General features: G+C 73.3%; 43 protein-coding genes (2 of these 43 only partly in view). 8 read left to right on the top strand and 35 right to left on the bottom strand.

What is annotated here, in order from left to right:
• Positions 1-386: the 3' portion of an FG-GAP repeat domain-containing protein gene (locus SGA01_RS09115; RefSeq protein ID WP_141295074.1), read on the top strand. Its footprint begins 535 nt before the window's first position; the window shows 386 of its 921 coding nt (coding positions 536-921); its start codon lies beyond the left edge, outside the window; it ends in the stop codon at positions 384-386.
• A gap of 100 nt (positions 387-486) precedes the next feature.
• On the opposite strand, the gene acnA is transcribed toward SGA01_RS09115, so the two are convergent.
• Entirely contained in the window at positions 487-3,204 is a 2,718-nt protein-coding gene (gene acnA, locus SGA01_RS09110) for an aconitate hydratase AcnA (protein WP_141295072.1), read from the bottom strand.
• 209 nt (positions 3,205-3,413) lie between these two features.
• On the bottom strand, positions 3,414-4,274 hold the full coding sequence (locus SGA01_RS09105) for a maleylpyruvate isomerase N-terminal domain-containing protein (RefSeq protein ID WP_229917996.1): 861 nt from the start codon (positions 4,272-4,274) through the stop codon (positions 3,414-3,416).
• A 138-nt stretch (positions 4,275-4,412) separates the two neighbouring features.
• Between SGA01_RS09105 and SGA01_RS09100 the strand changes: the two genes are divergently transcribed.
• Positions 4,413-4,769, top strand: a complete 357-nt coding sequence (locus tag SGA01_RS09100; RefSeq protein ID WP_141295068.1) for a VOC family protein — start codon at positions 4,413-4,415, stop codon at positions 4,767-4,769.
• A 51-nt stretch (positions 4,770-4,820) separates the two neighbouring features.
• The gene (locus SGA01_RS09095; protein ID WP_141295066.1) at positions 4,821-6,350 is read left to right on the top strand and encodes a helix-turn-helix domain-containing protein; all 1,530 of its coding nucleotides are present in this window, start codon (positions 4,821-4,823) and stop codon (positions 6,348-6,350) included.
• A 66-nt stretch (positions 6,351-6,416) separates the two neighbouring features.
• Here the strand turns inward: SGA01_RS09095 and SGA01_RS09090 are convergent, their stop codons facing one another.
• Positions 6,417-7,637, bottom strand: coding sequence for a M20 family metallopeptidase (locus SGA01_RS09090; protein WP_141295064.1), 1,221 nt, complete (start codon positions 7,635-7,637; stop codon positions 6,417-6,419).
• Complete coding sequence (locus tag SGA01_RS09085) at positions 7,634-9,049, bottom strand: MFS transporter (RefSeq protein ID WP_141295062.1); 1,416 nt, start codon at positions 9,047-9,049, stop codon at positions 7,634-7,636. Before SGA01_RS09085 ends, SGA01_RS09090 begins: the two co-directional genes overlap by 4 nt.
• On the opposite strand from SGA01_RS09085, the gene SGA01_RS09080 reads away from it, so the two are divergent.
• Positions 9,044-9,772, top strand: coding sequence for an Lrp/AsnC ligand binding domain-containing protein (locus SGA01_RS09080; protein ID WP_229917995.1), 729 nt, complete (start codon positions 9,044-9,046; stop codon positions 9,770-9,772). The two genes, SGA01_RS09085 and SGA01_RS09080, sit on opposite strands and share 6 nt — an antisense overlap.
• Before the next feature lie 94 nt (positions 9,773-9,866).
• On the opposite strand, the gene SGA01_RS09075 is transcribed toward SGA01_RS09080, so the two are convergent.
• The 3 genes from SGA01_RS09075 to SGA01_RS09065 all read right to left on the bottom strand — a co-directional run bounded on the left by SGA01_RS09075 (position 9,867) and on the right by SGA01_RS09065 (position 13,136).
• Positions 9,867-11,423 (bottom strand): MFS transporter, encoded by a 1,557-nt coding sequence (locus tag SGA01_RS09075; protein ID WP_141295060.1) that lies wholly within the window; start codon positions 11,421-11,423, stop codon positions 9,867-9,869.
• A gap of 97 nt (positions 11,424-11,520) precedes the next feature.
• Positions 11,521-11,934: a RidA family protein gene (locus SGA01_RS09070; RefSeq protein WP_141295058.1), complete on the bottom strand. Its 414-nt coding sequence runs from the start codon at positions 11,932-11,934 to the stop codon at positions 11,521-11,523.
• Entirely contained in the window at positions 11,931-13,136 is a 1,206-nt protein-coding gene (locus tag SGA01_RS09065) for an acyl-CoA dehydrogenase family protein (protein ID WP_229917993.1), read from the bottom strand. The genes SGA01_RS09070 and SGA01_RS09065 overlap by 4 nt, the downstream gene beginning before the upstream one ends.
• 234 nt (positions 13,137-13,370) lie before the next feature.
• On the opposite strand from SGA01_RS09065, the gene SGA01_RS09060 reads away from it, so the two are divergent.
• Both SGA01_RS09060 and SGA01_RS09055 read left to right on the top strand, forming a co-directional pair.
• Positions 13,371-14,993: an AMP-binding protein gene (locus SGA01_RS09060; protein WP_141295056.1), complete on the top strand. Its 1,623-nt coding sequence runs from the start codon at positions 13,371-13,373 to the stop codon at positions 14,991-14,993.
• A 42-nt stretch (positions 14,994-15,035) separates the two neighbouring features.
• Complete coding sequence (locus SGA01_RS09055; protein ID WP_141295054.1) at positions 15,036-15,872, top strand: PaaX family transcriptional regulator; 837 nt, start codon at positions 15,036-15,038, stop codon at positions 15,870-15,872.
• Between the two features lie 15 nt (positions 15,873-15,887).
• Here the strand turns inward: SGA01_RS09055 and SGA01_RS09050 are convergent, their stop codons facing one another.
• The 4 genes from SGA01_RS09050 to SGA01_RS09035 all read right to left on the bottom strand — a co-directional run bounded on the left by SGA01_RS09050 (position 15,888) and on the right by SGA01_RS09035 (position 20,106).
• Complete coding sequence (locus SGA01_RS09050; protein ID WP_141295052.1) at positions 15,888-16,268, bottom strand: nuclear transport factor 2 family protein; 381 nt, start codon at positions 16,266-16,268, stop codon at positions 15,888-15,890.
• 68 nt (positions 16,269-16,336) lie between these two features.
• Complete coding sequence (locus tag SGA01_RS09045) at positions 16,337-16,834, bottom strand: anthrone oxygenase family protein (protein ID WP_141295050.1); 498 nt, start codon at positions 16,832-16,834, stop codon at positions 16,337-16,339.
• Between the two features lie 87 nt (positions 16,835-16,921).
• Entirely contained in the window at positions 16,922-19,276 is a 2,355-nt protein-coding gene (locus tag SGA01_RS09040) for a bifunctional salicylyl-CoA 5-hydroxylase/oxidoreductase (RefSeq protein ID WP_141295048.1), read from the bottom strand.
• Between the two features lie 2 nt (positions 19,277-19,278).
• Positions 19,279-20,106, bottom strand: a complete 828-nt coding sequence (locus SGA01_RS09035; RefSeq protein WP_141295046.1) for an enoyl-CoA hydratase family protein — start codon at positions 20,104-20,106, stop codon at positions 19,279-19,281.
• A 253-nt stretch (positions 20,107-20,359) separates the two neighbouring features.
• Here SGA01_RS09035 and SGA01_RS09030 point away from each other — a divergent pair, with 253 nt between their 5' ends.
• The gene (locus tag SGA01_RS09030; RefSeq protein ID WP_141295044.1) at positions 20,360-20,824 is read left to right on the top strand and encodes an ATP-binding protein; all 465 of its coding nucleotides are present in this window, start codon (positions 20,360-20,362) and stop codon (positions 20,822-20,824) included.
• Positions 20,825-20,851: 27 nt separating this feature from the next.
• Here SGA01_RS09030 and argF read toward each other — a convergent pair whose 3' ends face one another.
• The 16 genes from argF to SGA01_RS08945 all read right to left on the bottom strand — a co-directional run bounded on the left by argF (position 20,852) and on the right by SGA01_RS08945 (position 50,343).
• Positions 20,852-21,859: an ornithine carbamoyltransferase gene (gene argF / locus SGA01_RS09025; RefSeq protein ID WP_141295042.1), complete on the bottom strand. Its 1,008-nt coding sequence runs from the start codon at positions 21,857-21,859 to the stop codon at positions 20,852-20,854.
• 154 nt (positions 21,860-22,013) lie between these two features.
• The gene (locus SGA01_RS09020) at positions 22,014-23,246 is read right to left on the bottom strand and encodes an arginine deiminase (protein ID WP_055640892.1); all 1,233 of its coding nucleotides are present in this window, start codon (positions 23,244-23,246) and stop codon (positions 22,014-22,016) included.
• Between the two features lie 122 nt (positions 23,247-23,368).
• The gene (locus SGA01_RS40960; RefSeq protein ID WP_167534046.1) at positions 23,369-26,152 is read right to left on the bottom strand and encodes a hypothetical protein; all 2,784 of its coding nucleotides are present in this window, start codon (positions 26,150-26,152) and stop codon (positions 23,369-23,371) included.
• Entirely contained in the window at positions 26,149-28,455 is a 2,307-nt protein-coding gene (locus SGA01_RS09010; protein WP_229917991.1) for a protein kinase family protein, read from the bottom strand. The genes SGA01_RS40960 and SGA01_RS09010 overlap by 4 nt, the downstream gene beginning before the upstream one ends.
• On the bottom strand, positions 28,452-31,100 hold the full coding sequence (locus SGA01_RS09005) for a hypothetical protein (RefSeq protein ID WP_141295040.1): 2,649 nt from the start codon (positions 31,098-31,100) through the stop codon (positions 28,452-28,454). The genes SGA01_RS09010 and SGA01_RS09005 overlap by 4 nt, the downstream gene beginning before the upstream one ends.
• Positions 31,097-34,729 carry a tubulin-like doman-containing protein gene (locus SGA01_RS42565; protein ID WP_141295038.1) on the bottom strand — a complete coding sequence of 1,211 codons (3,633 nt, stop codon included), beginning with the start codon at positions 34,727-34,729 and terminating at the stop codon, positions 31,097-31,099. The genes SGA01_RS09005 and SGA01_RS42565 overlap by 4 nt, the downstream gene beginning before the upstream one ends.
• Positions 34,730-34,751: 22 nt before the next feature.
• Positions 34,752-37,442, bottom strand: coding sequence for a vWA domain-containing protein (locus SGA01_RS08995; protein WP_229917989.1), 2,691 nt, complete (start codon positions 37,440-37,442; stop codon positions 34,752-34,754).
• A gap of 8 nt (positions 37,443-37,450) precedes the next feature.
• Positions 37,451-38,065 carry a Pycsar system effector family protein gene (locus SGA01_RS08990; RefSeq protein WP_229917987.1) on the bottom strand — a complete coding sequence of 205 codons (615 nt, stop codon included), beginning with the start codon at positions 38,063-38,065 and terminating at the stop codon, positions 37,451-37,453.
• Complete coding sequence (locus tag SGA01_RS08980; RefSeq protein WP_141295034.1) at positions 38,062-39,939, bottom strand: hypothetical protein; 1,878 nt, start codon at positions 39,937-39,939, stop codon at positions 38,062-38,064. The genes SGA01_RS08990 and SGA01_RS08980 overlap by 4 nt, the downstream gene beginning before the upstream one ends.
• The gene (locus SGA01_RS08975) at positions 39,936-42,311 is read right to left on the bottom strand and encodes a hypothetical protein (protein WP_229917985.1); all 2,376 of its coding nucleotides are present in this window, start codon (positions 42,309-42,311) and stop codon (positions 39,936-39,938) included. The genes SGA01_RS08980 and SGA01_RS08975 overlap by 4 nt, the downstream gene beginning before the upstream one ends.
• Positions 42,308-43,177, bottom strand: coding sequence for a nucleotidyl cyclase domain-containing protein (locus tag SGA01_RS08970; RefSeq protein ID WP_229917983.1), 870 nt, complete (start codon positions 43,175-43,177; stop codon positions 42,308-42,310). The genes SGA01_RS08975 and SGA01_RS08970 overlap by 4 nt, the downstream gene beginning before the upstream one ends.
• 91 nt (positions 43,178-43,268) lie before the next feature.
• On the bottom strand, positions 43,269-43,994 hold the full coding sequence (locus tag SGA01_RS08965; RefSeq protein WP_141295032.1) for a Crp/Fnr family transcriptional regulator: 726 nt from the start codon (positions 43,992-43,994) through the stop codon (positions 43,269-43,271).
• Positions 43,995-44,395: 401 nt separating this feature from the next.
• Positions 44,396-46,951, bottom strand: a complete 2,556-nt coding sequence (locus SGA01_RS08960; RefSeq protein ID WP_141295030.1) for a polynucleotide kinase-phosphatase — start codon at positions 46,949-46,951, stop codon at positions 44,396-44,398.
• Positions 46,948-48,414, bottom strand: a complete 1,467-nt coding sequence (locus SGA01_RS08955; protein ID WP_141295028.1) for a 3' terminal RNA ribose 2'-O-methyltransferase Hen1 — start codon at positions 48,412-48,414, stop codon at positions 46,948-46,950. Before SGA01_RS08955 ends, SGA01_RS08960 begins: the two co-directional genes overlap by 4 nt.
• Positions 48,415-48,482: 68 nt before the next feature.
• Positions 48,483-49,406: a homocysteine S-methyltransferase gene (gene mmuM / locus SGA01_RS08950; RefSeq protein ID WP_141295026.1), complete on the bottom strand. Its 924-nt coding sequence runs from the start codon at positions 49,404-49,406 to the stop codon at positions 48,483-48,485.
• Between the two features lie 13 nt (positions 49,407-49,419).
• Positions 49,420-50,343 (bottom strand): LLM class F420-dependent oxidoreductase, encoded by a 924-nt coding sequence (locus tag SGA01_RS08945; protein ID WP_141295024.1) that lies wholly within the window; start codon positions 50,341-50,343, stop codon positions 49,420-49,422.
• A gap of 249 nt (positions 50,344-50,592) precedes the next feature.
• Here SGA01_RS08945 and SGA01_RS08940 point away from each other — a divergent pair, with 249 nt between their 5' ends.
• Positions 50,593-51,009, top strand: coding sequence for a hypothetical protein (locus SGA01_RS08940; protein ID WP_141295022.1), 417 nt, complete (start codon positions 50,593-50,595; stop codon positions 51,007-51,009).
• A 47-nt stretch (positions 51,010-51,056) separates the two neighbouring features.
• Here the strand turns inward: SGA01_RS08940 and SGA01_RS08935 are convergent, their stop codons facing one another.
• The 8 genes from SGA01_RS08935 to SGA01_RS08900 all read right to left on the bottom strand — a co-directional run.
• Entirely contained in the window at positions 51,057-51,545 is a 489-nt protein-coding gene (locus SGA01_RS08935; protein WP_141295020.1) for a DUF6099 family protein, read from the bottom strand.
• A 126-nt stretch (positions 51,546-51,671) separates the two neighbouring features.
• Entirely contained in the window at positions 51,672-52,076 is a 405-nt protein-coding gene (locus tag SGA01_RS08930; RefSeq protein ID WP_141295362.1) for a nucleotide pyrophosphohydrolase, read from the bottom strand.
• Between the two features lie 53 nt (positions 52,077-52,129).
• Positions 52,130-53,488 (bottom strand): AAA family ATPase, encoded by a 1,359-nt coding sequence (locus tag SGA01_RS08925; RefSeq protein WP_141295018.1) that lies wholly within the window; start codon positions 53,486-53,488, stop codon positions 52,130-52,132.
• Positions 53,489-53,543: 55 nt separating this feature from the next.
• Positions 53,544-53,975, bottom strand: coding sequence for a cell division protein SepF (locus tag SGA01_RS08920; RefSeq protein ID WP_141295016.1), 432 nt, complete (start codon positions 53,973-53,975; stop codon positions 53,544-53,546).
• 77 nt (positions 53,976-54,052) lie between these two features.
• On the bottom strand, positions 54,053-55,291 hold the full coding sequence (locus SGA01_RS08915; protein WP_174867235.1) for an aminotransferase-like domain-containing protein: 1,239 nt from the start codon (positions 55,289-55,291) through the stop codon (positions 54,053-54,055).
• A gap of 120 nt (positions 55,292-55,411) precedes the next feature.
• Positions 55,412-56,107, bottom strand: a complete 696-nt coding sequence (locus tag SGA01_RS08910; protein WP_141295014.1) for a GntR family transcriptional regulator — start codon at positions 56,105-56,107, stop codon at positions 55,412-55,414.
• Positions 56,108-56,202: 95 nt separating this feature from the next.
• On the bottom strand, positions 56,203-57,207 hold the full coding sequence (locus tag SGA01_RS08905) for a proline racemase family protein (protein WP_141295012.1): 1,005 nt from the start codon (positions 57,205-57,207) through the stop codon (positions 56,203-56,205).
• A gap of 106 nt (positions 57,208-57,313) precedes the next feature.
• Positions 57,314-57,671 carry the final stretch of a dihydrodipicolinate synthase family protein gene (locus SGA01_RS08900; protein ID WP_141295010.1) on the bottom strand. It continues 557 nt past the right edge of the window, so only the last 358 of its 915 coding nucleotides appear in the window; its start codon lies beyond the right edge, outside the window; the stop codon is at positions 57,314-57,316.

The following is a 57,671-nucleotide window of genomic DNA, read 5'->3' as shown; positions in this document are numbered from 1 at the left end:
ACGGCAACGGCTCGGTGACCCAGCGCTACCGCATCGGTTCCGGCTGGAACGCGTACACCCAGATCGCCGGCAAGGGCGATGTCTCGGGCGACGGGCGTCCCGACGTCGTCGCGCGTGACCGCAGCGGCGTCCTGTGGCTCTACAAGGGCACCGGCAACTACCGGACGCCCTTCGCCCAGCGCACCCGTATCGGCAGTGGCTGGAACTCGTACAACGCCATCGTCTCCTCGGGCGACCTGAACTTCGACGGCAAGGCCGACCTCGTCGCCCGCGACGGTGCCGGCGCGCTGTGGCTGTACAAGGGCCGGGGCAGCGCCTCGACCCCGTACACCGGCCGCGTGAAGATCGGCACGTCCGGCTGGAACGGCTTCCGCGAGCTGTTCTAGTCGTCCCCGGGCGCCTCTGAGCGCCTCGGCATCAGGACAAGCGAAAGGGCCCCGCTCCTCTTCCGAGGAGCGGGGCCCTTTCCCGTTACCGAACCGGACGTCAGCCGCGGATCAGGTTACGGAGCACGTACTGCATGATGCCGCCGTTGCGGTAGTAGTCCGCCTCGCCGGGGGTGTCGATGCGGACGACCGCGTCGAACTCGACACCGGTGTCGGTGGTGACCTTGACCGTGCTCGGCGTGGTGCCCTCGTTCAGCTCCGTGACGCCCGCGATGGAGAAGGTCTCCTCGCCGGTCAGGCCGAGCGAGTCGGCCGACTGGCCGGCCGGGAACTGGAGCGGCAGGACGCCCATGCCGATGAGGTTCGAGCGGTGGATGCGCTCGTACGACTCGGTGATGACGGCCTTGACGCCGAGGAGCGCGGTGCCCTTGGCGGCCCAGTCGCGGGACGAGCCGGAGCCGTACTCCTTGCCGCCCAGGATGACCAGCGGGGTGCCGGCGGCCTGGTAGTTCTGCGAGGCGTCGTAGATGAACGACACCGGCGCGTCGGCCTGCGTGAAGTCGCGGGTGAAGCCGCCCTCGGTGCCCGGCGCGATCTGGTTGCGCAGGCGGATGTTGGCGAAGGTACCGCGGATCATGACCTCGTGGTTGCCTCGGCGCGAGCCGTAGGAGTTGAAGTCACGACGCTCCACACCGTGCTCGGTGAGGTACTTGCCGGCCGGGGTGTCGGCCTTGATGGCGCCGGCCGGGGAGATGTGGTCGGTGGTGACCGAGTCGCCCAGCTTCGCCAGGACGCGCGCGCCGACGATGTCGGTGACCGGGGTGGTCTCCATCGTCATGCCCTCGAAGTACGGGGGCTTGCGGACGTAGGTGGACTCGGTGTCCCACTCGAAGGTGTTGCCGGTCGGGATCGACAGCGCCTGCCACTGGGCGTCGCCCGCGAAGACGTCCTGGTAGGACTTGTTGAACATGTCCTCGCCGATGGCGTTGGCGACGACGTCGTTGACCTCGGCCTCCGACGGCCAGATGTCGGCCAGGTAGACGGGCTTGCCGTCCTGGTCGACGCCGAGGGCGTCCTTGGTGATGTCCACCTTCATGGAGCCCGCGATGGCGTACGCGACGACCAGCGGCGGGGAGGCCAGGTAGTTCATCTTGACGTCGGGGTTGATACGACCCTCGAAGTTACGGTTGCCCGAGAGCACCGAGGTCACGGCGAGGTCGTGCTCGTTGACGGCCTTGGAGACCTCCTCCGGCAGCGGGCCGGAGTTGCCGATGCAGGTGGTGCAGCCGTAGCCGACGAGGTTGAAGCCGACCTTGTCGAGGTACGGGGTCAGGCCCGCCTTGTCGAAGTAGTCGGTGACGACCTTCGAGCCCGGGGCGAGGGTGGTCTTGACCCAAGGCTTGCGGGTCAGGCCCTTCTCGGTGGCCTTCTTCGCGACGAGCGCGGCGGCGACCATCACGTACGGGTTCGACGTGTTGGTGCAGGAGGTGATCGCGGCGACGGTGACGGCGCCGTGGTCGATCTCGTAGGTCGAGCCGTCGGGGGCCGTGACGGTGACCGGCTTCGACGGCGCGCCGTTGGGGTGGTTCGCCGGAGCGTCGGAGGCCGGGAAGGACTCCTTGCCCGCCTCGTCGACCTCGTCCACGTAGTTGCGGACGTCCTGGGCGAACTGCGCGGCGGCGTTCGCGAGGATGATGCGGTCCTGCGGGCGCTTCGGGCCGGCGATGGAGGGGACGACCGTGGAGAGGTCGAGCTCCAGCTTCTCGGAGAAGTCGGGCTCGGCGGCCGGGTCGAGCCAGAGACCCTGCTCCTTGGCGTACGCCTCGACGAGCGCGACCTGCTGCGCGGAGCGGCCGGTGAGCTTGAGGTAGCTCAGGGTCTCGCCGTCGATCGGGAAGACCGCGGCGGTGGAGCCGAACTCCGGCGACATGTTGCCGATGGTGGCGCGGTTCGCGAGGGAGGTGGCGGCGACGCCCTCACCGTAGAACTCGACGAACTTGCCGACGACGCCGTGCTTGCGCAGCATCTCGGTGATCGTGAGGACCAGGTCGGTGGCGGTGGTGCCGGCCGGGAGCTCGCCGGTCAGCTTGAAGCCGACGACGCGCGGGATGAGCATGGAGACCGGCTGGCCGAGCATCGCGGCCTCGGCCTCGATGCCGCCGACGCCCCAGCCCAGCACGCCCAGGCCGTTGACCATGGTGGTGTGCGAGTCGGTGCCGACGAGGGTGTCGGGGTACGCCTGGCCGTTGCGGACCATGACCGTACGCGCCAGGTGCTCGATGTTCACCTGGTGGACGATGCCGGTGCCCGGCGGGACGACCTTGAAGTCGTCGAAGGCGGTCTGGCCCCAGCGCAGGAACTGGTAGCGCTCCTTGTTGCGGCCGTACTCCAGCTCGACGTTCTGCGCGAACGCGTCCTTCGTGCCGAACTTGTCGGCGATGACGGAGTGGTCGATGACCATCTCGGCCGGGGAGAGCGGGTTGATCTTCGCCGGGTCGCCACCGAGCGCCGCGACGGCCTCACGCATGGTGGCGAGGTCGACGACACACGGCACACCGGTGAAGTCCTGCATGATCACGCGGGCCGGCGTGAACTGGATCTCCTGGCTCGGCTGAGCCTGCGAGTCCCAGTTGCCGAGCGCCCGGATGTGGTCGGCGGTGATGTTCGCGCCGTCCTCGGTGCGGAGCAGGTTCTCCAGGAGGACCTTCAGGCTGTAAGGGAGGCGCGCGGAGCCCTCGACCTTGTCCAGCTTGAAGATCTCGTACGACTCGTCGCCCACGCGCAGCGTGCTGCGGGCGTCGAAGCTGTTCGCCGACACGACAGTCTCCTTCATCAATGTGCGCGTACTACCGCCATGCTGCCGCCACGGCTCCACGCCGATCCGCTAAGGTAAGGCTTAGTTAGGTAACCCTTACCGAGTGGGCGGCTGCGGTGCGCCGTAAGCAGTTATCTCGATGTCGAGATAACTCTAGTGCATCCCCGCCGCTCGGTCATGCCCGGCCGCCCCGTAGTTCCGTGGTGGCGTGCTCAGGGGGTGGCGACGAGGTCGCCGAGCCGTGCGGCGAGCCACGGTTTGCGGCCGCCGGCTCGCATCCGGCCCAGGGCGATGGCCTTCCAGATCGGCGTGCGCCGGAAGGAGACGAGCAGGAAGGCGGTCGGTTCGACCGTGAGCCTGCAGTCGTACGCGCGCGGCGGGGCGTCGCGGGTCACCGTCATCGTCCCGTCGGCGACGACGACTGCGAGGCGCGGCCCACCCCTGACGACCAGGTCGAACGCGATGCGGACGCCCCGCGCCTTCGCCGTGTCCAGGGCCAGGCTCATCATCGTCGGCATCGACTGGCCGATCACCAGGCTCGCGTCGTCCGCGCCGATCGACCACGGAAGCCCGGCTCCGCGCGCGATGTCCAGGCCGTGCACGAGGCTCTCGCTGAGCATCAGGCCGGTCACCACCGCCACGGTGAGCGTCGGCTCGGGCCCGTACCAGGGCGCGGTGACCGGGGTGTCCGGGGCGAGACCCTCGGTGATCCGCAGGAACGTCTCACCCCGTTCGGCGAGGAGGTCGCCGAGCCGGGCGCGCCCCTCGCCGTCGAGGAGCCCGATCGAGGTGTCGTTCATGGCCGTGATCCGCTCGACGAAGGGCAGATCGCCGGAGGGCAGGACGCTCCCCCAGTCGATGCCTGCGCCGGGGGCCGCGTCGGCCGGGACGACGGAGCCGTACGCGAGGTATACGGAGGCGAGATGCGCGCCGACGTCGCCGACGGTCCATTTCGGGACACCGGAGGCGGCGTCCAGGTCGGGAACCTCGCGGAGCAGCCGCGTGAGGCGCGGGATCGCGGCGGCCAGCGCCGCGCGGGTCCTCTCGTGCTCGGAGACGGGATCGAACGTCATGACGGTGCCCATGCGACTCCCCCAAGCTGCGGACGGGCCCGCAGATTACCGCCGAGTAGCGCGACGGCGATAGACACCGAAGACACTGATGGCCGCGCACCGATGGCCGGGGGCGATCGGCCGGCCGAGGATCGAGCCATGTTCAACGGCGCGCACGTGATTCTCTACACCCGGGACGCGGAGGCCGACCGCGACTTCCTCAAGGACGTCGTCGGCTTCGACCATGTGGACGCCGGCCGGGGCTGGCTCATCTTCAAGCTGCCGCCCGCCGAGATCGCCGTGCACCCCACGGAGGGCGAGCCGAAGCACGAGGTCTATCTGATGTGCGAGGACATCACGAGCACCCTGACGACCCTGGAGGACCGGGGCGCCGAGATCTCACGCCCCATCACCGACCAGGGCTGGGGCCTGCTCGCGGCCGTCCGGCTGCCGAGCGGCACCGAACTCCCCCTGTACGAACCGCGTCACCCGACCGCGCACACCCTGTCACCCTGACGGCCTACCCCAATGACGATCACCATCTCATATCTGAGATAACGTGACGCCATGGCAGACGACTACCTCGTACGCATCGGCAAGCTCATCCGTGACGCCCGTCAGCACCGCGGCTGGACACAGACGCAGCTTGCCGAGGCGCTGGCCACGAGCCAGAGCGCCGTCAACCGGATCGAGCGCGGCAACCAGAACATCAGCCTTGAGATGATCGCCAGGATCGGCGAGGCCCTCGACAGCGAGATCGTGTCCCTGGGTTACGCGGGACCGATGCACCTTCGCGTCGTCGGACGCCGCCGGCTCTCCGGAGCCATCGACGTCAAGACGAGCAAGAACGCCTGTGTCGCGCTGCTCTGCGCCTCGCTCCTCAACAAGGGCCGCACGGTCCTGCGCCGGGTCGCCCGCATCGAGGAGGTCTTCCGGCTCCTGGAGGTCCTCAACTCCATCGGCGTGCGCACCCGCTGGATCAACGACGGGGTCGACCTGGAGATCGTGCCGCCCGCCGAGCTGGACATGGAGTCCATCGACGCCGAGGCCGCGATCCGCACCCGCTCGATCATCATGTTCCTCGGCCCGCTGCTGCACCGCATGGACCGCTTCAAGCTGCCGTACGCCGGCGGCTGCGACCTCGGTACGCGCACGATCGAGCCGCACATGATCGCGCTGCGCCGCTTCGGCCTGGAAGTCACCGCGACCGACAACCTCTACCACGCGCAGGTCGAGCGCTCGGTCTCCCCCGACCGCCCGATCGTCCTGACCGAGCGCGGCGACACGGTGACCGAGAACGCGCTGCTCGCCGCCGCCCGCCACGACGGCGTGACGGTCATCCGCAACGCCTCCTCCAACTACATGGTCCAGGACCTGTGCTTCTTCCTGGAGGCGCTGGGCGTCCGGGTCGACGGCATCGGCACGACCACCCTCACGGTGCACGGCATCGCCCAGATCGACGTCGACGTCGACTACTCCCCCTCCGAGGACCCGGTCGAGGCGATGAGCCTGCTGGCCGCGGCGGTCGTCACCGAGTCGGAGCTCACGATCCGCCGGGTCCCGATCGAGTTCATGGAGATCGAGCTCGCGGTCCTGGAGGAGATGGGCCTCGACCACGACCGCTCGGCCGAGTACGCCGCGGACAACGGCCGCACGCGCCTCGTGGACCTGACGGTCCGCCCCTCCAAGCTGGAGGCGCCGATCGACAAGATCCACCCGATGCCCTTCCCGGGCCTGAACATCGACAACGTCCCCTTCTTCGCGGCCATCGCGGCCACGGCGCAGGGCAAGACACTCATCCACGACTGGGTCTACGACAACCGCGCCATCTACCTCACCGACCTCAACCGCCTCGGCGGCCGTCTCCAGCTCCTCGACCCCCACCGCGTCCTGGTCGAGGGCCCCACCCGCTGGCGCGCCGCCGAGATGATGTGCCCGCCGGCCCTGCGCCCCGCGGTGGTCGTCCTCCTGGCGATGATGGCGGCCGAGGGCACGTCGGTCCTCCGGAACGTGTACGTCATCAACCGCGGTTACGAGGAGCTCGCGGAGCGCCTCAACTCGGTCGGTGCGCAGATCGAGATCTTCCGGGACATCTAGGGATATCCCGCGTGCCCTTGAGGCCCCCTCCACTCTTCGCGAGTGAGGGGGCCTTCGCGCTGTGGGTCAGCGGGCCGTCGGTGCGGTCGGGTCGAGGTAGGGGGCGCGCGTCGCCTGGCGGGTGAGGAGGGAGGTGCGGTGGTCGGGGGTGGTGGCGAGGTCCAGGGCCGTCCAGGCCATCGCTAGGCCGCCGTCGAGGATCGCGCGGTCGGCCTGGGGGGTCGTGCCGTACCGGGTGAACTCGGGGTTGTGCATGATCGTGTCGCCGCAGTCGTAGCCGATCATGGGATGGATGGTCGGGACGTGGTGCGAGACGTTGCCCATGTCGGTGGAGCCGCCGCGGATCGAGGGGTCCTCGGCCTTGGCGTCGCGGCCCAGGGCGCGGGCCGCGGCGAGGTAGCTTCGGCTCATGGCGAGGTCCTGGCGGAGGTCGGCGTAGTCGTTGCCGACGGCCTCCAGGGCCAGTTCGGCACCGGTGGCGAGGGCGCCGGCCTCGAAGCAGGCGCGGATGCGGGCCTGGAGTTCGCGGAGTTCCTCGCTGGTGCCGGCGCGGCAGTCGTAGTCGGCGGTGGTGCGGGCCGGGATGACGTTGGCCGCCTCGCCGCCGGAGGTGACGATGCCGGAGACGACGGCTCCGGGCCGCATCTGCTGGCGGTACGCGGCGATGGCGACCTGCGCGATCATCATCGCGTCGGCGGCGTTGACGCCGCGCTCGGGCATCGCCGCGGCGTGCGCGGAGCGGCCCGTGTAGCCGACCTGCCAGCTGCTGATGGCGAGCGAGCTCATACCGACGGAGTCCGAGGGCGCGGCGTGCACCATCATCGCGGCGGCCACGTCGTCGAACGCGCCGCCGCGCAGCATGTCGGCCTTGCCGCCGCCGGACTCCTCAGCCGGGGTCCCCAGGAGCTTGACCGTGATGCCGAGCTCGTCGGCCAGCGGCGCGAGCGCGAGGGCCGCGGTGACGGAGGCGGCGCCGTTGACGTTGTGGCCGCAGGCGTGGCCGATGCCCGGCAGTGCGTCGTACTCGGCACAGATCCCGATGACGAGGTCGCCGCTGCCGGCGGTGGCGGTGAACGCCGTCGGCAGGTCGCACACGCCGCGGGTGACGTCGAAGCCGGCGGCTTCGACGAGCTCGGTGATGCGGCGGGCGGCGCGGTGTTCCTCGTAGGCGAGTTCGGGGTCGGCGTGCAGCTGGTGGCTGAGGGCGAGAACGTCGTCCTGGCGCCGGGTCACGACGTCACGGATGTGTGCGCGCAGCACGTCGGTCGTTGTGGTGGTGGTGGTCATGAGTGGGCCTCGCGGTCCTTCGCGGTGCGGTAGAGCAGGGAGATCGCGGCGCCGGTCAGCGAGACGATCGCGCAGATCGTCCAGGACGTGGTGTAGGCGCCGACCTCGGGCAGGGTCTCGCCGGCCGGCGTACGGGCGGCGAAGACGGTGAGCACGATCGCGGCGCCGACGGAGCCGCCGACGTTGATGAGGAGTTCGTTGATCCCCGAGCCGACCGAGGTCCGGTCGTGGGGGACGGACTCGACGGCGAGGGTGCGGGTGGAGTGCTGGAGGAAGCCGATGCCGAGCCCCGCGACGGCGGTGCCGGTGAGGAACAGCGGCATCGAGCCGTGCCAGGTCAGTGAGGCGACATAGCCGGCGGCCATGAGCAGGGAGCCGGCGCACAGGGTGAGCCGGTCGGAGATCGCGGCGGCGACGGCGGGCGCGACCAGGGCCCCCGCCGCGATGGCGAGGAGGTTGGGCAGCATGGCGAGGCCGATGGCGAACGGGTCGAGGCCGAGGCCGTAGCCGTGCTCGGCGGGGCCGGTGCCCATGAAGACGGGGTTGGCGACCTGGAGGCCGATCATCGGGACGGTGAAGGTCATGGTCACGAGGGAGACGGTGACGACGTTGCGGTGCCGGAACATCCGGACGTCGATCATCGGCTCGGCGGTACGCAGCTCCCCGAGGACCCACAGGGCGGTGACGAGTGCGCCGCCGACGAGGCAGCCGAGGGTGCGCGGCGAGGTCCATTCCCAGTCGGGCAGTCCGCCCATGCCGAGGCCGAGCATGATCGCCACGAGGCCCACGCACAGGAGGATCCCGCCCGCCCAGTCGATCCGTCCGCCGGGTCGCGCCGCGGACTCGGGGAGCAGCGGCCAGGTGACCGCGAGGGCCAGGCCGACGGCCGCGGTGGGGACCCACAGCGCGGCGGTGGGGCTGTCGACCGTACGGGCCACGAAGCCGCTGGCGACCAGGCCGACCGCGATGCCCGCGACGAGCGCGGCGACCATGTAGCTGATCCCGCGCCGGGACTCCGCGTCACCGCCGCCCTTGCCGCCGCGGTTGCGGAGGACGCCGACGAGCAGCGGGAAGAAGCCCGCGAACGCGCCCTGGAGGATCTGGCCGGCGAGCAGCACTCCGAAGGAGCGGCTGAAGCCCACCAGGACCGAGCCGAGCAGGACGATCGCGAGGTTCCAGCGCAGGATGCGCCGGTGGCCGTAGAGGTCGCCCATGCGGGACAGGACCGGGGTGAACGCGACGGACGCGAGCAGGTTGGCGATGCTGATCCAGTTCAGGTCCGCGGCGGTGACCTTGAGGGTCTCCGTGAGGCCCTTCAGCAGCGGGGAGAGGAAGCCCTGGGTGATGCCGCTGGACAGCTCGAGGGCGTCACCGCCGAGGTCGCCGTACGCTGCGCCCCCGGGCGCGTGCACGACACCGCGCTGGCCCTCGCCCGGCGGCCCGAGGCGCGGTCCGTGGAAGTCGCCACCGGCGCGCTCGACGTGTTCGCCGAGCTGAACGTGCCCGACCACGACGCCCTGCTCACCCTCGTCGACGCGGGGATCGGCAGACTCGACGGTGTCGTCGACATCCACACCTCGGTGGTCCTGCGGCTGCTCCTCACCGCCAGCGACTGGGCCCCGTACGACGACGAGCCCACGGACGTACGCCGGCACGCCATCGAGGGGCGGCGGCTGCCCGAGCCACCGGTGGTCGACGAGCTCGACCGGCGCCTGGTCGCGCTGCTCCGCCGCGACGCCCGGATGTCGACCACCCGGCTGGCCCGCGAGCTCCGGGTCGGCGAGACCACCGCGCGCCGCCGGCTGGGCCGCCTGATGGCCTCCCACGTCCTCCACCTACGGCTGCACGCGGAGCCCGAGGTGCTCGGCTACCCGGTCGAGGCTCGGTTCAGGCTGGCCGTCGCCCACGCCCGCCTCGATGCCGCGATCCGCCGCCTGGCCGAGGAGCCGGCCGTCCGCCATCTCGTGGTCACGACCGGCACGACGGCTCTCCTCGGCTATTCCAGCCACCGCTCGACGCGGGATCTGCACGACTTCACCGCTCGCGTCCTCGGCTCGCTCGACGGCGTCACGTCGGCGGAGGTCGCGGTGCTGATGCGTACCTACAAGCGCGCCGGGTTCCAGTCGGGCCCTTAGTCAAGGGCCGGGGCTTTGGTTAAAGCGTCGGGCCTTGGCCAAGGGCAGCCGGCTGGCCTTGGCCAAGGGCAGCCGGTCGTCCTGCTGTGGCGGCTCAGCCGCCCACGCCCGGTCCCACCCCGCCCTTGAGGCGTTCGATGTCGGAGGCGCGGACCTGGATCACGAAGATGGCTATCAGCGCGCCGACCACGGCAAAGATGGCTGCTGTGACGAAGCCCGCGGTGACGCCGGAGGTGAGTACCTCGTCGCTCCAGGGGGGTGGCAGTTGGCCGGTTCTGGTGAACTGGGCCCTCTCCAGTGGACTCGCCTGGGCCAGGAACGCGGGAACCTGCGTGTCGGCCTCGTTGCGGCTGGCCGTGCCGAAGACCGTCACGAGGATCGACAGGCCGAGCGAACCGCCCACCTGTTGCGTCGCGTTGAGCAGGCCGGAGGCGGCGCCCGACTCCTGGGGCTCGACGTTCGACAGCGCCATGATGGTCAGGGAGACGAACATCAGGCCCATGCCGAGGCCGAAGACGAGGATCGGTCCGAGGATGCTGCCCAGATACGTGGAGTCGACATCGGTGAGTGTCAGCCAGGACAGGCCGGCCGCGGCGAGGATGGAGCCCACCACCATGAAGGGTTTGGGTCCGTATTTGGGCAGCAGGTTGGAGGTGAAGCCGGCGCCGACCGCGATGATGGCACTGATCGGCAGGAAGGCGAGACCGGCGTCCAACGGACTGAAGCCGAGGACCTGTTGGACGAACAGGGTCAGGAAGAAGAACATCCCGAAGATCGCCGCCGCCAGGCAGAGCATGATCGCGTAGGTGCCCGACCGGTTGCGGTCGGCGAACATGTGCAGCGGGGTGATGGGCTGCTGGGAGCGGCGCTCGATCAGGATGAACAGGCCCAGGAGCACCACCGCGGCGCAGAACGAGCCGATCGTGTACGGGTCGCGCCAGCCCTCCTGGGCGGCGCGGATGAATCCGTACACCAGCGCCACCATGCCGAGCGTCGAGGTCAGCGCGCCCACGAGGTCGAAGTGGCCGGGGTGCCGCTCGGACTCCTTGACATGGCGCGGGGTGAGGAAGGCGATCAGCAGGGCGATCGGCACGTTGACGAAGAAGATCCAGCGCCAGTCGAGCCATTCGACGAGCATGCCGCCCGCGACCAGACCGATCGCGCCGCCGCCGGCCGAGACGCCCGCGAAGACGCCGAAGGCCCGGTTACGCTCCGGGCCTTCGTCGAACGTCGTGGTGATGAGGGAGAGCGAGGTCGGGGAGGCTATCGCGCCGCCGACGCCCTGGAGGGCGCGGGCCGCGAGGAGTTGCCACTCGCTCTGCGCGAGTCCGCAGAACAGTGAGGCCAGTCCGAAGAGCAGCACACCGAAGATGAACACGCGCCGCCGCCCCAGGATGTCGCCGGCGCGTCCGCCCAGGAGGAGCAGACCGCCGAAGGTCAGGGTGTAGGCGTTGACAACCCAGGACAGGCTGGTCGTGGAGAAGTCCAGCGCGGTCTGGATGTGCGGGAGGGCGATGTTCACGATGGTGATGTCGAGGACCACCATCAGCTGACACGAGGCGATCACGAACAGGGCGATGCCCTTGCCGTCATTGCCCCTCTTACGGGGGGCGGTCGCCGTCGGAGTCTGCGGCTCGGGTGTTCTACTCATGGCAGTTCATGGCGCATCGCGCCCTCACCTGACGGGGCCGTGGGCCGGTCAGTCCACCTTTCGACACTAAGCCAGGGCTGTTCGGGTGACCAGTTGATCAAGCGGGGGTGGGTTCCTCCAGGACCGCGAAGCCGTCCAGCTCCACCCGCGCCTGTTCGTCCCAGAGTCGTACGACTCCGATGACGGCCATCGCCGGATAGTCACGGCCCGCCAACCTGCGCCAGATACGGCCGAGTTCGGCGGCGTGGGCACGGTAGTCGTCGACGTCGGTGGTGTAGACGGTGACGCGCGCGAGGTCGGCCGGGGTGCCGCCGGCGTGGCGCAGGGCGGTGAGGAGGTTGCCGAGGGCGGTGGTGAACTGCTCGGGGAGGGTCTCCCCCACGACCTTGCCCTCGCTGTCGAGGGCGGTCTGTCCGGCGAGGAAGACCAGGCGGGTGCCGGTGGCGGTGACGGCGTGTGAGAAGCCGGTGGGCGGGGCGAGTTCGGCCGGGTTGTGGCGGTGGAGGCTCATGCGGACACCGGCCTCTCGGGACGGGCGTCCGTAACCGTCGGGTGGCTCGCGTGCGTCGGGTGGCTCGCGTGGCTCGCGTGGGACGCGTGGGACGCGTACAGCTCCTTGGCGATGATCGCGCGCTGGACCTCCGTGGCCCCCTCGTAGATCCGGGGTGCGCGCACCTCGCGGTAGAGGTGTTCCAGGAGGTGGCCGCGTTGCAGGGCGGCCGCGCCGTGCAGCTGGACGGCGGCGTCGACGACGTACTGCGCGGTCTCGGTGGCGAGGAGTTTGGCCATGGCGGAGCGCCTCGGCACGTCCGGGTCGCCGCTGTCGTACGCGGTGGCCGCCGCGTACACGAGGAGGCGGGCGGCCTCCGTGCGGGTGGCCATCTCGGCGATGCGGTGGGAGACGGCCTGGAGGTCGGCGAGGACGCCGCCGAAGGCGGGGCGGGCGGCGGTGTGGGCGACGGCGGCGTCGAGGGCCGCCTGGGCCATGCCGACGGCGAAGGCCCCGACGCTGGGCCGGAAGAGGTTGAGGGTGTGCATGGCGACCCGGAAGCCCCGGTCCGGTTCGCCGAGGAGGTCCTCGGGACCGACGGGCACGCCCTCGAAGGTGAGGGTGCCGATGGCGTGCGGGGAGAGCATGTCGAGGGCCTCGCCGCCCAGCCCCGGGCGGTCGGCGGGGACGAGGAACGCGGTGACGCCACGGGCGCCCGCGCCCCGGGTGGTGCGGGCGAAGACGGTGGCGAAGTCGGCCTCGGGGGCGTTGGAGATCCAGCGTTTCTCGCCGTGCAGGCGCCAGCCGCCGCGCCCGTCGGGGACGGCGTCGAGGGCGAGGGCGGCGGCGTCGGAGCCGGCGCCGGGCTCGGAGAGGGCGAAGGCCGCGACCGCCCGTCCCGCGGTGGCCTCGGGGAGCCAGCGGGCGCGCTGAGCGTCGGTGCCGAAGGCGGCGACCGGGTGGGTGCCGAGGCCCTGGAGGGCGAGGGCGGTCTCGGCCTCGGTGCAGGTCTGGGCGAGGGATTCGCGCAGGAGGCAGAGGTCGAGGGCGCCCGCGTCGAAGAGGCGGGTGAGGAGGCCGAGTTCGCCGAGGGCGGCGACGAGGGGGCGGTTGACGCGGCCCGGCTCGCCCTTCGCGGCGAGCGGCGCGAGGTGGTCGGCGGCGAGTGCGCGGAGCTCCGCACACCAGGTGATCTGTCCCGGATCGAGCGAGAATGCGGGCATGTGGGCCCTCTCCGACGCCCTGCGGCGCCCTTGTCGCTGCACCGTACGGCGCCGTCCGTGCGCCGCTCGACGCGTCTGTCCCCGCGCCGCCGGGCAGCTCCGTACCGACGCCGCTCCGTACGCCCTTCCGCGCCCCTCCGCCGGACGCTCTTGTCGCGAACCGTTGACTGTCGTCACCAACACGATACGCTCGTGTGGCGTTGAGCGACCCCACCACGACAGGGGGACGGACTCATGGAGCTGACACCCTCGGCCCATCTCGACACCTTCGCCCGCGACGGACTGCCTCCGCCGGAGCGCTGGCCGCACCTCCTCTTCGAGCTGCCTGAGCTCGCGTACCCCGACCGGCTCAACTGCGGGGCGGAGCTCCTCGACCGCACGGTGGAACGATTCGGCACGGACCGGCCCGCCTTCCTCGACGCCGAGGGCCGGATCTGGAGCTACGGAGACCTCCTCGACCGCGTCGACCGCATCGCCCACGTCCTCACCTCCGACCTGAAGGTGCGGCCCGGCAACCGCGTGCTCCTGCGCGGCCCGACCACCCCCTGGCTCGCCGCCTGCTGGCTCGCCGTGATGAAGGCCGGCGGCGTCGCCGTCACCGTCCTGGCCCAGCAGCGCGCACCCGAACTGGCCGTGATGGCCGAAGCGGCGCGCTGCACCCACGCGCTCTGCGACGCCCACTCCCTCGACGAGCTCCTCGCCGCCCGGATCCCGGACCTGCGCGTCACCCCCTTCGGCGGGGACGGCCCGGACGACCTGCTGGCCCTCGCAGCCCGCCACGACGGCCGGTACGAGGCGGTGGCGACCGCCGCCGACGACGTGGCACTCATCGCCTTCACCTCCGGCACCACCGGGCAGCCGAAGGGCTGCGTCCACTTCCACCGGGACGTCCTCGCCGTCGCCGACACGTTCTCCGCGCACGTCCTGCGCCCGCGGCCCGACGACGTCTTCGCCGGTTCGCCGCCGCTCGCCTTCACGTTCGGCCTCGGCGGGCTCGTCGTCTTCCCCCTGCGCGCCGGGGCGAGCGCGGTCCTCCTCGAACAGGCGGGCGCCCGGCAGCTGCTCGCGGCGATCGAGCGGCACCGGGTCTCGGTGCTCTTCACCGCCCCGACGGCCTATCGCGTCATGCTCGACGAGCTGGCCGGCGAAGGCGCCCCGGACGTCGGTTCGCTGCGGCGCTGCGTCTCCGCCGGCGAGAACCTCCCCGAGGCGACCTGGAACGCCTGGTACGGCCGGACCGGCCTGCGCCTGATCAACGGAATCGGCGCGACCGAGCTCCTGCACATCTTCATATCGGCCGCCGACGGCGACATCCGCCCCGGCACCACGGGCCGCCCGGTGCCCGGCTGGCAGGCCAGGATCGTGGACCGGGAGGGCCGGGAGGTCCCGGACGGCGAGGAGGGGCTGCTCGCCGTGCGCGGACCGGTGGGCTGCCGCTATCTCGCCGATCCGCGCCAGGCGGATTACGTACGGGACGGCTGGAACGTCACGGGCGACACGTACGTCCGCAGGCCCGACGGCTGGTTCCGGTACGTCTCACGGGCCGACGACATGATCATCTCGGCCGGGTACAACATCGCCGGGCCGCAGGTGGAGGAGGTGCTCCTCGACCATCCCGACGTCGTCGAGACGGCGGTCGTGGGCCGCCCAGACGAGCTGCGCGGCCAGGTCGTCGTCGCGTACACGGTCGTACGGGACGGGGTGCCGCGCGACTCCGGCACGGCCGCCGCGCTGCGGGCCTTCGTCCGCGCCCGCCTCGCCCCGTACAAGTCACCCCGCCGGATCGTCTTCCTCGACGCGCTGCCACGCACCGCGACGGGCAAACTGCAGCGCTTCCGGCTGCGTGATCCGGTCTGATCCGGCGCCGAGCACATCCGGCCAACCCCCTAAAGTGATCACGTGGCCGAGCAGCACACTCCCCGATCCCTGATCGTCTCCCTCTACGGCGCGTACGGCCGTGGGCCCGACGAGTCCCCCATGCCGGTGGCCGCGCTGATCCGGCTGCTCGGGAGGCTCGGTGTGGACGCGCCCTCGGTGCGCTCCTCGGTCTCGCGGCTGAAGCGGCGCGGGCTGCTGCTGCCGCGGCGGACGGCGGACGGCGCGGCCGGGTACGCCCTGTCGGAGGACGCCCGGCGGCTCCTCGACGACGGCGACCGCCGGATCTACGCCCGTACGGAGCCCAAGCTGTCCGACGGCTGGGTCCTGGCCGTCTTCTCGGTGCCCGAGGCGGAGCGGCACAAGCGGCACCTGCTGCGCTCCCGGCTCGCCCGGCTGGGCTTCGGCACGGCGGCGCCGGGGGTCTGGATCGCCCCCGCCCGGCTGTACGAGGAGACGCGTAACGCCCTGGAGCGGCTGGAGCTCTCGACGTACGTGGACCTCTTCCGGGGCGAGCACCTGGGGTACGCGGCGACGGCCGAGGCGGTGGCCCGCTGGTGGGACCTGCCCGCGATCGCGGGGCTGCACGAGGAGTTCCTCGCGGCCCACGAGCCGGTCCTGCGGTCCTGGCGGTCGGCGCCGGGAGGCCCGGAGGACGCCTATCGGGCGTATCTCCTCGTCCTGGACTCCTGGCGCCGCCTGCCGTACGCGGACCCGGTCCTGCCGGCGGAGCTGCTCCCCGACGACTGGCCGGGCCGCCGCTCGGCGGAGGTCTTCGCCGCCCTGCACGAGCTGCTGTGGGACCGGGGTGCGGAGTTCGTCCGCCCGTTCGTCAGCGGGGACCCCGCGAGCCCGGCCTGATCGGCAAGACGCCCCCTAGAACATGGTGTTGTCGTTCTCGGAGGTGGGCGGGACGACCTGGAGGACGTCCCAGTGTTCGACGATCCTGCCGTCGGCGTCGAAGCGGAAGATGTCGATGCCCGCGTACTCCTCGTCGGGCCAGACCTGACGGCAGTGCAGGACGACGTGGTCGTCCTCGGCGAATGCCCGCTGGTACTCGACGCGCTTGCCCGGGTACTCGGCGGCCATGCGCTCGAAGTAGTCGATGAACGCCTGTTTGCCGTCGCCGACGTGTGGGTTGTGCTGGGTATAGGTGTCGCCGACGTACTGCTCGACGGCCTCGGCGGGGCGGCACTGGTTGAACATCAGGTCGTAGAACGCCTTGGCCGTCGCCTTGTTCTTCTCCGGGTCGCTCATGGTGCCACCGTAGGTCCGGCGGTCACGTGCGGCGCGGTGAGCGCGTCGGGCAGGTGGCGTCACTCTTCTCAGGCGCTCTCGCGGTAGGGCGCCCTCTGTACCGTCATCGCCCGCAGCAGGCAGACGAGTCCCGCCACCGACAGGATCGAGCGGACCGTGTTCCACGCGACCCAGGAGTCCTCGAAGGCGGACCGGGCCGCCGCCGGGTCGCTCGTGGTCGCGAGGGCTTCGTTGAGGGGGACGTTCGCCGCCGTGGTGACCAGGAAGACCGCCACGCACAGGACGAACCCGGCGAGCGTCCAGGCTCGGGCCCTGGTGGCCCGGTGCTGCCAGGCGGCCACGCCCGTGAGGATCGGCGCCCCGATGAACGCGGTGAAGAAGACCGGGTTCTGGATCACTTCGTTGATGTTCCGCATGACCTCCACGAAGACCCGGTCGTCGCTGCGCGCCAGCGCCGGCATCACCGAGCAGACGTACGCGAACAAGAGTCCCGCGACCAGTCCGGTCGCCACCGTCGCCGCGCCGAGGACCGCCCCGGCACCTTTCCCGCCCCTGTTTTGTGTCATGTCCCCATTCAAGAGCAGTGGCACCGCGCGGACCATCGTTTCGCGTCGCACCGGCATGCGCGAGCGTCCACGGTCGACCGGGCGGTCCTACTCGCGGCGGCCCGTCGGGGGCGGGCGGCTGCCCGCGCGGTACGGGGCCGGCCAGGGCGCGGCCGGGCCCTCGTAGCCCTGTTCGGCCGCCGCGTGGAGGGTCCAGTGCGGGTCGAAGAGATGCGGGCGGGCGAGGGCGCAGAGGTCGGCGCGACCCGCCAGGAGCAGGGAGTTGACGTCGTCCCAGGAGGAGATCGCGCCGACGGCGACGACGGGGACGCCGACCGCGCTCCGGATCCGGTCGGCGTACGGGGTCTGGTACGAGCGGCCGTACTCGGGGCGTTCGTCGGGGACGACCTGGCCGGTGGAGACGTCGATCGCGTCGGCTCCGTGGGCGGCGAAGGCGCGGGCGATCGTGACGGCTTCCTCGGCGGTGGTGCCGCCCTCGGCCCAGTCGGTCGCCGAGACGCGCACGGTCATGGGGCGGTCCTCGGGCCACACCTCCCGTACGGCGTCGAAGACTTCGAGCGGGAAGCGCAGCCGGCCTTCCAGGGTGCCGCCGTAGGCGTCGGTGCGGTGGTTGGTGAGCGGGGAGAGGAAGCCGGAGAGCAGGTAGCCGTGTGCGCAGTGGAGTTCGAGGAGGTCGAAGTCGCAGCGGGCGGCCCGGCGGGCCGCGGCGGTGAACTCCTCGCGTACGGAGGCGAGTCCGGCGCGGTCGAGGGCGCGCGGGGTCTGGTTGACGTCCGCCCTGTACGGGAGGGGTGAGGCGGCGACGAGCGGCCAGTTGCCCTCGGGCAGCGGCTGGTCGATGCCCTCCCACATGCGCCGGGTGGAGCCCTTGCGGCCGGAGTGGCCGAGCTGGACGCCGAGCGCCGTGCCGGGCGCCTGGGCGTGGACGAAGGCGGTGATCCGGGCCCAGGCGTCGGCCTGTCCGTCGGTCCACAGGCCGGAGCAGCCAGGGGTGATGCGACCCTCGGCGCTCACGCACACCATCTCGGTCATGACGAGTCCGGGGCCGCCGAGGGCCCTGGCCCCCAGGTGGACGAGGTGGAAGTCGCCCGGGACGCCGTCCTCGGCGACGTACAGGTCCATGGGCGAGACGACGATCCGGTTGCGGAGGGTGAGCCCGCGCAGTCGGAAGGGGGTGAACATGGGCGGGGTCCCTGGCGGGCAGCCGAAGTCGTGCTCGACCGTGTCGGTGAAGGCCGGGTCGCGCAGCCGCAGGTTGGCGTGGGTGACGCGGCGGCTGCGGGTGAGGAGGTCGAAGGCGAAGCGGCGGGGCGGCCGGTCGACGCGGCCGGCGAGCTCCTCGAACCAGCGGAGGCTGGCCAGGGCGGCGCGCTGGGTGGACTCGACGACGGGGCGCCGTTCGGCCTCGTAGGCGGTCAACGCCTCGGCGAGGGTGGGGTGTTCGCCGAGCTGCCGGGCGAGGGCGAGGGCGTCCTCGACGGCGAGCTTGGTGCCGGAGCCGATGGAGAAGTGCGCGGTGTGGGCGGCGTCGCCGATGAGGACGGTGTTGCCGTACGACCAGCGCTCGTTGACGACCGTACGGAACGCGGTCCAGGCGGAGTTGTTCGCGCGGAGCTCCCGGCCGCCGAGCGCCTCGGCGAAGATCTTGGCGCAGCGGGCGGTGGACTCGGCCTCGTCGAGTTCGTCGAACCCGGCGGCCCGCCAGACCTCCTCGCGCATCTCCACGATGACGGTGGAGGAGTCCGCGGAGAAGGGGTAGGCGTGGAGCTGCATCACGCCGTGCTCGGTCTCGGCGGTCTCGAAGCGGAACGCTTCGAAGGGGAAGTCCGCGGCGAGCCAGATGTAGCGGCAGCGGTGGGTGGTGACGGTGGGGCGGAAGTGGTCGTCGTGGGCCTCGCGGGTGCGGCTGTGGACGCCGTCGGCGGCGATGACGAGGTCATGAGCGGTCGCGAGCTCGGCGGCGGGCGGGGCCTCGGCGCGGAAGCGGAGTTGTACGCCGAGCTCGGTGCAGCGGGCGTGCAGGAGTTCCAGGAGGCGGCGGCGGCCGAGGGCGGCGAAGCCGTGGCCGGTGGAGGTCGTGCGGTTGCCCCGGTGGACGACGTCGATGTCGTCCCAGCGGACGAGCTCGCGGCGGAGCGCCTCGTACACGGCGGGGTCGGTGTCCCGGATGCCGCCGAGGGTCTCGTCGGAGAGGACGACGCCGAAGCCGAAGGTGTCGGAGGGCGCGTTCCGCTCCCAGACGGTGACCTCGCGGGCCGGGTCGAGCCGTTTGAGGAGGGCGGCGGCGTAGAGCCCGCCGGGTCCGCCCCCGATGACGGCGATCCGCAGGGGCGGCCCGGCCTCGGGCGTCGGGGTGCGGGCCGCTCTGGGCGTCGCGGGGCGGGCCACCCCGGGCGTCGGAGGGCGGGCCGTTGCGGGCGTCGGCTCGGGGCGGGGGGTCATGGTCAGCGGCCCTGCCACTTCGGGGGGCGCTTCTCGGTGAAGGCCGCGTGGAACTCCGCGTAGTCCTCGCCGTGCATCAGCAGGGCCTGTGTCGCCGCGTCCATCTCGATGGAGGCCGCGAGCGGCATGTCCAGCTCCGCCGAGAGCAGGGCCTTCGTCTGGGCGAGCGCCAGCGCCGGGCCGTCCGCGAGCCGGCGGGCGAGTGCGGCGGCGCGGGTGTCGGCGGCGCCCTCCTCCGTCAGCTCGCTCAGCAGGCCGATGCGCTCGGCCTCGGCCGCCAGGACCGGTTCGCCGAGCATGAGGAGCCGGGTCGCGTGACCGAGCCCGACGACCCGGGGCAGCAGGTAGGCCGCGCCCATGTCCCCGCCGGAGAGGCCTACCCGGGTGAAGAGGAAGGCGAAGCGGGTGGTGGGGTCGGCGATCCGGAAGTCGGCGGCGAGGGCGAGGACGGCCCCGGCACCCGCGGCGACGCCGTGCAGCGCGGCGACGACCGGGAAGGGGCACTCGCGGAGCGCCCGGACGACCTGTCCGGTCATCCGGTTGAAGTCGAGGAGCCGGGCGGTGTCGAGCGAGAGCGTGGCGCCGATGATCTCGTCGACGTCACCGCCCGAGCAGAAGCCCCGCCCCTCGCCGCCCAGCACGAGGGCGCGTACGGCGCGCTCCCGGGACAGCTCGGCGAGCAGGTCGCGCAGGTCGGCGTAGGCGCCGAAGGTGAGGGCGTTGAGCTTCGCGGGGCGCGCGAGCGTCACGGTGGCGACGCCCTCGTCGAGGTCCAGGCGCAGGTGCCGCCAGCGTTCGGTGCGGGTCGCGGAGCCGGTAAAGGGGCTCATCCGGAACGGCCTCCTTCCTCCACCCGGAGGGTATCACTCAACTGTGACTGTCGTCACGAGCGCGCGATAAAGGAGGTGTGTGCTCAGGCCCCACAAGGTCCCGGGAGAGAGATGACCGAAGTCCCTGGCGCCCGGGGAGGGGGGCCCTGGGAACGGGATCTTGTACCTCGTAAGGTTGAAACCAGGACGTCTCGGGGTGCCTCCACCCCACTCGCCCACCTGCCGCCCCTCGGTGAAGGGAGCCCTGCCACCCATGCCCGAAGCCACCGGACCCGCCGCCTCCTGGCGCATCCACCTGCCCCACACGACCGCCGCCGTGCCGATCGCCCGCGCCCTGATCCGTACCGCCCTCAACGACATCGCCCCCGGGGCGGCCGCCCTGCCCGACGGGGACACCGCGGAGCTGCTCACCGCCGAGCTCGTCGCCAACGCCGTCGAGCACACCGCGGGCCAGGGCCCGATCGAGCTGGTCGTCGAGCTGCTGGCCGCGCCCGGCGGCTGCCAGATAGAGGTGCACGACTCCGAGCCGGCCGGCCCCGGCGAGCTCGCCTGTCCCGACCCAAACGCCGAGGTCGACCCCTGGCAGGAGCACGGCCGCGGCCTCCTCCTGATCCGCGCGCTGAGCAGCGACTGCGGCCATCGCCCGACCGCGCACGGCAAGGCGGTGTGGTTCACGCTCCCCGGAATTCCGGCTCAGCGCCGCCGCCAGGAGCCCTGAGCTACAGCGGAACGGGGACGGCCGCGGTCACGACGGGTTCGCCAGGGTGGCCACCAGGACCGCCTTGATGGTGTGCATGCGGTTCTCGGCCTCGTCGAAGACGACGGAGTGCGCCGACTCGAAGACCTCGTCGGAGACCTCCAGCTCGGTCAGACCGTGCCGGGCGTGGATGTCGCGGCCGACGGCCGTGCCGAGGTCGTGGAAGGCCGGCAGGCAGTGCAGGAACTTGACGTCCGGGTTCCCGGTGGCCCGCAGCACGTCCATGGTCACGGAGTACGGGGCGAGGGCGGCGATCCGCTCGTCCCAGACCTCCTTGGGCTCGCCCATCGACACCCAGACGTCGGTGGCCACGAAGTCGGCGCCCCGGACCCCGTCCGCCACCGACTCGGTGAGCGTGATCGTGGCGCCGCTGGCCTCGGCGAGCTTGCGGGCGGCGGCGACGATTCCCTCGGCCGGCCAGTACGCCTCCGGGGCGACGATCCGCACGTCCATGCCGAGCAGGGCTCCGGCGACGAGGTAGGAGTTGCCCATGTTGAAGCGGGCGTCGCCGAGGTAGGCGAAGGCGATCCCGTCGAGCGGCTTGTCGGTGTGCTCGGTCATGGTGAGCACGTCGGCGAGCATCTGGGTGGGGTGCCAGTCGTCGGTGAGGCCGTTGAAGACGGGGACCCCGGCGAACGCCGCGAGCTCCTCGACGGCGTCCTGGCTGTCGCCCCGGTACTCGATGCCGTCGAACATCCGGCCGAGGACACGGGCGGTGTCCTTGACCGACTCCTTGTGGCCCATCTGGGAACCCGAGGGGTCCAGGTAGGTGGTGGAGGCGCCCTGATCGGCGGCGGCGACCTCGAAGGCGCAGCGGGTGCGGGTCGAGGTCTTCTCGAAGATGAGGGCGATGTTCCTGCCGCGCAGCCGCTGGACCTCGGCGCCCGCCTTCTTGGCGGCCTTGAGCTCGGCGGAGAGCGCGATCAGGCCGCGGAACTCCTCGGCGGTGAAGTCCAGCTCCTTGAGGAAGTGGCGGCCGATGAGGTCAGTGGCCATGGGACGCGCTCCTGGGGTACGGGTCGAGGGGACGGGCGGCGGCTGAGGCGGCGGGCGATCGACAGAGCGACGACCGGCCGCGGACCCTGGAAGTCTATACGTACATCAGCATTTATATACAGCCTTGGTGCCCTCTCCGCCTGTGGGGAAGGACTCAGATCGCGTCCCGCTCCACCGGGCAGCTCATACAGCGCGGACCGCCCCTCCCCCGGCCCAGCTCGCTCCCCGGGATCTCGATCACCTCGATGCCCTGCTTGCGCAGATGGGTGTTGGTGGTGACGTTCCGCTCGTACGCCACGACCACCCCCGGCTCCACGGCGAGGACGTTGCACCCGTCGTCCCACTGCTCACGCTCCGCCGCGTGCACGTCCTGCGTCGCCGTCAGGACCCGGATGTCCTGGAGCCCGAGGGCCGCGGCGATGGCGCTGTGCATCTGCTCCGGCGGATGGTCGGTCACCCGCAGGGACTGCCCCGCGTCGCCGGGTTCGATCGTGTACGAGCGGAGCATGCCGAGCCCCGCGTACTGCGTGAACGTGTCCTGGTCGACCATCGTCATCACCGTGTCCAGGTGCATGAACGCGCGCCGCTTCGGCATGTCGAGCGCGACGATCGTGCGCGCCGAACCGGCCGCGAACAGCCCCCGGGCCAGCATCTCCACCGCCTGCGGAGTGGTGCGCTCGCTCATCCCGATGAGCACGGCGCCGTTGCCGATGACCAGGACGTCCCCGCCCTCGATCGTCGACGGGTAGTCGCGCTGCCCCTCCGACCAGTGGTGGAAGGGACCCGCCTCCGGGCCCGCGAAGAGCGGGTGGTGTCCGTAGATCGCCTCGAAGTGCACCGTCTCGCGCTGCCGGGCCGGCCAGCGCATCGCGTTGATCGAGACGCCGTCGTAGATCCAGGCCGAGGTGTCCCGGGTGAAGATGTGGTTCGGCAGCGGCCCGAGGACGAAGTCGTCCAGGTCGAGGGCGTGGAAACGCACCGACGTCGGCTCCCGGTGCGCCGCCAGGAACTCCCGCTTCGTCATACCGCCGACGAGCGCCTCGCCGAGCGCCCCGGCCTCCAGCGAGTCGAACGCGGCGCGCAGGTGGTCGGCGGCCAGCGGCCCGTACTCCTTCTCGTCGAAGACCCGGTCCAGGACCAGCGCGCGGGCGGCGGGCACCTCCAGGGACTCGCGCAGCAGGTCGCCGAAGAGATGCACCTCGACCCCGCGGTCGCGCAGCACGTCGGCGAAGCCGTCGTGCTCCTGGCGGGCCCTGCGCACCCAGAGCACGTCGTCGAAGAGGAGGGCGTCCTTGTTCGACGGCGTGAGCCGCTTCAGCTCCAGATCGGGACGGTGGAGGATGACGCGGCGCAGCCGCCCGGTCTCGGAATCGACATGGAATCCCATGGGCCCATCCTGACGGAGCCGGGCGGCCTGGGCCCGTCTTTCGGGCCTTCGAACCCGGGTCACGGCGGCGCGGTGCGGCGAGGCCGTCGGGTGGCGCGGTGCGGCGGCACTGTCCGCTGGAATCACCTCATGACGGTGGCGACGAAGATCGCGGCGAGAAGGAGGGCGAGCACGACGGCGGTACGGCTCAGGAAGCGCCGGGTGTAGCCGTTGACCGACTCGTCGTCCTGCGCCGTGTAGGGGACGGCTCGGGGTGCGCTCGGGTGTGTCGGCGCGCCGGGCGGTGGAGTGTGGCCGGGCGGTGGGGTGTGGCCGGGCTGGGGCGCATGCCCGGGCGGCGGGACATGACCTGGCGGCGGGGTGCGCCTGACGCCGTACGCCTCCTTGAGGAGCGTGAGCCAGACCGCGTCGGGCAGGCCGGGGCGGTCGCCGTCGACGATCTGCCAGAAGGCCTCGCGGGCCGACGGCACGGGACTCGTCCGGAGCCGGGCGAGCAGGGCCGCGACCGTGCCGACCGGGGCGTCACCGCCGCCGAGGATGGGCCGGACCGCCCAGCGGTGCAGCTCGGCCGCGTTGGACGCGCGCTGCTCCTCGGGCGGCTCGGTGCGGTCCTGCTCGGCACCGGGGAGCGCGGCCGCCCAGAGCTCGCGGCCGAGGACCACCTCGCAGAGCTCGCGGCGCGCCGGATGCTCCCAGGACGGCAGGCGGCGGGCGATCTCCCGGAGGAGCAGGGTGACGACCACGTACTTCTGCGGGCGCCGCAGGGCGTCGAGCAGCTCGCGGCTGCCCGCCCGCTCGACGAAGCCGCGGGCCTCCTCCACGTCGTACGCGGTCGGCAGCCGGTGGACGAGCCCGGTCTCGGCCTCCCGCTCCCTCCCCCACGGCAACCTGGCCCACACCCGCCGACCGCCGCCGGCGCCCGGACCGGTCCACTGGGCACCGACGAACGGGAGGACGGGACGGGGGTACGGGTCGTCCGCCCGGTCGGGGGCGGGGTGGGACCGGAGGGGTGCGGGGGTGGGGGTGGGGGTGGGTGCGGAGACGGGCGCGGAACCCGGGTCGGGGGCCGGAGCGCCCTCGCGCGCCGGCATGTCCGTGGCCCAGGGGTCGGCCCCGCCGGGGGCCTCCCCGTGGGAGGTGTCCGTGTACGGCTCCGTCGTGTGCCGGGGCGGGTCCTGGAGGGGGCGGCCGTGGCGGGGCGAGGCCTGGTCGCCGCCGTCCCAGGGCTCCGGAGAGGACGGCGGGTGCCCCGCGTCGGGCGAGACAGGGGGCCAGGCCTGATCCGCCGGCGCGCGGCCGCCGGAGTCCTGGCGAGGGGCCGGGGAGCGCCGCGGGTCCGGCACGGCCGGGTACGTCGCTTCCGGTTCGGCCGTGGAGCGCGGCTCGGGCGCGGCCGGGCGGCCCGCTTCGGGCGCGGCCCGATGCCCCTGCTCCGGTACGGCCCGGGGTCGTCGGTCCGTGGGGGCCCCGGACCGCGCGTCGGCCCCTGACCCGTGCCGCGCGTCCGGTCCTGACCCGTGCCGTGGCTCCGGTCCTGACCCGTGCCGTGGCTCCGGCGTCGCCTGCGACCTCGGCTCCTTCCTTGCCTCGTACCGAGGGTCGGCCGCTGTCTCGGACCGCGGGTCCGGCGCCGGCCCGGAGCGCGCGTCCGGCCCCGACCCTCGCCGTGGCTCCGGCTCCTCCTCGAACCACGGGTCGGGCTCGACCTCGTACCGCCGACCCGGCCCGGACCCGCGCCGCGGTTCCGGCGCCGCTTCCGACCACGGGTCCGGCTCGGGCTCGTACCGCGGCTCCGGATCCGGTTCGTACCGCCGCTCCGGCCCCGGCTCGTACCGCGGTTCCGGATCCGGTTCGTACCGCGGTTCCGGCCCGGGCTCGTACCGCCGCCCCGGCGCGGACCCGCGTCGTGGGTCCGGCGTCGCCCCGTACCGCGGTGCCGGCTCGTCCCCGTACCCCGCCTTCCCCCCGGGTGGGAAGCGCGGTTCCCGGGGTGGCGGGCCGCCGCGGCGGGCCTGGGTGTCGAGGGTGTCCAGGGCTCGGGTCGCCGTGTCGAGGAGGAGGGCGCGGCGGGCGGACGCCGCCTCGTGGAGGGCGACGCCGACCGCGTACTCCCGGCCGCCGCCCTCCTCGACGCCCCGCAGGTGGTGCCGGACGAGCCGGGTCGCCGTCTCCTCCGCCCGGTCGTCGATCCGCTCGCGCGGGTCGACGCGGCGGCGACCCGTGTTGGGGCTCGCCGCGCCCGACCATCGGCCGACGAACACGAAGCGCAGATCGGGCAGTTCGGCCGTGTCGTGGCTGGCGAAGGTCCACCGGCGGTCGATGAGCGCGCCGAACATGCTGTGCAGCCCCCACAGCACGGGGCAGGCGGTGCTGCCCCGTGCGTCCAGGACCGTGAAGCGGTCATCGGGGTTCCGCAGGAACTCCGCGACCGCTCCGGTGAGTTCCTCGACGACGTACGGCAGGGTCTCGTCGAGCTCCCCCTGCCCCTGGCCCGTCGACGGTACGAGGACCTCCTCGCGCACCACCGGCATCCGGCCGCGCACCCCGGCGAGGTACGGAACGTCGGCGCCGTCCCAGTTCCAGGCGTGGAGGCCGAGGCAGACGGCGGGTTCGAGGAGGGCGGGCGAGCCGACGAGCGCGTGGCAGAGCACGGACGACGACCCGTCGGCGTCCGTGAACGGGGTTCGCCGGATCAGCATCACGCCCGGGCGCCGGTGGAGCCGGATCAGGGCGGGCCGGGTCTCGTCGCCGCTCGCGCGCAGCATGGGACCGGAGATCCGGAAGAGGTCCTGCGCCTGCTCCCGGGGCCCGGACCAGGCCACCGGGCCGAAGCCGGTGCTGCCCGAGGCGTTCTCGCTGTCCCAGCGGAAGACGATCTGGTCGACCTCGTTCTCCGACCGTGTCATCGGACGATTCCCTCCGTAGGCTCCGCCCCGGGCAGCAGCCCGCACATGGCGAACAGGGACAGCAGGGGCGCCAGGACCCGGCGCGGCCGGACCCCGTGCGGAAAGCGGTCGCCGCGCGCCTGCCCGCCGGTGGCGGCGACGAAGTGCAGGGAGCAGTTCGCGCAGTCGTCGAAGGGCTTGAGCCAGGCGGGGCTGGCGTGATGGGCGAGGAAGGCGTAGGCGTCCCGGCTCTCGTCCCGCGCCTCGGCGGGGTCGTAGCGGCCGGGCAGGGCCCGGCCGAGCCACCGGTCGACGGTCGGCTCGAAGCGCACGAGGTCGCTCTTGTTGACGGCGAGCGCCGCCGGCGCGGCGACGAGCCCGCCGCGCTGCCTCGGGATGCGGTCGAGCACCGTGGCGAAGGCCTCGTCGCCGAGGTCGCGGCGCCGCAGCCCGCTCTGGTCCCGCACGGGGTCGAGGGAACCGAGACGGAGTGCGCGCAGCGGGTCGACGACGAAGACGAAGGCGTCGACTCCCATGAGGAAGCGGGCCACTTCGCCGTCCTGCGCGAGGTCCTCGCCCGCGAGGTCGAAGAAGACGACCGGCCGGGGCGTCCCACCGCCGGCGGAGACGAGCAGGCCGTCGGCGAAGCGGGCGAAGGTCTGCTGTCCCGTACGGCCCAACTGCCGCCCCTGCTGGAGATTCTGCACGCGCTCCCGCAGATAGGTGCGGTGCGTCTCGGGGTTGAGCGGACGGCTCCGCAGCCCGTACGGGGCGAGGCCGCCGAGTTCGATCTCGCCGAGCATCGCGGCGAGGAGGTGGGTCTTGCCGACGGACGAGCTGCCGACGAGGGCGACGGAGAGCGGCTCGCCGTTGGTGAGGTAGGGCACGGGGAGTTCGTGCTCCTCGTCTCCCTCCACGGTGTGCGGGCACCGGTGGTAGGCCTTGCGGAGGGCGTCCGCGATGTGGGCGGGGCGCCGTTCGCCGCTGAGGTCGAGACGGATGCGGTTGCCCTTGGCGTCGATGGTGACGAGCAGGCGTTCGTCGTACTCGACGGGCAGCAGGCAGTGCGGGCACATCCGGCTCCGCGAGCGCGGTGCCGCCGACGCTTCGAGCGGCGACGCCGGAGCGCCGGGACGGCCGAGGCCCTCCCCGCCGCCGAAGATCCGGTCGATCAGGGTGGTGCGCGAGCGGGGATCCTGCGCGGGGTCCACCACGTCGTCGTCGACGCCGGCATCGGCGTACGGATCCACCCCTGGCGGCGGGCCTCCTTCGAACGCGGCCCGCTTCCTCGCCAGTTGGCGGTCGTACTCGGCGCGGCCCCTGGCGAGCGGGTCGGCGGATCCGGCGGTGGCGGCGAGCGGATCGGGGACGTTCAGGAGCCGCATGAGCTCGGCGGGACGCGGCCGGTCGGCCGCCCTCGGGGAGAAGAGGCCGCTCTGGGCCAGCGCGGCGAGACGACGGTAGTCGGCGAGGTCCCCGGGCGGGCCCTCGCCCCGCCCCGGGCGGCCGGACAGGAGGTAGTAGCCGAGCTGGGCGACGGACCACAGGTCGTCGCGCGGATCGGCCGCCCCGAGCCCCTCGCGCTGCTCGGGCGAAGCCCAGGGCGCGCCGCCGAACGGCTCGCGCGCCTCGCCGGCGCGCAGCGCGGCGAAGGGCTCGCTGAGCCGCACATGGACTCCGTCCCACCGAACGGTGTCGGGCGTGACCGCCCGGTGCACGAGCTCGGCCTTCTCCAGGAGCCGTACGGCGAGGGCGAGTTGCCCGATGATCCGCTCCTGCTCCTCGGGGCCGAGGCGGCCCGCCCACTCGGTGAGCGGTCGGCCGCGGGGCATCCGGTACAGCACGAAGGGCTCGGGCGCGGCCAGGTCGAAGCCGATGACCCTGGCGAGGACGGCCCCGAACTTCTCGTCCCCGTAACGCCGTTCGAGGGAGACCGCGGCAGCGACCTCGCGCTCCAGGAGGCCGTACGCATGAAGGTCGGCCTGCGCGGAGGCCGTCAGCCGGAACTGCAGGACCGGCCATCCCGCACCCAGCGTGGCCCGGCGCGCGAGGATTCCGGGCCGGCCGGGCGGTCTGCGGTCGTCGCCGAACCGGACGGTGAAGCGGACCGGCTCCTCGCGGTGGCTGAGGAACTCCAGCTCCTCGTAGTACGGGTGCGGAGGGCTCATGGGCTCACTCAGGTGGTCGGGGTGGTGGGGGTCGAACGGGTGGCTCTGCGTGGCGTCCGGGCCGGGGGCGTCCGGTTCGTTCAGGTAGATCGGGTTGATCGGATGGTTCGGGTGGTTCGGGTGGTTCGGGTCGTTCGGGTGGATCGGGTCGGTCACGGTTCTCCCGCCTCCTCGGCGCGGACGGTGTGCACGACGTCCGCGCGCAGCGGTACGAGGCGGAGGATGCCGGCGTGCCGTCCCGCACCGGTCCACACGACGCCCTCGGCGGTGCCCCGCCAGATGTCGTCCCCCGCCGCCCCCCGCCGCATCGCCTCGGGCACGAAGCGGACCTGCCGGGCGGCGAGCGGGTCGTGGGAGAGCAGCCGCAGGTGCTCGGGGCCGCAGAGCGCGACCGTGCTGCCGGGGTCGTCCTCGGCGAGCAGCAGCCGGGCCACGGCGTCCGGGGCGACACCGGTGAGGCGGGCCGCGTCGGGCCGCTCGGAGCGGTCGGTGAACGCGGCGAGCGAGGTGACCGCGCCGAGGTCGCGGAGGCCTTCGTACGGAGGCGGGGGCGAGGCCGCCGCATCGCGCTCCAGGCGGATCCGGGCGTCGTCCAGGAGCTCCGTCAGCCGCCGTGCCTGCGCCGTGTGCTCCGTGCCGCCGGGGTCGCGTTCGATGCCCGCCCAGCAGCCGTCGAGGAGGAGGACGGTACCGGCGACCAGGTCGCCGACGAGCGTGTCCACGAGTGCGGGTCCCCCGTCCCCGTACCGCCGCTCCAGCCAGGCCGGAGCGGGCGCGAGCGCGGGCTGCGGGGAGGATGGCGGATGTGGGGACGACTGCGGGTGCGGGGCCGACGGGGGTGACGGCGGCGCGTGGGAGGACGCGGCCGGATTCCGTACCGGCGGCTCCTCGGCCATGTCCGCCCAGCCGTCCTCCTCCCCGCTGTCGCTCCAGTCGTCCCAACTCCAGGTGGCCGTGGTGGTGTCGGCGCCACCGGCCGGGCTCGGACCCGGGCGCGGACCCGACGTGGGCTCCGCGGGTTCGTCGTCCCAGGACGCCCAGTCCCGCGCGGCACGATCCGACGTCCGGTCCGGCGCCGGATCCGACGTCCAGTCCGACGTCCAGTCCGACCCCCGGTCCGGCGCCCTCCCCCCGCCGTACGCGTCGGCGGTCTCCGCGAGGCCGCGCAGCAGGCGGGACACGGCGCCGGCACCGGCCGAGCAGTGGTGGCGCACCTCGGCGAAGAGCCAGTCGTGCACGGCGGTCGTCACGACCAGGGCGTGGATCTCCCGCACGATCCGGCCCGCCTCCTCCGGGTCCGCCCGCGCCCACCAGTCGTCCACCGCCCGGGTCCAGTCCCGCAGCGCGAGCACGACCACGGCCGAGGCGGACACGGCCAGGGCCACGGCACCGGCCCAGACCGGCGGGCCCAGGAACTGGCCGAGGCCCGCCCCGGCGAGGCCGCCGAGGACTCCGCCGACGAGCCGGGGCGCCGCGCCCGTGGCGCCGCCGCCGTCGATCCGCCCGTCCGGCGAACGGTTCGGCCTGTGCCGCAGCATCAGCCAGGCGAGTACGGCGGCGAGGACGCCGACGGCCGGGCCGAGGATCCAGCCGAGCACCGGCCACACCCCGGCGAGCAGCGCGAGGAGGCCGGTCAGCGCGAAGGCCGCGGGCCGCGAGCCGCCGGCCGTGAAGGGATACCGGCCCCCGAGCCGCCGCAGCCGCTCAGGACCGCAGATCGCGTCGAGCCGCGCGAGCCGGGAGGCGCTGCCCGCCGGGGCGGTGCGCGCGGAGAGCGCGGAGAGCCGGGCCGCCACGGAGCGCAGCGGCAGGCCCCGGCCGATCAGGTCGTACGTGTGGTCCCGCAGCGCCGGGACGATCCCGGCCCGGGTGATCTCCCGGGGCAGTTCGGGGAGTTCGACCCCGCGCTCACGGAGCAGCCCGCGGTGCTCGGCGGTGAGCCGGGTGCCGCCCGCGGCTCCGAACGCGTCCGCGACGGCGGTACGGAACCGGGCCAGCTCCTCCGTGAGCCGCTCGATGTCCCCCGGCAGGTCGACGTCACGGCCCGCCCCGCCGAGGAGCCCCGCGACGCCCCGCACCCGGTCGTGACCGTCGACGGCGTCTTCGAGTGCCTCCTGGCAGGCGGCGAGCCGGGCCCCCGCCCGGCCGCCCGCGGGGAGCCAGTCGTGACCGGACAGGGAGCGCGGCACGCCCTCGCCGAGGAGCAGCGCGAGCGTGCCCGGCACCCCTTCCGGGGAGGCGGACCCGGCCGGCACCTCGGGGCCCGTCAGCCCGTCGACGGCCTGCCGCCAGGCCCGTGCGCGGGCCTCGTCGGTGAGGTCGTGCTCCAGGACCCGCACGGCGGGTACGGCCACGCCGTGCACCACCTCCCCGAGCGAGCCGAGGACGGCGTCGAAGACCTCCGGGGTGGCCAGCACCTCGACGAGCGGGCGCAGGACGGCGTCGCCCGAGGGGTCCCACCCGTCGGCCTTGTCGTCGCCTCCGGTGTCGAGGAGCCACAGGACTCCGGCGGCGGGCGGGCGCAGGGTCAGGGTGCGGCGCAGCGTCCGGTCGCCGCCGGCGCCGACGGCCAGACACACGATCTGGGCGGGGCCGTAGGAGGACAGGCGCTCGTAGAGGAGCTGGTGGCCGACGAGCCCGGCGGCCTCGTCGACGACGAGGAAGCGTCGCTCGCCGCCGGGCTGCGGGACGTCCAGCGCCGCGCGGACGGCGGCGCCGGGGTCGTCCGGCCCGCCCGCCCGCAGATCGAGGCAGACGGCATGGCCCGGCAGGGGCCGTTCGGGGAGGACCCGGTGGTTCACTGCTCCTCCTCTTCCAGGTCCCACGGGTACCCGTCGGGTTCGAGCTCGGGCTCGGGCTCCAGCTCCCAGTCCCCGTCGTAGAAGGACCGGCCGGAGCCACCGGACCCGTTGGAGCCGGACCCGTTGGAGCCGCCGGACCGGCCGGAGTCACCGGACCCGCCGAACCGGCCGGGGTCACCGGACCCGCCGGATTCACCGGACGCGCTGGAGCCGCCGAACCGCCCGGAGCCATTGGATCGCCCGGAGCCATCGGACCGGCTGGAGCCGCCGGACCCGCCGGACCCGCCGGACCCGCCGGAACCACGAGCCTGTCCGTACCGCCCCGCGCCCGGCGGAGGCGCCTGCTCAGGCGCCTGCCTCTGCCCGTGCCCCTGGCCCTGGCCCTGGCCTTGCCGCTGGCCCTGGTCTTCCCTCTGGCCCTGCCCTTGCCCTTCCCGCTGGCCCTGCTCCTGACTCGCGGCTCCCACCCCCCGGCTCCGCACTCTCTCCGCTCCCCCCGGCCCGTGCCGGTCGAAGAGGGCGCGGAGGGTGGAGCGGGTCGCGCGGGTCCCGGGCGGGAAGCGCATGTCGAGGGCGCCCGGGAAGGTGACCTCCCAGAACTGCCGCAGCGGGGCGAGCCATTCGACGTCCGTGTCGCCGTACTCGCGGTACTCGGCCTCCAGCCGGTCGAGCAGGACGAGCTGGCGCGGCGCGACCTCCTCCACGAAGTGGGTGAAGAGCCGTGACGGCGGCTGCGGCACCTGCGTGAGGCCCTTGGGCAGGGTGCGCATGAGGCGTTCGCAGAACACCTCGATGATCTGACCCTCGTCGAGCAGTGCCCAGCGCTCGTACGCGCGCAGCATCCCCGCCCAGCTGGAGAGCGAGCCGTCGAAGGCCTCCAGGCGCAGCGACATGGTCGCGGACTCGCCCTCCCGGAGCCTGATCCGGACGAGGTCGGGCGACTCGGCCGGACCTTCGGTGGCGATGTCGCCGTTCCACATCGCGCAGAGCAGCCGGTGCATGATCCGCTGACGGTCCTGCTCGGTGGCGACGAGCCAGTCGTCCTGGTAGCCGAGCCGCTGGCGCCAGTGCAGGAAGTCGTCCTCCCCGGCCGAGTCACGGGCCTCGGACCAGAGGCTGAGGACGTTGCGGACCTCGGAGATGTCGGTGAGGTTCATGCCGCTGCGGAAGAGGACGACGGTGAGGGAGTGGGTGTCGACGGCCCGGTACTCCTGGTCGGCCTTGGCGGGCAGGTTGAGCGCCTGCCGGAGGAAGCCGGCGGCCCGCCCGTCGGACTCGCTGGCCGGGTGCACGATGAGGATCTTCATCGGACCGCTGCCGTCCGGCACGAAGCCGACGGGCAGCAGTCCGGCGAGCCGGGCGCGGAACTGGTCGAGCCAGCGCGGGTCGACCTTCGACTCGGCGCTCTCGTCGCCCGCCGCCGCCCGCAGCAGCAGCTCCATGGAGGGCAGGAGGGGGCGGGTGAACTTGGCCTCGTTGGCCTCGCCGAAGAGCTTCTTGACCCGGCGTTCGAGGACCTGCTTGATCTCCTTGACCGGCGCTCCCGGCGAGCGGCGGACCGCGTCGAGGGCGTTGCGCCAGTCGTCGGGCCGGACCAGCTTGTCGAGGAGGGTCGCCGCGTCGGTGGCCTCGGGGAGGCCCTCGCTCTGGGCGAGCCGGTCGACGACGTCGTCGTAGAAGGCGCGCAGGGTGTTCTGCGGGGGCAGGAGGTAGGCGATGCCGGCGCGGTCGTCCCGGTAGAGCTCGCGGCGGCGGTCGGCGAAGTTCCGTGCCTCGTCCTGCTCGTGGGCGCGGAGCGCCTTGGTGAGTTCGCCGAGCTCGTTGACGGTCCGGGTCAGGGCGAGCCGCCACTGGGCCTCGCCCGCCTGCCAGCCGCGGTGCCAGAGGCTCCGGGCGCGCCACTGGTACCAGGCCTGCTGCGCGGCGAGCGTGTCCTGGACGTCGGGGTCGTTCCACCGGGCCGGTACGACGCCGCCGAAGGTGCCCTTGATAGGGGGAATCGGCGGGGCGGCGGCCTGGACGTGGGAGGGTCGTTCGGGTTCGTTGCGCCGGTTGTCGAGCATGCCGGTGAAGCCCACCCTGGCGACCCTCTCGGGGTGGCCGGGCAGACCGTGCAGGACGGCTTCGAGCTGGAACGGGCCGATGAGGCCGAGGAGTTCGCGAGCACCGTAGCCCGGCCTGAAGTCCTCGGTGAGACGCGGTATCTCGCGGGCGAGGTTGGTGTCGAGGCGGCGGAGTGCGTCCTCCATGTCCCCGAGCCGGTGCTGCAGTTCCTGGGCGATGTCCTTGCGGCCCCTGGGGAGGTCCTCGGGTCCGGGGACGTCCGGTGCCTCGCGGTTCCAGAGCCGGCCGATGCCGGAGCGGACGAAGAGGTCGCGGACCGCCTCCGATCCGTCCCGGGCGGGCCGCCTGGCCCGTTCGTCCATGCCCCGCACGGCCTGGGCGAGGAGCCGGGCGGCGACGATCTCGGCGAGGTCGTCGACGGGGACGGTGAGGGAGGCGGCGAGGCTGGTGGACATGCCCCGGTAGCCGATGCCGGAGCGGGCGGGCGTCGAGCGCTCGACGGCCTTGTTGACGAACCGTTCCGCGAAGGACTGGTAGTCGTCGTCGGCCTGGGCCACCCCGCCGTTGGACTCGCTGAGTTCGGTGCCGATGAGCGACATCACCATGGCGGTGATGGAGCGGCGCAGGTCCTCGGCTCCGATGACGGACGGCTTCGAGAAGAGGAAGGCGGTCTGCATGGTCGCGGGGCGCAGGGCGACGACCCCGTCCCTGGGGTACGTGACGCTGAGCCGGCCGCGCTGCTCGACGTCGCCGACGGAGTCGGTGGAGTCGGGCATGTTCTGGTCGTCGACGAGCCGTGAGAGGTCCACGAGGGCGCGGGCGGCGTTGAGTTCGGCCTCGCGTCCGCCGCCCGCCTCCGGCGGGAACGCCGAGGGCATGACGACGAGCGGGTAGATCTTCACCCCGGGCACCCTGGCGTTGCGGAACTCGTGCCCGACGAGGTGGATGAAGTCGTAGAAGATGCCGGCGCCGGTGCCGCCGGCGACGGAGAAGGCGACGAAGACGTCGCAGCCCCGGATCCGGCCGCCGCCGACCCGCTGGAGGTCGCCGGCCGACTGGCCGATGGCGCCGATCGCCTCGCGGAGCTGCCGCAGGACGGGTTCCAGGCCGGAGCGCAGGGTCGCGAACAGCGCGGAGCGCCCGACGGTGGGCAGCTGCCCCGCACCGCTGTTGAGGGGGGCGACGCGCGGCTGCCGGATCCGGGGCGGCAGCCAGAGCCGGGTCTCCTCGGGGACGGAGACGCGGAGCATCTCCGTGACCTCGGGAGAGGAGTCGAAGTCGGTGGGCAGCAGGTCCCGGATCATCCGGGACGTGCGGGCGAAGGCGGCGCCCTCGGCGCCCTTGCCCTTGAACTGCGGCTGCTTCGCGAGCTCCGCCTCGCTGAAGTCGGCGTAGACGAACTGGAGGCAGTCCGGCAGCTGGAAGGGCATCCGGCGGCCGCCGTCGACGAGGTCGGTGCCGTCGGGGCCGCAGAGCTCCCGGCGGAGGCTGCGCTCGAGCTCGGTGCCGATGCGTCCGCCGGTGCCGCCGAGCCCGACGAAGAGCATGGGCTGGTAGATCTTCATGTCGTCTCCCTTGGGGGCCCGTTCAGAAGTTGGGGTCCGGGTCCCCGGCGGTCGTGCCGCCCGTTCCCGTACTGCGTCCTGTTCCGCTGCTCGTTCCGCTGCCGGCTCCCTCTCCGGCTCCGGGATCGGTCGTCGTGGGGTCGCCGGCTCCGGAGCCGGAGCGACCGGACCGTCGGGGCCGCCCGAACCGGCGCGGCCACGGAACGCGGGCTTCCTGGTCGGTACGCGTACGGGACCTGGAGCCGTCGCCCGTACGGGATCCGGAACCCTCGCCCGTACGGGACCCGCTCCCGTCGCCCGTACCGAAACCGGAGCCGTCGTCGTCCGCACCGAAACCGAGGCCGAGACCGTCGTCCGTACGGAAGCCGGCGCCCGCGCCCGAGCCGTATGCGGAGCCGGAGCCGTATCCGGAGCCGTACCCGACGCCGAAACCGGAATCGGTGTCGGTGTCGTATCCGGAGTCGCTGCGGGCGCGGTCCGTCCTGCCGCCGCGGCCCGTCCCCCCGCCCCGTACGACGAGTTCGTACGCGTCGAGGCCGACCGGCTCGCCCTGCCGCAGGGCCACCCGCGCTCCGCCCCGGGGGCGCAGCAGCAGCTGGCCGGTGCCCGTGCGGCGCAGGACGTGGGCGCCGGACGAGGAGCCCTCTCGGGCCCTGCGGAGTGCGGGCGGCGCGCCGCCCGCGTCGTCGACCGTGAAGGGGAAGGAACCGCGGACGCTCTGGCCACGGCGGACGGTGAGGGAGTCGAGGACGCGCCCGTCCCCGCGGAGTTCGAGCGTGACCCCGGTGAGGTCGCGGCGGCGGTGCCTGACCACCGCATGCGCGATGAGGAGCGCGGCGACGACGGCGAGGACCGCCGCTCCGCCGACGACGACCTTCCACCAGCGGTCCCACCAGGTCGGCGGGGCCACGACGAGGACGTCGAGGAAGTCGTCGTCGAGGACGCGGTCGCCGTCGCCGGTGTCCACGACCGCGATCCGGCCGCCCAGTTCACCGAGGGGCGTGCCGCCGCCGAGGGTCACCGTGAAGGGGATGCGCGTGCTCCCGCCCGGCGGTGCGGTGACGGTCGCCGGGGAGACGGTGAGCTCGGCGCCGGGCGTCCGGTTCTCCACGGCGAGCCGCAGGGCGCGCGGTCCCGCGTCGTTGTTGGTGACGTCGAGGGTGCCGCGGACGGTGCCGCCGGGGTGCACGGTCGCCCGGTCGAAGGCGAGTCCGGCGGTGAGGAGCGGTGTGCCCTGGGCGATGCGGGCGTGCAGCGGCCGCCGGTCGGAGGTGACGCCGGGCGCCGACATGCGGGTCGTGAGCCGGAGGTCGCCGGTGGCGCCGGCGGGCACGGTGAGCGTCCCGGTGAAGCGGACGTCGCCCGCCCTGCGGTCGGGGGCCTTCCCGTCGTCGGCGAGCCGGAAGGTCACGGGGGCGAAGCCCGCGCCGCGCAGTTCGGCCGTGACCGCGAGCCCCGCGAGCTGACGGGGGTCGGTGATGGTCACCCCGCGCCGGGTCTGCATCCGTACGGCCACGGTGACCTGCTCGCCGGGGCGCGGGGAGGCCGGGTCCAGGGTGACGTCGGAACTGAGCCTGCCCTGCCAGATGGCCCGGACGACGACCTCGCGGTCGCGGTGGCCCTCCGGCGCCTCGATGTGCACGCGCCAGCGGCCGGGCAGCGGGTTCTTCACGCGTAGCGCCTCGACCGGTCCGTCCTGCCCGCCGACCTCGAAGGTGGAGCCGTCGAACTCGCCCCGGGTGGGGACCTTGCGGCCCGCCGGGTCGAAATAGGTGACGCGGACCTTCGGGTCGTGCTTGGAGACCGTGAGGGAGCCGTCGGTGGCGATGGGCGGGATGACGACCGACAGGTCGGCGGGCGGCTTGCCTGCGGTGCCGTGCGAGATCCGCGCGCAGCGGGCGGCGGCGAAGGTCTCCTGGAGCGCCTTGTCGAGGTCGGCGGAGCTCGCGACGACCCGCATGTGGGGCGCGGAGCCCGGCACCGCCGAGCACGTGCCCCGGTAGCCGCCCTCGGCCATGGCCGTGAGGGCGGCGCGGTCGATCTCGGTGCCGAAGCCGAGGGGCCAGATCTGGACTCCGGCCGCCCGGGCGCGGGCGAGTTCCTCGGTGAGCCGCCGCTCGCCGTTGGAGCGGCGGCTGACGGGATCCGTGCCGTACTCGGGGCTGTCGGAGACGTCGAGTTTGCCGTCGGTCAGGAGGAAGACGACCTTGTACTTGGCGGGGGCGTGCGCCGCCGCGCCGCCGGTGGCGCTCTTCTGGGTGAGGCGGGTGACGGCCTGGCGGATGGCCGCCGGGAAGTCGGTGCCCGGCCCCATCCGGGCCGCGTCGCGCTTGTTGAGGAGCTGGACGCAGTCGCTGAGCCGCTCACGGCCCGCCGCGTCGGCGACGGTGAGCGCGCAGACCTCGCGTACGGGCGACTGGCCGGCCTTCTCCGAGCTGCCGAAGCCGATGACGGTCGCCCGGGAGCGTTCGGATATCTCGCCCTGGCTGAGCAGCCCCGCCGCCTCCGTCTCGCGCGCCAGGTCCTTGTCGGCCAGGCTCTTCGACTGGTCGACGACGACGGCGAAGTCGATCGGGTCGGGGCCCTCGGCGGGCTCGGCGACCGCTCGGGGTCCCCGCGGCGCGCCGGAGGTCCCGGCGGTCGCGAGCGGGCCGGTGAGCGCGAGCAGCGCACCGGCGAGGAGCAGGGCGCTCCCCTTGTTCGTCCACTGCATCGTCACTCTCACCACAGTTCGCTGAGGAGGGCCAGGAGGGCGCCGAGCGCCAGCGCGGACACGCCCAGGCGCAGCCACCGGTACTTCGCCGCGAGCACGAGCCCGTGCACGCTGGCCTGTTCGAGGAGCCAGCCGGTGGCGTCCGCGCCGGGCGGGGCGAGCCGCTCGCGCAGTTCGCCTTCGGACGGGCCGGCCGCCAGGTCGCGCAGGAGTGTGCGCTCCGCCCCTATGCGGGTGCGGGGCAGGACCACCGACACGAGCATCAGGACGCCGACGGTCCACAGCGCGCCCGCCACGAGCAGGAGGCCGAGCCCGACACCGGCCGTGGGCATCGGGGCGCGGTCGCCGGAGAACACGACGGCGAGGAAGGCGAGGGCGCCGGAGAGCAGGATCGCGGCCTTGGTGTCGGCCCGCCCGATGTCCTCGCGGACGGTGGCGAGCAGCCGCTCGGCCATGAACCGCAGCTCGTCGGGTGCCACCGGGACGGCGGCGGAGTCCGCGCGGGGCGGGGTCGGCGAGGGGCCCGGGTCCGGCGAGGGACCCGGGACCGACGTCGGGTCCGGAGTCGGCGTCAGGTCCGGTGTCGTCAGGGCCGGAGTCGGCGTGGGGTCCGGTGTCGTCACTCGTCCTCCCAGTCGTCGAACTCCTCGCTGGGGCGGCCGGGGCGCACGGGCCCGGAGGACCGGCGGGTCCCGCCGGCGCCCCCGCGGTCGTACGGGTCGTCGCGGTCGAACCGGTCGTACGGGTCGTCCCGCTCGTACCGGTCACGGTCGGCGTCCCGCCGGCCGGGGCCCCGCTCGCGGTCCCCGTACCGGTAGCCCTCGCCGTCCCCGTCCCTCTCCCGGAACTCCTCCCGCTCCCGCACCCTCTCCCGGTCGTCCCGGTTCCTATCGCGTTCCCGATCGCGTTCCCGATCGCGTTCCCGGTCGCGCTCCCGGTCGGAGCCGGACTCGACGCGGGTCGGTTCGTAGACGCGGCGGTCGGGCGGGGCGTCGTCGCGCTCCGTGCGTTCCCCGTGCTCCGCATGATCCGTACGCTCCGCGCGCTCCCCGTACTCGTCGCCCCAGTCCGGTCGGACCGGCTCCGGAGTTCCCTCCTCCAGGGCGCGCCGCGCCCGCTCGCCCCCCGGTCCGCCCGAGGGGTTGAGCACGTGGTCGGTGATGCCGCCGACGACGGTGCTGGTCTGCGTCCGCAGGTACATGAGGACCTGGTACATCTGCTCGCCGATGTCGTGCCGTTCCAGGACACCGGTGTCGAGGAGGCGGTTGAAGACCGCGAGGTAGTCCTCCTGGCCTTCGCGCCGCTCCCGCTGGAGCTGTGTGCGGATCTCCCACTGCTTGTCGGGGTGCATCGCCATGTGATGGGCGATCTGGGCGAGGTCCCCGCGCCGGAAGAGGGCCTCGATCTCGCGGGCCCGGTCGGCGATCCTGGCCCGTTCGGCCGCGTCCTTGCGGCGCTCCGCCTCGGCCTCGCGCGCGTCGGCCTCCATCGTCACGCCGACCCGGTCGCGCCGGTAGACCTCGGCCTTCACCTGGTCGTCGAGGTCGATGAAGACATGGACGCGGGTCTTCAGACCGATGTCCCGGCCGAGGACGAAGCGTCCGGCGTTCAGTTCGTCCCGCACCGCCTCGTCGGCGCGCTGCGCCTCGGTGATGCGGAACCTCCGGGACAGCCGGCGGAGTCGGTCGAGCAGCTCGTCGTGCAGCAACTCGGCTACGTCCTCGACCTGTTCCTGGACGACGAGGTGCGGATCGGTCACCACCCACTGGACCCGGGCGACGGCCTCGAAGAAGACGCCGTCCCCGGCGGCGGGCAGCTGGAGCCGGAACTCCGTGACGTTGCGGCCGAGTTGGACCTCGAAGACGGTGTACGGGGAGCCGATCAGCGGCTTGTTCACGTCCTCGTTGCGATCCGGCCAGGCCACGCGATGCCCGCCGTTGCGGTAGAGGAGCACGGCGGCGACCCTCCCGCTCCGGCGGCGGTACGGGGGCGCGTACTCACGGAGGAGCGGTCCGCGCGGCCGCCCCGAGGCCTCGGGGCTCCACTGCTCCCTCACCCGGCCGCCGCCCCGCGCGCCGTCCCGTCCCTCACCCCGTACCTCGTCCCACGCCTCGCCCCGTCCCCCGTCGCGGCCCCTGCCCTGTTCCCTGCCCCGTTCTGCGTCCAGTTCCCCGCCCTCCGGCACCCGTGCGCCCCCCTGCCGCTGTTCACGCCCCTGTTCACGCCCCTGCTCGATCCCCGGCTCACGCTGTCGGTCCCGGCCCTGGCCCCGGTCGCCCGCGCGCCCCTCGCCCTGACCGTCGTACCGGTCCCGCCGCTGCCGCTCCCACTCGCGTTCCCGCTGCTCGCGCTCGGACCACTGCTGCCGTTCCCGGTCGTCCCCCACGCGCCCGGAGGACTCCTCGTACCGCTGTCGCGCCCGGTCGTCCGGCGCCCGGTCGTCCCACCGCGCCCGCTCGTCGGGTCGCGCGCGTCTGTTCTGCTCGGGCCCGCTCATCGGTTCGCTCCTTCCGTCACGGCGTCCCACATGCGGCGCGCCGCGCCTCTGTCCAGGGGCCGGTCACGGTCCCGGACCAGTTCGTTCAGCAGGCCCCTGAGGCGGTCGCGGTCGCGGCGGTCCACGGCGAGGAGCGGCAGGAAGCGGCAGACGTGGCCGAGCGCCTCCTCGTCCTTGGCCGCCCGCCGGAGCAGACCGCCGAGGGCCTCCAGGGCCGCCGACCCCGCGCGCGCCGTGGCGAGCGTGTTCCGCAGCAGCCGGGCGAGCTCGGGCGCGAGGCCCGGCCGGGTGGCGAGCAGCGCCACGAGCAGCGGGCGGGCCGCGTGCGGGTCGAGCTCGGGCACGTCCCGCAGTCCCCACAGGTGGGTGGTCCGGGTGCTCAGCGCGCGGATGACGGCGAGGTGGACCACGTTGGCGAGGGTGAGCCGCCCGTCGTCGAGCCACAGGTGAAGCCGCCGCACCACGGTCTCGGGTTCGCCGGAGGCGAGCAGCCGGGCCACGCTGAACGCGGCGAGCACCAGCACCTCGGCGTCGGCGGCCTCGTGGGCCCGGACGACCCGCGCGAGGGCTTCGAGCGAGCCGGGCACTCCCCCGGCGGCCAGGACGTAGCCGTGGGTCAGCAGGGTGGTCCCGACGAGCGTGGAGTCCTCGGACACCGCCCAGTCCTTGAGCACGGCGGCGACGGCCGGCCTGACCCGGGGGTCGCGGGCGGACTCGGCGAGCGCGGTCGCGGCGGCCAGGCGGGCGACGGGTACGTCCGTCACGGCGAGGGGGACGATCAGCTCGCGGAAGCCGTGGATCCAGTCCCAGGAGCAGAGCACGCCGGCGGCGACGGAGGCCCGCACCCACACCTCCGCGCGCGGGTCGTCGCAGAGTGACCGCAGCCAACGCGCGACCGGGCCGCGGGCGTTGTGGTAGCCGTGCCAGACCTCTCCGAGGACGGCGCCGGCGAGCGCCTCGCCCTGGAAGCGGACGGCCCGCACCGGTACCTTCGCCGGACCGAGGTCCAGCTCGCCGTCCTCCAGGACGGCGCGCGCCCGCATCGGGCGGTGCTCGGCGCGCGTGCCGAACAGACGCCTCCCCGGGGCGTGTTCGGGGTCGAGGGCGACGGCGAGCTCCCAGGCGAGGAGTTCGGCCGCCTCGGCGGCGAGACTGTAGGCGGAGCCGTCGAAGACGGCGACGGCGATGCGGAACGCCCCGGTGTTCAGCGCGGGGAGCGCCTCGGGGAGCGTGCCGGGCCGGTCGGCGCCGGAGAACCACTCGCGTGCCTGGGAGGCCACGAAGGTGGCGCATTCGCCGAGGAGTTGCTCGTCCGTCGCCTCGCCGCGCCAGTGGCGGGCGAGGTGGTCGGCGAACCGGGCGGCCTCGCGCGGGCGCAGTTCCTCCAGGCCGACGGCCCTGACGACGTCGGGGCGCTCGGCGAGTTCCCACGCGGCGGCGAGGGCCTCGGGCGGCTCGCCGCGCAGCCGGACCCGCAGGTGGCGCCGGAGGACCTCGTCGGCGGGCGGCGGCGCGCAGGACGTCCCGTACCGCCCGCGCAACATCCGGTCGGCGAGCTCGCCGCTCTCGACGAGCACGATGCCGTACGCGTCCCGGCCGCGCAGCAGATCTCCGAAGCGGTCCAGGTGCAGTTCGGAGAGGCGGGTGGCGGGGCGGCGCGCGGAGCCGGCGCCCTCGGCCCGGCCGGAGCGGGAGTGCCGTGGCTCGCTCTCCGTCCGGACGTCCTCGGTGAGCAGTTCCATGAGGTGGCCGCAGCGTTCCTGGAGGGCCTCCTCGGTGATCTCGTCGACGCCGTGGCGCGGGTCCAGGCGGAAGACGTTGCCGCCGGTGAGTTCGTCGAGGAGGGCGAGCGCGGTGGCCTTGCGGCCGCTGCCGGGCTCGCCGCAGAGGACGAGGACCCGGTGGTCGCGGAGCCGTTGCTTCATCTGCTGGTAGCCGGCGATCTCGCAGTACACCCGCCCGAGGTCGGCGAGCGTCTCGGCCGGCACGGGGCCCCGGACGAAGTGCGAGGAGTGGTCGGAGCCGAACACGGAGAAGAACTGGTTGCCCTCGAAGAGGGTGCCGTCGCCGAGGAAGGTGGTGTGGCGGTCGCCCTCGGCGGCCGCCCAGGTCCGCAGGGCCCGGCGCGCCGTGGCGGCGCCTCCGGTGTCGCCGTCGCCGCCGAGGGGGCTCCGGTCGGCGGACGCGAAGACGCTCACCTCGCGCGGCTGCTCCCCGGCGCCTTCCCCCCGGTCGGCGGCGCCTTCCCGGCCGCCCGAGCCGCGGCCCCCCTCCTGTGACTCCTGCGACTCTCGCGGTTCGTGCCGTTCGTGCGGTTCGTTCCGTTCATGCGGTTCGTGCGAGGAGGCGCCGTCGTCCTGGTCGTCGCTCACTCCGGCTCACCCGCCCCCGCGTCCTTGCGGATGCCGGTGAACCCGCCGTGGATGGTGTTGCCGTGGATGTCGAGCAGGTCTCCCTTGACGTTGTACGTGCGGTTCCCACCGCCGGTTCGGGGCGTTGGGCCGTCCCCCCGCGACGGCCCAACGCCGGCTCCTGAACCCACCCCGGGCACCCGCCGCCCCGCGTCCGCGCCCCCCGGCACGGCCTCCCCCTCGGGCCCGATCAGCGGCGGCGCGGCACGCCGCGGCACATGGAACCAGGCGGCCTCGTCGGTCTCCTTGGACCGGATCCGGGCCCGCCGGTAGTGGTCCGGCTCCACGTACCGCCCGCCCTCGGCGACGACGTTCCCGTACAGCCAGTCGGAGACCACGACGAGCAGGTCGACGTCGGGGGCCTCCGCCATGATCCGCTTGGCCGTGGGGCTGTCGCAGAGCCGGGCGGCGAGGTCCACCGCCCGCCCGACGAGCCCGTGGCGGTCCTGGACCACGAGCCCGGCGTTCATGCCGATCCGCAGGCGCAGCCGTGGGCTGCGGCCCGTGTTGTGGGCGCGGAGGCTCTCGTACAGGGTGTCGATCCACCGTCCGACCATGAGCCTCGGCGGCATGTCGGGGCGCAGGGCGGCGAGGATGCCGTCCCCCCGGTCCTCCTGGTGGTAGGTGCCGGGCTCGACCCCGACGGAGGCGTACGCCTCGTCGAACGCCGCGTACATCGCCGTGCGGTGCAGCTCTTTCTCGGCCATGTTCAGGGTGCCGGATCCGCAGATGTCGCCGAAGACGACGAACCGGTGGATCCCGCCGGAGGAGGCCTCGCGGCGCGAAACCGCCTCCCCGTACGCCCCGTTCACTCCCGCACTGCTCACTCGGACTCCCTGTTGGATGCCGTGGTGCCGTTGGTGCCGTGGTGGTGTGACGTCCAGCCTGGCCGCACTCGGCGACCTGCGATGTAGCCGTTTACACATCCGGCGGAGATTCGTCCGCCTGTTCCGCGCGGGGGCGTGCGCGCCCCTCCGCGAGCAGCACGAGGACCCGCATGTCGATGACGATGACGGTGCGGTTCGCGGTGCGGACGACGTCCTGTTCCCGCAGCAGGCGCAGCGCCTTGGCCACCGCTTCCCGGGTGGCTCCGATGGCCGCCGCCAGATCGTGCTGGGGCAGCGGGAGTTGGAGTACGGTCCCTGCGTCGGCGGGTCGGCCGGCGCGTTCCGCCAGTTCGACGAGGCGGGCCGCGAGGCGCTGGAGGACGGTCTCGGAGGCGAGCGCGCGGCGTTCGACGTCGGCGCTGCGCAGCCGCGTGGCGAGCTGGCGCATGATCAGCGAGGTGGCGTGCGGCCGGGCGGCGAGGAAGCGGCGGAAACGGTCGCCGGAGACGGCCACCGCCTCGACCGCGCCGAGCGCGGTGACGGTGGCGCTGCGCGGGCGCAGGTCGACGGCGGCGAGGTCGCCGACGACCTCGCCGGCCCCGCGCAGGGCGAGGATGAGCCGGGAGCCGCGCTCGGTGCCGACGGAGACGACGGACCAGCCGGAGAGCAGCGCGAGGACATAGGCGCTGGTGTCGTGCTCGCGGATCATCACCTCGCCCGGCTCGTAGGAGCGGCGGGCTCCCTCGGCGATGAGGGAGCGGCGGTCGGCCGCCGGGAGGGCGTGCAGGAAGGAGCGGTCCTGCCCGAAGAGACTCATCACCCGCTCACCCCCGTACCGTCCGCGGGCCTTCGGGGAAGGCCGCTCACCGATCACCGACCGGCGCCGTTCGCGCGTGTGTTCACACCTCATGTGGTGTGCCCCGTCACATTGTTGACACTGTGTCACCTCGTGGGGTGAAGAACGCTAGAGGTGCGGAACGACAACGTCAACGAGCACGGGGGGCGCAGGGGAGCGCCGTTCCCGGCACCCCTGCGCCCCCCGTCGGAGCGGCACGAAAGAATCACGGAACCGCCGGGGAAGCCGTGCCGAAGCTGCACTGAACTCCCGCGGAATCCCCCCGGACGCCCGTGGGAAGCTCCTGGGAGCCGGAGCCCCCGGAGCCCCCGGCTCCCCGGCCCTCGGGCCGCCGCGTCCGGCGGCGGCCCGGGGTCCCCGGATCAGAGCCTCGGGTCGACCGGCTCCGACTCCAGCGCGAGGACCGCGAAGACGGCCTCGTGGACCCGCCAGAGCGGTTCCCCCTCGGCGAGCCGGTCCAGCGCCTCCAGGCCGAGCGCGTACTCGCGCAACGCCAGCGACCGCTTGTGGCCGAGGAAGCGCTGCCGCAGCCGCTCCAGGTTCTCCGGGCGGGTGTACTCGGGGCCGTAGATGATCCGCAGGTACTCCCGGCCGCGCACCTTCACGCCCGGCTGCCCGAGGCGCCCCTTGGCGTCACGGACGAGCGCGGCCAGCGGCTTGACGACCATGCCCTCGCCGCCGGCTCCGGTCAGCTCCAGCCACCAGTCGGTGCCCGCGCGGACCGAGGCCTCGTCGCCGGTGTCGACGACCAGCCTGCGGGTGACCTGGAGCAGCCCGGTCGGGTCGTGCTCCACCAGCCGGTCGAGCCAGGCCAGCTGCTCGCCGTGCGGGACGGCCGCGAGCGAGCGTCCACGCGCCGCGAGGAGCTGGAAGGGCGCGAACCGCACGCCCTCCAGGCCCTGGGTCGGCCAGCAGTACCTGCGGTACGCCTCGGTGAACGCGGCCGCGTCCACCTCCCTCTCCCGCTGCTTGTCGAGGAGCCCGCCGAGCCCCTCGACACCGCGCGCCACCGCCCGCTCCAGGGCGTCGATCGCCCCGGGGAGGACGGCGCCCGAGGCGGCGCCGACCGCCGCGTACTGCGAGCGGAGCAGCCCGGCCGACTTGAGCGACCACGGCATCAGCTCGCCGTCGAGGAGGAGCCAGTCCGTGTCGAGCTCGTCCCACAGCCCGGCGGCGCCGATCGCGGTCCGCAGCCGGTCGAGGACCTGCTCGGTGACGTTTTGACCCGCGGCGGAGCCGCTGACGGACTCCGTGAAGAACGGGCGTCCGGTACGGGTGTGCAGGGCGCCCGTCACCCCGGTGACGCCGAAGCGCTCCTGGGCCGCCTTCTCGTCCCGGCAGACCAGGGCCACGGCCCGGGAGCCCATGTGCTTCTCCTCGCACACGACCCGCTCGACGCCGTCCGCCCGGTACTGGGCGAAGGCCTCGGCCGGGTGCTCCAGGTACCCCTCGGCGCGCGAGGTGGCGGTCGGGGCCATGGTCGGCGGCAGGTAGGCGAGCAGCCGCGGGTCGACGGCGAAGCGGCTCATGACCTCCAGGGCCGCCGCCGCGTTCTCCTCCCTCACGGCGACGTTGCCGAGGTGCCGGGTCTCCACGATCCGCCGGCCGTGCACGTCGGCCAGGTCCAGGGGGCGTCCCTCGTGCCCGCCGGGCGCCTCGGTCGCGAGCGGCCGGGCCGGCTCGTACCAGACACGCTCGGCCGGTACGTCGACGAGTTCGCGCTCCGGCCAGCGCAGCGCGGTCATCCTCCCGCCGAAGACGGCCCCCGTGTCGAGGCAGATGGTGTTGTTGACCCAGGAGGTGTTCGGTACGGGCGTGTGGCCGTACACGACGGCGGCCCGGCCCCGGTAGTCCTCCGCCCACGGGTAACGCACCGGCAGCCCGAACTCGTCGGTCTCCCCGGTGGTGTCCCCGTACAGCGCGTGCGAACGCACCCGGCCGGAAGTGCGGCCGTGGTACTTCTCCGGCAGGCCGGCGTGGCAGACGACGAGGGCACCGCCGTCGAGGACGTAGTGGCTGACGAGCCCGTCGATGAACCGGGCGACCTGGGCGCGGAACTCCTCGCTCTCGCCCTCCAGCTGCTCGATCGTCTCGGCGAGTCCGTGCGTCTGCTGGACCTTCTTGCCCTTCAGCCAGCGGCCGAGCTTGTTCTCGTGGTTGCCGGGGACGCACAGGGCGTCGCCGGAGGCCACCATGGCCATGACCCGCCGCAGGACGCCCGGCGAGTCGGGGCCGCGGTCGACGAGGTCGCCGACGAAGACGGCCGTACGCCCTTCGGGGTGGTGGCCGTCCACATAGCCGAGCCGGGCGAGCAGGGTGTCGAGCTCGGACCGGCAGCCGTGGATGTCACCGATGATGTCGAAGGGTCCGGTGAGGTGGCGCAGGTCGTTGTAGCGGCGCTCCAGCACGACCTCGGCTTCCTCGACCTCCTCCACCGAACGCAGGACGTGCACCTTGCGGAAGCCCTCGCGCTCCAGTCCGCGCAGCGAGCGGCGCAGCTCGCGACGGTGGCGCTGGATGACGTGCGCGGGCATGTCGGCGCGGTCGGGACGGCCGGCGTTCCGCGTGCGGCACACCTCCTCGGGCAGATCGAGCACGATCGCGATCGGCAGCACGTCGTGCTCCCGTGCCAGCCGGACGAGCTGACGGCGGGCCTCCTGCTGCACGTTGGTCGCGTCGACGACGGTCAGCCGTCCCGCCGCGAGGCGCTTGCCGGCGATGTAGTGGAGGACGTCGAAGGCGTCCTTGCTCGCGGACTGGTCGTTCTCGTCGTCGGCGACGAGCCCCCGGCAGAAGTCGGAGGAGACGATCTCGGTCGGCTTGAAGTGGCGCCGGGCGAAGGTCGACTTGCCGGAGCCGGTGGCACCGACGAGGACCACGAGGGACAGGTCGGTGACGGGCAGGGTGCGGGTGGTCATGCCGTGACCTCCTTCAAGGTCTCGTCGGTGCGGGTGAAGACGGCCATCTGCGTGGGGGACCCGACCTCGGGGTCGTCCGGTCCGACGGGAACGAACTCCACGCCGTACCCGTACGATCCGGCGACTCCGGCCGCCCAGTCCCGGAACTCCTCCCGGGTCCATTCGAAGCGGTGGTCGCCGTGCCGGACGTGTCCGGCGGGCAGCGACTCCCAGCGCACGTTGTACTCGACGTTCGGCGTGGTCACGAGGACCGTACGGGGCCGGGCCGCGCCGAACACCGCGTAGGCGAGCGCGGGCAGCCTCGGCAGGTCCAGGTGCTCGATCACCTCGCTGAGCACGGCCGCGTCGTAGCCGGCGAGCCGCTTGTCGGTGTACGCGAGCGAGCCCTGGAGCAGCGTGACCCGGGCGGCCTGCCGCTCCCCCATCCGGTCGAGCCGCAGCCGGCGCGCGGCGACGGTCAGCGCCCGGACGGACACGTCGACCCCGACGATCTCGGTGAACCGGACGTCCTTGAGCAGGGCCTGTACCAACTGGCCCTGTCCGCAGCCGAGATCGAGCACCCGGGCCGCGCCGGCGCTGTCGAGCGCGGCGAGGATCGCGTCCCGCCGCTGCTCGGCGAGCGGCACCGGCCGCTCCTCCGTGTCGGTGGACTCGTCCACGGCGTTGTCGACGTCCTCGACGTCGAGCCCCTCGGCCTCGGCGAGCCGTACCAGCTCAAGGCGTTCCGTCGCCTCCCGGGCCAGCCCCCAGCGGCGCGAGAGGTAGCGCGCGGTGATCAGCTTCCGCTCCGGGTGCCCGGCCAGCCAGCCGTCCCCGGCGCGCAGCAGCTTGTCGACCTCGTCGGGCGCGACCCAGTAGTGCTTGGCGTCGTCGAGGACGGGCAGCAGGACGTACAGCTGGTTGAGCGCGTCGGCGAGCCGCAGCTCGCCTTCGAGCACCAGCCGCACGTACCGGGAGTCGCCCCACTCGGGGAACTCCCCGTCCAGCGCGACCGGTTCGACCTCCACCGCGCTCCAGCCGAGCGGCTCGAAGAGGGCGCGCACGAGGCCGGCGCCGCCCCTCGCGGGGAGCGCCGGGACCTCGATCCGCAGCGGCAGCGGAGCGGCGGCCCGCTCGGGCATCGCCTGGCACACGCCGTGCAGCGCGGTCTTGAAGACCCTGGCGAGCGCCACGGCCAGCAGCGAGGACGCCGCGTAGGGCCGGTCGTTCACGTACTGCGCGAGCGCGGCGTCGGGGGCGCCGCCCCGGCCCTTGCCCTTGCCGCGGCGCACCAGCGCCACGGGATCCACCTCCAGGAGGAGTGCCGCGGTGCACCGCTCGGCGCTCGCCTCGGGGTAGAGGACATGCGCGGTGCCGTGCGAGGTCGAGAACGCCTGCGCCCGCTCGGGATGCTTGTGCAGCAGAAATCCGAGATCGGTCGCGGGTCGCTCCGGGGTGCCGGTCGTACTGATTGTCAGGAACACATGCCCGAGTATGAGCGCGCCCCGCCCTCCCTACCAGGCATTTTCCGCGCGCCCGGGCCGCCCGCCGCCTACTGCGGCGGCCCGCCCGCCCCGGGGGCGAGGGCCCCGGCCAGCGCGGCGACGAGCGACGGACCGACGCGGCAGCAGCCACCGATCAGCCGGGCCCCGGCCTCCGCCCAGGCGGTGGCCCGGGACGGGTCGAAGGTGCCGTCGCCACGCCAGCCCCGGGCCGCGGCGTCCCACCGCTCCCCGCTGTTCGGGTAGACCACGGCCGGTTTCCCGGTCACGGCGGCGGCGAGCTCCACGGCGGACCCCGCCTCCTCCGGGTCGCAGCAGTTGATCCCCACCGCCACGACCTGGTCGTTCCCGGCGGCGACCGCGAAGGCCTCCGCGAGCTCCTGCCCCGCCCTGGTCCGCCCTCCCTCGACCGTGTACGAGAGCCACACGGGCACCCCGCACCCGTCGACCGCCCGCAGCAGCGCCTCCGCCTCGTCCACGTCCGGCACCGTCTCCAGGGCCAGGACATCGGGCCCGGCCGCGGCGAGCGCCTCGGCCCGGGGCCGGTGGAACCGTTCGAGCTCCCGCACGGACAGCCCGTACCGTCCCCGGTACTCGCTCCCGTCCGCGAGCATCGCGCCGTACGGCCCGACGGACGCGGCGACCCAGATCTCCGCCCCGACCCGCTCCGCCGCCTCCCTGGCGAGCTCCACGCTCCGGCCGAGGAGCCGCGCCGTCCCGGCCCGGCTCACCCCCCGCCGGGCGAAGCCCTCGAAGGTGGCCTGGTAGGAGGCGGTGGTGACCACCCGGGCGCCGGCCCGTACGTACGCCGCGTGCGCCGCCTCGATCTGCTCGGGGCCGTCGGCAAGGAGCCGCGCGGACCAGAGCGCGTCCGAGAGGTCGCAGCCCTGCGCCTCCAACTGGTTGGACAGCCCGCCGTCGAGGACGAGCGGCCCCGCCCGCAGGGCCTCGGCGAGCGTACGGACCGGCTTCATCGGCTCGCCCCGCTCATCCCAGCTGCGACTGGACCCGCGCGGAGATCAGCTCCAGGTGGTCCAGGTCGTCGAGGTCGAGGACCTGGAGGTAGACCCGGGAGGAGCCGATGGCCTCGTACCGCCCGATCTTGTCGACGACCTCGGCGGGCGAGCCCGCGAGACCGTTCGCCTTGAGCTCGTCCACGTCCCGCCCGATGGCGGCGGCCCGCCGGGCCACCTCCGCGTCGTCCTTGCCGACGCAGACGACCAGCGCGTTGGAGTACACGAGGGCGTCGGCCGGCCGGCCCACCGCCTCCGCCGCCGCCCGGACCCGGCCGAACTGCCGCTCGCTGTCCTCCAGCGAGGCGAAGGGGATGTTGAACTCGTCCGCGTACCGCGCGGCCAGCCTCGGCGTACGGCTCGCGCCGTGCCCGCCGATCAGCACCGGGATCCTGTCCTGCGCGGGCTTCGGCAGCGCGGGCGAGTCGGCGAGTCGGTAGTACTCCCCCTCGTACGAGAACGTCTTGCCGAGCTCGGTCTCCCACAGGCCGGTGACGATCGCCAGCTGCTCCTCCAGCCGGCCGAACTTCTCCTTCGGGAACGGAATGCCGTAGGCCTTGTGCTCCTCCTCGAACCAGCCTGCGCCCAGGCCCAGTTCGACCCGGCCGCCGGACATCCGGTCGACCTGAGCGACCTGGATGGCCAGGACTCCCGGCAGCCGGAACGTACCGGCGGTCATCAGGGTGCCGAGACGGATCCGCTTCGTCTCCCGGGCCAGACCCGCCAGGGTGATCCAGGCGTCCGTCGGGCCGGGAAGCCCGTCGGACGAGCCCATGCTGAGGTAGTGGTCCGAGCGGAAGAAGGCGTCGAATCCGAGCTCCTCGGTGGCCCGGGCCACCGCGAGGAGGGTGTCGTAGTCGGCCCCTTGCTGGGGTTCGGTGAAGATGCGGAGATCCATGCCTCCATCCTGCACCGTCGGGTGCGTGTCAACCTCTCCGTCAGCTCGCGGGCGGCTCCGGCCCGGTCGGGTGAATATCCGGCCCCGTGGCGGGCCCCGTCCGACCTGGCCAGTGACCGTGGCCGGGGACCCGTCGTTGGCTCGGGCGGAGCCGGACCGCCCGGCCCGCGTGCCGGCGGCCGCTGCCGGTGCGTCGCTCTCTCTCGTGTCCCCGCCGACGGCGGCGGGGTCCGGGCCGAGGAGGCCGCCATGTCCCAGGAAGCCGCGCCGGAGCGGGCCGTGCCCGAGAAGTCCGCGCCGCCGTCCGTGCCCGAGCAGAAGGACGCCGGCGCCCCCAAGGGCCTGCTCCAGCAGATGGAGGAGCTGATGGCGGCACTCTCCGCCGACCTCTCCCAGCTCGACGCCGACATCCAGTCCACGGCCGACCGCCTGGACCCGGAGCCCCCACACCCCGGCGCCGAACGCGACCACTCCGAGCACGACCACTCCGAGCACGACGGCTCCGAGCGCGAGGGCTCCGATCCCCTCGGGACCGACCGCCGCGGCACCGAGGGCCAGGGACCCGAGAACCACGGCTCCCAGCACGACGACACCGAGCACCGCGAGAACACCGGCCACGGGCCCGACCACCGCCCGACCACCGGCGGCCCGCGGCCCCTCTTCTAGAACCACCGCGACCGCCGCACCGCCCCCGGCCGATCGCCGTCCGCCGCTCACACCTGACCCGGCCCGGGGCCCGCCCGGCCTCGGGCCGGGTCGGGCGGGCGGGCCCGCTCCCGGTCGTCGCGCACCGCGAGCCGCCGGAGCATCCCGCCCACCCTGTCGTTCGACTCGTCGACCGCGTCGATGGCCTCGATGCACTGCCAGTAGAGCCCCTCCTCGTCGGTGGCGCAGGCCACCCCGACGAGCGCGATCCCCACCTCCCCGAGCAGCGCCCCGAGCGCCGTCAGCGCCGCGACCGGATCGCCGACCTCGGTCAACTGCGCCGCACGCGGCCCACCGGCCCCCCACGCCGGGTACTCCCCGATCTCGCTCAACCCCCGTGCCTCGCCGCGCAGTTCCATCGGCCCGCAGAGCGCGAGATGACTTCCTATCGCCTGGGCGAGCGCCTGCGCCTGCCAGGCCTCCGCCACGATGTCCTGTGCTGTCCCGCTCCCCGCCAACGCGTGCCGCCCGGCCGCGATGAGCCGCTCTGCTTCCATCAACGCCGCCCCCGTTCGTACGACTTACCGCCCACTCATTCCACTACCCAGAGTGAGGCCGACTGAGCCCCAACACCAGGGGAATTCGGAAATCTGTGGACAGTAGGCTCGATGGGGAAAAGTCGATCACTCCGAAGAGTGACGATCTCCCGTCTCGACCCCGTCGGCACCCCCGCCGACACCCCCTCCGTCCCGCCGCCGGACGGGGAATCGGACCTCGTTCCTGTCGATCTTCGCCGCGAGCGCCACCAGGGGATCGACCCCGAGCACCTCGCAGAACTGCAGCAGATAGGCGAGCACGTCGGCCACCTCGTCCGCGACGCGGTGCGCCGACTCGGGTTCGTCCATCACCCGTTCCGCCTGCTCAGGGGTCAACCACTGGAAGATCTCCAGGAGTTCGGACGCCTCCACGCTGAGCGCCGCCGCCAGGTTCTTGGGGGTGTGGAACGGCTGCCAGTCACGGGCGGCCGCGAACTCGGCCAGCCTGCGCTGAAGCGCCGCCACGTCATGACCCGCCTCGCCCTTGCCCATCGTCTCGCCGTCCACCGTCTCGTACTCCGTCTCCGTCGCCGTGTCCGTCTCCGTCACACGCCCAGGTCTACCACCGTCACCCCGGACGTCCGCCGTGCCTCCCCCACCCCCCGCTCCCCCACCGTCCCAGCGACCCGGATGTGCCCGTCGGCGACGATGGACACGGCGAGGCGCAGCAGTTCGCGCAGCTGGCGCCCATCGAGCCCCCGGTCCAGGCCGTCGGTGAGGAGCGTCAGGCTCTGCATGGCGTCCGGCACCTCGGCGATCCGGTCCATCGCCAGCACACCGGGGCCCGTGAGCAGCGTGAGCGCCAGGGCCAGGTAGCGCAGTTCGCCGTCGGCGAGACGGCCGAGCGGGGTCGCGGAGCGACCGCCCCTTTCGAGGACGGCGCGGACGGTGCCGTCGGGGAGGTCCCGCACGCCGAGCCCCGTGACGGGTCCCACGCAGCCGGCACCCGCCATGGCCGCGAGCCGGTGGTGTCTGCGCGGGCAGTCCGTGTGGGTGCGGTGCAGGACCTCTGCGAGGTTGGCGCAGTCGCGCCGCAACCGCCCTTCGCCGGGGAGGACGGGGGCCCGCATCCCTGAGGGCCGGGGGTCGCAGGGGAAGACGGACCGCAGCCCGATGACCAGTTGCTCGGCGGCGGCCAGGACCTCCAGCTGTCCGGGGGTCTTGCCCGCGACGCGCAGCGGCAGCAGGGCCGTACCGAGCAGGTCGTCGGGGAGGGGTGCCCGGGTGACGGGGGTGGCGCCGGCCGTGTGCCACTCGGCCTGGACGGTGCTGCGGCTCGGGTCGCGCAGGGCTGTGGCGAGGAGGGTGCGGCCCCGGCCGGTGAGCCGTTCGCCGACGATGCGGAGCCGGGGCTCGGCCTGGACGGCGAGGTCGAGGTGGACCGGGCCGGCCGGCCCGTCGACCGTGCATCCGATCCGGAATCCGCGGCGGCCCTGGGCGTCGGGCCGGGCGCGTTCGGGGACGCAGTCGGCGGCGTCGGGGAAGACCTCGTCGAGGGAGTCGCCCGCGCCGAGCCGGGCCAGTGCCTCGTACGCCCGGAGCATGGTGGACTTGCCGCTTCCGCTGGGCCCGGCGAAGAGGGTGACCGGCCCGAGCGCGTGGACGGCGCCGCGGTGGCCGGCGAACGCGGACAGCCGCAGCTCGGTGACGACCGGCCGGGCACACCCCGGCCCGCCCTCGCCCCGGCCCCCGCGACCGCCGGAGGGCCTGACGCCGGAGGGCCGGACTCCGGAAGGATGGACTCCGGAGGGATGGACTCCAGAGCTACGGGCTTCTGAGGTACGGACTTCGGAAGGGTGAACTCCGGAGGGGCGGGGTTCGGAGGAGCGGTCCTGGGTGGGGATGGCGTCGGAGGGGGACGCGTGTGGCGTGCGGGCGAGCGTGCTGCCGCCGGTGAGGTCCATGCCCGGACCGTACGCAGCCCGCTCCGTGACGAACCGTTACGTCCAGATGACCTTCCTACGAACGGGGGACGCCCGCGGACCGGCCGCCCACGACCTCCTCCCCGTCGCCGCCCTCCGCGCCCTCGACCTCCGTACCGGCGGGGGCGAGAAGGAAAACGTTCCGGTCGACGCGGTGCATCCCGCTGCCGAGGCCGAAGACGACCCCGCTGCTGAAGTCGAGGATGCGCTTGGCGACATCGGCGTCGGCGCTCGTCAGATCCAGGAGCACCGGGATCTGGGCGATGAGGTACTCGGCGACCTCACGGGCGTCGGCGAACACCTGGACCCGCAGCACGATCATGCGGCGCTGCTCGACGGACTCGTACTGCTCGGGGATCGTGCGGTGGTCGACCCTGGACGGCCATTCGTCACGGCCGCGCAGGGGCAGGACCTGGGCGAGGCCCTCCCACTGTTCGTCGGTGACGTCGTAGCTCTCGTACCTACTCATGCGCACATCCTCCCGCTCCTCACCCGTTCGGCCCAACAACGACACGAGGTCATGGCCTCCCGGGAAGCGGGCGGTGCTCAGGCGAAGGTCTTCGCCAGCCTGCGCAGCCCTTCCCTGATCTCCTCGGCCGAGTGCGTGGTGAACGACAGCCGCACCGCGCCCGGGTCCGGCTCTCCCGAGAAGAACGGCGCCCCCGGCACGTACGCCACCTCGTGGCCGACGGCGGTCTTGAGGAGCGCCGTCGCGTCGTGGCCGTCGGGGAGGTTGACCCAGATGAACATGCCGCCCTCCGGCCGGTTCCAGCGACTCCCCTCGGGCAGTGCGGCCGGCAGGCCTTCGAGCATGGCGTCCCTGCGCTCCTGGTACGCGGCCCGCATCCCCGCGACGTGCGCGTCGAGGTCGCTGTCGCGCAGATAGCGCGCGGCCGCGGCCTGGTCGATGGAGGAGGTGTGCAGGTCGGCGGCCTGCTTCGCGATCACGCACGCGCGGCGCAGCCCGGCGGGGGCGCGCAGGAAGCCGAGCCGGAGCCCGGGGGCCATCACCTTGGAGAAGGAGCCGAGCAGGACGGTCCGGTCGGCGGCCGTGGGGTCGGCGGCGATGGCGGGAACGCGGTCGCCGTCGTAGCGGAGTTCGCCGTACGGGTCGTCCTCGACGATCCAGAATCCGTGCCGCGCGGCGGCTTCGGCGACGGCGGCGCGGCGCTCGGCGGGGAGCGTGCGGCCCGTCGGGTTCTGGAAGGTGGGGATGATGTAGAGGAGGGTGGCCTTCTCGCGCGCCGCGATCTCCTCCAGTGCGGCGGGGATGATGCCCTGGTCGTCGGTGGGTACGGGGACGACTCGGGCGCCGGCGAAGGCGAAGGTCTGGAGGGCCGCGAGGTAGCAGGGGTCCTCGACGAGGACCACGCCACCGGGTTCGACGAGGGCCGTCGTGAGGAGGGTGAGGGCCTGCTGGGAGCCGGTGGTGATCAGCAGGTCGTCGGGGTCGGTGGGCAGGTCGCGGTCCGTGAGCCGGGCCGCGACGGCGGTGCGCAGCTCCGGGTCGCCCTCGGTGGTCGAGTACTGGAGGGCCTGTCGCGGGATTTCGGCCAGGACGCGGTCGTACGCCGCTCGGATCCCCACGACGTCGAACAGCTCGGGGGCGGGCAGCCCGCCGGCGAAGGAGATCACCTCGGGGCGCGCGGTGAGCGCCAGGATGTCCCGTACCGGCGACGACGCCACGCCGGCCAGCCGCGAGGCGGTGGCAGGGGCGGGTACGGCAGGGCCGGGAGTGCGGGACGTGGTGGCGGCGTTCGCGGGCGTCGAAGCGGCGGAATGCATGGCGTCAGCATATAGATCGCCCAGTCGGTGTCCAGACTTTCCGTAATCCCGCTGGGCAAAGCCGAGTTGGTGCTCTCCCGTAGGTCGTTCACCGGGCGGGAGAGCGCCGTGCCACCTGCACTAGACGGCCGTCGCCCGCCCGGCCGGTTCGTCGTGGGCGTCGGCCCAGAGGGAGCGCACATGACCGAGGTGGCGGCGCATGCAGTCCTCGGCGCCCCGGGCGTCGCCGGCCAGCATCAGGTCGAGGAGTTCGAGGTGTTCCTCGGCGGAGGAGACGAGCTTGCCCGCCTCGTCCAGGCCGGTGAGGCCGTAGAGGCGGGAGCGCTTGCGCAGGTCCCCGACCGTCTCGACCAGGCGATCGTTTCCGGACAGGGCGAGCAGGGCGAGATGGAAGCGGCGGTCGGCCTCCAGATAGCCGATGAGGTCGTGCTCCCTGGCGCGGGAGACGATCTCCTCGGCGACCGGCCGGAGTTCCTCCAGCTCTTCCCTGGTGGCCTTCCGCGTGACGCGGCCGATGGTGGGGACCTCGATCAGCGTCCGCAGTTCGGTGAACTGGTCGAGGTCACGCTCGCTGACCTCGGTGATGCGGAAGCCCTTGTTGCGTACGGGCTCGACCAGACCCTCGCGGGCCAGGTCGAGCATCGCCTCGCGGACCGGGGTCGCGGAGACGCCGAGGTCGGCGGCGAGCCCGGGGGCCGAGTACACCTGACCGGGGCGGAGTTCGCCCGCTATCAGGGCGGCCCGGAGGGCGTGCCCGACCTGGTCGCGAAGGCGCTCCTGCGCCCTCACGAGGCCGTACTGTTTCAGGTCACCCATCGTGCGCCCTCCGAGAAGTCACGGAGGAGCATCGTACAATGTCACGTTTCTCTGCCGACCCGCACGGGTGAGGTCACTCAGGGGCGCAGGGGAGGTCAGAGGAGGAACCCGGCGGGGAAGGGGTCGTCCGGGTCGAGGAAGTACTGCGCGGTGCCGGTGATCCAGGCCCGGCCGGTGACCGTGGGCACGACCGCGGGCATCCCTCCCACCTCGGTCTCGCCGACGAGTCGGCCGGTGAACTCCGTACCGATGAAGGACTCGTTGACGAAGTCGGTGTCGAGCGGGAGTTCACCGCGGGCGTGCAGCTGGGCCATGCGGGCGCTGGTCCCGGTGCCGCAGGGGGAACGGTCGAACCAGCCCGGGTGGATGGCCATCGCGTGCCGCGAGCGGGTCGCGTCCGAGCCGGGCGCGGCCAGATAGACGTGCTTCACTCCGGCGAAGGCCGGGTCCAGGGGGTGGACGGGCCGGTCGGGGCCGGCGTTGATCGAGTCCATGACGGCGAGTCCCGCGGCGAGGAGGTCGTCCTTGCGGTCGCGGTCGAACGGCAGGCCCAGGGAGTCGAGTTCGACGAAGGCGTAGAAGTTGCCGCCGTAGGCGAGGTCGTAGGTGACGGTGCCGAGCCCGGGCACCTCCGTCTTGAGGTCGAGCCCGACGGAGAACGCGGGCACGTTGGTGAGCGTGACCGCCTTCGCGACGCCGTCCTCGACCTGGACGTCGACGCTGACGAGCCCGGCCGGGGTGTCGAGGCGGACGGTGGTGACCGGCTCGACGACCGGCACCATCCCGGTCTCGACGAGCACGGTCGCGACGCCGATGGTGCCGTGACCGCACATCGGCAGCAGCCCGGACACCTCGATGTACAGCACGCCGTAGTCCGCGTCCGGCCGGGTGGGCGGCTGGAGGATCGCCCCGCTCATCGCGGCGTGCCCGCGCGGCTCGAACATCAGGAGCGTACGGAGATGGTCGAGGTGCTCGATGAAGTGCAGCCGGCGCTCGGCCATCGTGGCGCCGGGAATGACCCCGACACCGCCGGTGATCACGCGCGTGGGCATGCCCTCGGTGTGCGAGTCGACGGCATGGAAGACATGGCGCGTACGCATGGGGTCCCTTTCGGACGTACGGACGGAAGGACGGAAGGACGGAGGTCGGTTCCCGGCGGGGTGGGGCGAGGCGGAGATGGGGTGAGACGCAATTGCGTTCAAGCGCTCACGCATGCCCCTCGGCGAGGGCCTTCCCGGTGGCGGCGCGCACGACGGCGTCCTGCCCGGGCGTCAGCGGCGGACGGGGCGGCCGGGTGGCGCCTCCGTGCCGTCCGGCGAGGTCCATGGAGAGCTTGATCGCCTGGACGAACTCGACCTTGGAGTCCCAGCGCAGGAGCGGGTGGAGCGACTTGTAGAGCGGGAGCGCGGTGCCGAGATCGCCGGCGACGGCGGCCCGGTAGAGCGTGGCGCAGCTGCGGGGCAGGGCGTTCGGGTAGCCGGCGATCCAGCCGACCGCACCGGCGAGCGCCAGCTCCAGGAGGACGTCGTCGGCGCCGATCAGGAGGTCGAGATCCGGGGCGAGT

Source organism: Streptomyces gardneri, assembly GCF_006539185.1.
In the GTDB taxonomy this organism is placed as follows: domain Bacteria; phylum Actinomycetota; class Actinomycetes; order Streptomycetales; family Streptomycetaceae; genus Streptomyces; species Streptomyces gardneri.
This window is presented reverse-complemented; position numbering and strand designations above follow the sequence as displayed.

Coding starts and splice junctions, on each gene's coding strand:
- SGA01_RS09105 (WP_229917996.1), bottom strand. CDS start 4,274: ATGACGTTCGATCCCGTCTCCGAGCACGAGAGGACCCGCGCGGCGCTG.
- SGA01_RS09100 (WP_141295068.1), top strand. CDS start 4,413: ATGTTCAACGGCGCGCACGTGATTCTCTACACCCGGGACGCGGAGGCC.
- SGA01_RS09095 (WP_141295066.1), top strand. CDS start 4,821: ATGGCAGACGACTACCTCGTACGCATCGGCAAGCTCATCCGTGACGCC.
- SGA01_RS09090 (WP_141295064.1), bottom strand. CDS start 7,637: ATGACCACCACCACCACAACGACCGACGTGCTGCGCGCACACATCCGT.
- SGA01_RS09075 (WP_141295060.1), bottom strand. CDS start 11,423: ATGAGTAGAACACCCGAGCCGCAGACTCCGACGGCGACCGCCCCCCGT.
- SGA01_RS09070 (WP_141295058.1), bottom strand. CDS start 11,934: ATGAGCCTCCACCGCCACAACCCGGCCGAACTCGCCCCGCCCACCGGC.
- SGA01_RS09065 (WP_229917993.1), bottom strand. CDS start 13,136: ATGCCCGCATTCTCGCTCGATCCGGGACAGATCACCTGGTGTGCGGAG.
- SGA01_RS09060 (WP_141295056.1), top strand. CDS start 13,371: ATGGAGCTGACACCCTCGGCCCATCTCGACACCTTCGCCCGCGACGGA.
- SGA01_RS09050 (WP_141295052.1), bottom strand. CDS start 16,268: ATGAGCGACCCGGAGAAGAACAAGGCGACGGCCAAGGCGTTCTACGAC.
- SGA01_RS09045 (WP_141295050.1), bottom strand. CDS start 16,834: ATGACACAAAACAGGGGCGGGAAAGGTGCCGGGGCGGTCCTCGGCGCG.
- SGA01_RS09040 (WP_141295048.1), bottom strand. CDS start 19,276: ATGACCCCCCGCCCCGAGCCGACGCCCGCAACGGCCCGCCCTCCGACG.
- SGA01_RS09035 (WP_141295046.1), bottom strand. CDS start 20,106: ATGAGCCCCTTTACCGGCTCCGCGACCCGCACCGAACGCTGGCGGCAC.
- SGA01_RS09030 (WP_141295044.1), top strand. CDS start 20,360: ATGCCCGAAGCCACCGGACCCGCCGCCTCCTGGCGCATCCACCTGCCC.
- argF (WP_141295042.1), bottom strand. CDS start 21,859: ATGGCCACTGACCTCATCGGCCGCCACTTCCTCAAGGAGCTGGACTTC.
- SGA01_RS09020 (WP_055640892.1), bottom strand. CDS start 23,246: ATGGGATTCCATGTCGATTCCGAGACCGGGCGGCTGCGCCGCGTCATC.
- SGA01_RS40960 (WP_167534046.1), bottom strand. CDS start 26,152: ATGACACGGTCGGAGAACGAGGTCGACCAGATCGTCTTCCGCTGGGAC.
- SGA01_RS42565 (WP_141295038.1), bottom strand. CDS start 34,729: ATGAAGATCTACCAGCCCATGCTCTTCGTCGGGCTCGGCGGCACCGGC.
- SGA01_RS08995 (WP_229917989.1), bottom strand. CDS start 37,442: ATGCAGTGGACGAACAAGGGGAGCGCCCTGCTCCTCGCCGGTGCGCTG.
- SGA01_RS08980 (WP_141295034.1), bottom strand. CDS start 39,939: ATGAGCGGGCCCGAGCAGAACAGACGCGCGCGACCCGACGAGCGGGCG.
- SGA01_RS08965 (WP_141295032.1), bottom strand. CDS start 43,994: ATGAGTCTCTTCGGGCAGGACCGCTCCTTCCTGCACGCCCTCCCGGCG.
- SGA01_RS08960 (WP_141295030.1), bottom strand. CDS start 46,951: ATGACCACCCGCACCCTGCCCGTCACCGACCTGTCCCTCGTGGTCCTC.
- mmuM (WP_141295026.1), bottom strand. CDS start 49,406: ATGAAGCCGGTCCGTACGCTCGCCGAGGCCCTGCGGGCGGGGCCGCTC.
- SGA01_RS08945 (WP_141295024.1), bottom strand. CDS start 50,343: ATGGATCTCCGCATCTTCACCGAACCCCAGCAAGGGGCCGACTACGAC.
- SGA01_RS08940 (WP_141295022.1), top strand. CDS start 50,593: ATGTCCCAGGAAGCCGCGCCGGAGCGGGCCGTGCCCGAGAAGTCCGCG.
- SGA01_RS08935 (WP_141295020.1), bottom strand. CDS start 51,545: ATGGAAGCAGAGCGGCTCATCGCGGCCGGGCGGCACGCGTTGGCGGGG.
- SGA01_RS08930 (WP_141295362.1), bottom strand. CDS start 52,076: ATGGGCAAGGGCGAGGCGGGTCATGACGTGGCGGCGCTTCAGCGCAGG.
- SGA01_RS08925 (WP_141295018.1), bottom strand. CDS start 53,488: ATGGACCTCACCGGCGGCAGCACGCTCGCCCGCACGCCACACGCGTCC.
- SGA01_RS08920 (WP_141295016.1), bottom strand. CDS start 53,975: ATGAGTAGGTACGAGAGCTACGACGTCACCGACGAACAGTGGGAGGGC.
- SGA01_RS08915 (WP_174867235.1), bottom strand. CDS start 55,291: ATGCATTCCGCCGCTTCGACGCCCGCGAACGCCGCCACCACGTCCCGC.
- SGA01_RS08910 (WP_141295014.1), bottom strand. CDS start 56,107: ATGGGTGACCTGAAACAGTACGGCCTCGTGAGGGCGCAGGAGCGCCTT.
- SGA01_RS08905 (WP_141295012.1), bottom strand. CDS start 57,207: ATGCGTACGCGCCATGTCTTCCATGCCGTCGACTCGCACACCGAGGGC.